The organism is Eubacterium xylanophilum ATCC 35991 (genome assembly GCF_000518685.1).
GTDB lineage: Bacteria > Bacillota > Clostridia > Lachnospirales > Lachnospiraceae > Eubacterium_F > Eubacterium_F xylanophilum.
In genome coordinates, this window is sequence record NZ_JAEB01000011.1 from 1 (window position 1) to 57,671 (window position 57,671).

Consider the following 57,671-nt stretch of genomic DNA (forward strand, 5'->3'; position numbering starts at 1 on the left):
AATAGGCATGCCCCTCACGCTTTCTCAATCAAGTCTCTCCCCATCTCGGGGCATGCCAAATCCTTCTTTTTCAAATAGGCATGCCCCTCACGCCTCAATTAACAAAGAATAATAATAAAATCTCCCTTTTTGTTAGCCTACTTTATATTTTGGGTTGACATATCTTTGTGACTATGATATTCTAGTTTAGGATTTTAAACTTTAGGAGGTTATCATGAACATAATATTTTTAATCACACTTTCTATCTTCTTAATTCTATTAATCGGAATAGGAGTGATGGATTCAAAAAAAACAAGAGATTTTAAAGCTTACTCCACAGCTGGAAAAAATCAGTCGCTCTCCGCGGTAGTTATGACATTACTCGCCACAACAATTGGCGCATCCGCCACTGTAGGAGTTGCAGACACAGTAAACCAGATAGGCTTTCCAGGTATCTGGTGGCTTTTATTCGGAGCAGTTGGACTTGTTCTTCAATCTCTGCTAATATCAGAAAAAGTCAGAGCAACCGACGCCGACACTTTGCCAGATTTAGCCAGAATTACAGTTGGACGCAGCGCTGAAATCATCATCTCCCTAGTTATTGTCATATCTTGGATTGGCATAATTGCAGGACAATTTGTAGCTATGAATGGTATAATTACCTTCGCCACAGGAATGGACAGCAAAGTTCTTTATGCCATTGTAGCCGCTATAGTTATCGTCTATACATTCATGGGTGGACAGCTTTCTGTCGTCAAAACAGACAAAATCCAACTCATATTTGTTGTACTTGGATTGGTTGCCTGCCTTGCATATCTATATATATTCAAAGGGGATAATAACGCTGCAATTGCCTCAAATATTGAGTTACTCAACGCTAATTATGGGCCTATAAATCTCATAACTCAATTCTTCGTAATAGGAGGGGTTTACTTCCTTGGTCCAGATATTATGTCCCGCAATCTCATCTCAAAGGATGAAAAAACAGCCAAGAAATCGGCACTATTATCAGGAATTATCTTCATCGGTTTTGCTCTCGTTGTCACATTAATTGGCCTCTGGGTAAAGATAAATGTTCCCGCAGAATCAATGGGCAAGCTTGGAGCACTGATGTATGTTATATCTATCGTACCAAAGCCACTGAGCATCCTCATGGGTCTATGCCTACTTGCTGCAATCCTTTCCTCAACAGATACATGCCTGATTAATGCATCAACAATTCTTGTAAAGGATATTTTCAAAAAAGACGATGTGAAACTAGTAAGAATTGCCGTTACGATACTCGGCGCGCTTGCCCTTGTAATGGCGCTGAGTGGACGTGGAGATATATTAACACTATTAACTGGTGCATATTCTGTCTATACTCCAGGTGTTATCTTCCCACTATTAATCTCCATATTATGCTACAAAAAGAAGAAGTTAAACAAGGGTCTTTGGATCAGCGGAGTGATTGTCGGAGGCGTGTGTGGCTTAGCCGGAACATACTTTGGAAACACTTTAATATCTGTTGGAATCCCAGCTATCCTAATAACAAATTTGTCTTTAATTGGAATGGGATTATCACTGATTTTTAGTTGTCTTTCGATCAAGAATGAGTAAGACCAGCAATATGCGTTTATTGTTTTACGAACGATGTGAGTAAGACCAGCAATATGCGATTCCAATAATATGGGGGGTGTTGCACCATCGGTTGGACGTCTTTTACGGAAAATTTCTTGGATACTCCCTTTTTTGCCGTACCATGCTCTCTTATTCAATCACTCGTTCAGCAATTCTATCTCCATTTACGGAAATTTCTTTGAATTTCTTAGTTTTTTCCGTACTTCTTCTTCTACTTGCATTCTCTGTTCAGCCCTTTTTTTTTAAGAATACGGCTAGATTTCTTGTTCCAGCCATTCTAGCCGTACTGACCACCATAAATGTCGTGACACAGTTTCCCCAGTTCCTCAGTACGGCTAGATTTCTTCTTCTCGCCATTCTAGCCGTACTAACCACCAAAACCACCGCATCACCCTCTCCCCGCCAGCTCTCACGGTCCTTCCTCCCACGATATAAACTTCATAACAAAATACAAAATGGCAGAACTGGGACACATTTATTTCCTTTGAGAGCCGCATAAATTTTAAAAAGTTAAAATGGCTTTTCAACAGGGCTTAGATAAGTGCGCCTTTTTCTGGAATACATGCTTGTTATCAAAAAAAATTAGGATAATTCCCTTGATTTTAGACTAAAAAAGGAGCTGCACACTAACGATTTTTAATCGTTAATGCGACAGCCCCTCTGTATAATCTTATATAAATAAGACTCTATCTCACCTCAACTACAAACACTTCATTTTCATCGAGATGATCGCCTGAATTATTGGAAAAAATACTATCATTTATCTCATCAAATGATACATCCTTTCTGTTGGACAGTACAACATATGTTGTATTTCCACTGGAATTCGGCATTTGACCATTTAAAGTAATTCTGTACTTAAATTTTTTCCCTTTTACTACCCATTTCCCACTGTCAGTGAAATGATACTCATACATAACTCCATTATCATCAGGTTTATAATTAATTTCTGAAGAAGAAGTCTCAATAATCGTTGCAGGAGTCACCGTTTCCAACTTATCCTGTTTTTCTACTGTTGCTGAATTCTGCTCATGTATTTGAGCATTTCCACCTTTTCCACAGGAACATGTTACCGCCATAATAAAAGATACAGACAACATAATACATATAGTTTTTTTGTGCATTTTGAATTCTCCTAATTATTCTTTTACACTATTTACAGCTCCAACAAATACTGGTATTCCTGTTGAACTCTGAACTATAGCATATACAAATGGTCTGTCGAGCTTAACGTTATAAGTTTTTCTCTCCTGGACCTGGGCTGCTGAACCAGGCACAGATGGCATCACTGTAACTGCTGCAGCTTTTGTTCCATATTGATCAACCTCTATATGAGTTTTGTGTAATACTCTGCTGAAGAACAAATTTATACTTGGATTAACGCATGTTGCAAGATTTGAAAAATCAGAATCTGTCGCACTAAACATCTTGTTAAATCCCATAGTTCTCAATGCACCTTTCACATCGGATGAGTAATCATACTTGAACTCCGGAATTTCTGATACTACAATTGCGTCTTCTCCCCCATTATATATTTTAGTCAACTCGTCATTTTCTATTGATTCAATAAATGTTGTTGGAGTCACGCCTTCTTTAGGTAAAATCGCCATGAAATCATATTTTCCACCTTTGTATTTCTTGGTAAATCCTGTAAAAAGCTGTCCTGAAATATACTTTGTTCTTTCGGAACATTTTAACATAGTACATTCTTCAGTTTTTCCAAGCGAATTTTTGAATGTAGAATTCTTCAATATCTGGCCCATTTCTTCTTCGTATATTTTAGCCCACTCACCTTCAAAAGCAAGTGCATTTACCAAGCACAATACTTCATTATCATCAAACTGATCAAGCGTTCTAGGAATCATTCCATTGGTCTTGTCTTTTATCCAATTATTGACTTTATCAACAGTTGAACTGTCAAACGGCTCTGTAAAAGATTCTGCATCAAATGCAGTTTTACTACTATTCAAATAATTATCTGTGAAATTCCATCCACTTCCTGACTTTAACCAAAGTGAATTAGCTGATGAGAACGCGAGATTAGCTGAATTTCTAATATTCCTATTAGATGTAGCCAACTCACGAGTAAAGTCCTCTAATGTCATATCTCCGCACAAAGAATTCTTCATTTCATCCAATGTTCCATTAGCAGCACCATTAGCCGCCATAGTCATCGCAGTTAAAATCGATGCCGGAGAAACTAAGGTATTCTTACCATTTTTCACATCCTCACTCATCGAAAGTTTTGCTAATTGTCCCGCAAAAGAAGATGCTTGTTTTATAAACTCTGGAGATATAGTTTCTTCATCCTCCTCAAGTTTATAATCTCTCAATTTGGGTTTCTGCGAAGCCGTAGCCTCCGGTGTGGCAGACACAGTTTCTGGCGTTACACTAGCCATTGCTGGTGTTGCTGTAGATGGCATTGGTTTTTCTGTCACTACAGCCTTAGGAGCATTGGTACTATCTTTGCTTGCATTTGCGTTAGACTTACTCTTAGATTTCACTGTAACCTTGCATGTAAGTTTAGTTTTACCGGCTTTACATGTAACTTTGGCTGTTCCTGCTTTTTTCCCAGTAATTTTGATTGAAAATTTTCCGCTCTTTTTGACTTTAATTAACTTCTTTCCCTTCTTGACAATCCACTTAATCTTTTTCTTGTAATTCTTGAGTTTCAATGTCTTAGATTGTCCGACTTTTATACTAATCTTGGTCTTACTTAATTTGACTTTAGCTTTTGCTTCTATCGGTCCTTGAATAGGTAATAAAGTCGAAACACAGAGTACTGATACAGCAAGCGCTGCTGCAACCTTTCTTTTTTTATTAATCATAATAATCACTCCTTAAAAATTTTTTATTTTAGTCTTCACATAATAATTCAAATTTATTTCCAACATATTCTTTAACATTATTAGATTTTGTAGCATAACGCTTCTCAACTGTTGTTTTATGTTCTTTTGAATCATTATATGTAACATCCAACTTTGTTCTTCCCTCACAAATACTTATTTCAGATACAGCAGAATTATCCATACTGCATGATATACTTTTATTATAATCTGCAACTGTCAATTTATATTTTCCATTCTTTCCAAGAACCTTGTATTTTCCAATTGGAACTCTATACAAGATACTCTTATTGTAAGGACATCCCATTTTAGTAACACCAGTGATCTTTTCTATACTTTCTCCCTTCTCATTACATATTTGAACCTGTCCCTCACTAGTATCAACCCCTAAAATAATCCATTCCTGAATACCAGGAATCTGTGATGGATTTGATGCATTTCCGCTAACATTATTCCAAATTGTTGAAAAATAGCTGCCATGTCTATTGCACAAATCATCCATATCATAGAGCCCAGCAAAATTATAATTTCCATATGAAAAACTACTAAAGTTTTGAGTAACACTTGCATGTCTTGTCTCCCCTGGGTAATTAGGATCATATAAATCAATTGTGTATGTTCCATTCTGTTCTTGATGAACACCAATAGGAACTACTGCATGTGCAATTACGTTTGATTGATTATCAACATAATTGATATACATGACATACTTATTTCCCAATGAATTATTCTGCAAATATGAAATAATGTTTTGGTAATTTCCAGCGGTAGCTTCATAAGGGGCTCCCCAATATGCTATTCCTGAAAGAACAATTTGACAATACTCAATTAACTTCGTTTGTCTATCATCTTTCTTTCCCCTTGGAATTTCTAATGAAAACACCCTATTAACATTCTTATCTATGTTAGATCTAATTTGAGTAAAATTCCAATATGATGATTTAAAGAGAACTGAGGAAGAACACATTCCATAACAACTTCCGCCCCATTGGTTACCAGAATTATAGAGAGTCGTTCCTAGTATCTCTCCAAAAAGTTCCGTATACCTTTGCAAAGGAATTGCGTAACCACTTGGATACCCAAAACTATATGATGAATTTGAAAAGCAATATCCATTCTCCTCAGGAATAAACGCAGATGAATAGCAAGCCTTCTCACCTCTATGAAAAGTTCTTGGAACAATTTGTATGCTAGCCACTTCCGCTACTGATGTATTTCCATCTTTTAGCAAATCCTTATTCCATTTTCCTTCAACAGCTCCAACCATTCTTTTTGTCGCATTATGTTCAATATTGTACCTTGCTCTGATACTAACATCCGTCCCACGCATAGTAAAGTCTGTCAGCTTATTGGTTTCTGACCCGCCTACTAGCGTAACAAGTGAATTCTTTCCTATGTTTCCTTCACTATAGCCCCCATTTTCAAGGTCTGCCCTTACGTACACACTATGTTTTTGTTGCATATACGGATCTGCAAACTGTGTGCCGATTGATATTATTTCATTAACGTCATTAGTATGCAAACCAAAACTTGAGCCATCATAATATCCAGAAGTAGTTACTGTTCCAGTTGACATATTTTTATATTTTAATCTATATTTTAGTTTTGGAACCAATAGTGCCTCAACAGCTGATATACAACTCGAACTCCCATAATCACCTGCTTGCTGTTCATTTAAAGCCCATCCAAGCCATCCTTTTCCAGGAACATATACTCTATAATATATATCGTAGTACGAAGACTCGGCACCAGAGTTATCAGTTGCTTTCATCTTAATCGCCTTTACATACCCGCTATCACTAGTATTTCCAGCAGTACTTCCACATGACACCCAATTTGTCCATGCATTGTTTTTATATATCATATACTTAACATCACCAATGTTATAGTTATTGGAATCAAGATCCATCTGTATCGCTCTCATCCTTGATGACGTAGTTGAACCTCCTGCTCCAAAACCATCCTCTGAGTATGCAGTCCAATTCCCGTCATTTTTGTATATCCTATATGATAAATGCGGACATTCATCACAATCATCTCTATCATAATATACTATAGTAAGCTTAGGTACACCACTTCCATTGTACGAGTGACTATTGTAAATCCATGTGCTTTTAGTTGATGTAACATTGGTATCATCTTCAGAATCAGTCATCTCGAATCCATAAAAGGAGTTACCTTCTAAAATCCTCTCATTCATTGAATCCGTGTTTAAAGTAAAATTCTTTGACCCTCCACTAGACAACGTCATCGAAGCAAGCACACCATTTTCTCTTATTGGCTGATTCGCATATGTTAATGTCGATGTATTCCATGCACTATTTACTTGCCTTATATTTACATTGGAAGAAGAATCTGTCTGTGATACGACTAGAGCAAGCGTGGCACTATCTATATATTTTCCTGTCAGAAGCGATTCTAGACCTTGAAATCTTATATACGATCTACATACATCTTGATTAGTATCTCGTTTTCCAACACACATTATCCTCGTATTCGCTATTGTATAACAGCTATTTGGTGTCGAGGAACATACATATGCAGATACCATATCAGATATTGAACTTTCATCCCATACAAGAGATGGATCCACAGAAACTGGGTAACTCATCTTATCATAAATTTCAGGTGAAAGAATCACTCTCAATTTATATAGATATTGATTTGCTTGCTTCCCTTGAAATGTTATTGCATACCTACACTTTTCTGAATAACTTCCACTTGAATCCACGGCATATGCAAATGGAATCCCCCCTACAGTTTCTCCTGTTTTTTCATCGAAAAAACAAAGACTTTCTCCTTCTTCCATGATTACTTGTTTATTAATATCCTTTACTGGCTTGCAGCTTTTTTGAGATCCAACCAGCACTCCGTCCATCTTTAGTACAAAATCTATTGATTTCTTCTTTTTTTGTAATTTAATAGTTTCTTTTAATCCTTCATTCAGAGATTCATATTCATAAATTATTTCTTGGGATTTGCCGGAATATCTTACTTTCTTTTTGCCTTCTAAATCATATGTATATGTTTCTTCAACAGGATACATTTCAACTCCATATCCCTTGAATACACTTTTTACTGGTGTGTTTTTTTCAATTTCATTTGGAAAAAATGACTCTTTGTCACTTAAAGTGGTTTTAAGAACATATTCTTCTTTTTCATTATGTACCTTTTTCAACGAACAATCATAATCTTTTAATGTACCATCAATATCTCGAAATCTTATATTTTTTGAATATATTTCAGCTCTCTTTTTCCCCTCTCCTAAATCGAATACAGTCATGTTTCCTGTTTTTTTTATACATTTTTCCTGTGTACTATTACTTTGACCTGTTTTGTTCTCTGCTGCACTGCTCCCTTTTTCTTCAACAACGCTGATACTTAATAGGATTAATAACACCAATCCCCAAAATACTCCTTTTCCTATCTGTCTGTGCGATTTTATATCCATAAAACCTCCTCCTTTCTATATACTACCCCGAAAGTGAATATGGATAATCTTACATACACTATATATCTTTTTGTTTCTCTTGTCAATAATGAATTTCGAGACATTTTGGAAATACTTGACATAACGAAAATTCTAGGGGAGCTGTCCCTCATCTCAGAGGCTTACACATGCTTTTTCAATATTTCATTTAACCAATTAACTTCCCTATCTCTTCTCACATCTCTCGAAGTCCACTCATCTTTTATCAACAACTTTTTCCCGTATATTCTTACGTACTCATCGAATACTTTACCGAATCCCTCTTCATCTAAATCTGTAAAGTACCTACCGTCTCTTTCTCCCTCAAAATTCCCATACTTGAACGAAAGGTATATCGCACCACCTGGACGGAGAGCTTTCTCAAGTATAAATAACAATTCCGGAATACGTTTTTTTTCAACATGAAGAACCGACGCACATGCCCATATCCCATCAAATCGATTCACATCATCAATCTGAAAAAAATCCATACATCTGACTTCACATCCTGCATAAGCTGAAGCCTTCTCGCATAACTCCGATGAACCATCAATTGCCGTTACATCATATCCCATTTGCATAAACGACTTTGTATCTCGACCAGATCCACATCCGAGATCTAGAATACTTCCGTTCTGCGAAATATTTTCCAAGAATTTCTTTTGTAGCGGCGACACATCTACATCGACAGTTCCTGCGATAAAATCCTCAGCATTTTCATCATAATAACCAAGTGTTAAATCAGACATTTATCCCCCTCCTGTTCACTATTTTTTCCATTTCACTATAATCCCTATCAGGGTTTTTCTTCTTTGAAATTTCCACCAACTTTTCTGCCAAGCTCAGATATGCATTTTTTTCTATCTTTCCAAGGCACTCGATATGCTTAATAACAGTCCCTATATCATTCCTCTCAATTGGCCCGGTAAGAGCTTCCACTGGCGATGTCGACAACATATTATCTATGTTATTTTTCACCAATGGCTCTATCAACTCACGAGCTGATTTCTCGTCAAAGCCACAATCTATTAACATATCAACTCCCATTTGATACAGTCCAATCATCATATTGCTGACAACAGAAGCCGCAGCGTGGTACCTAATTTTAGTCTCCGGTCTGATGATATTAATTTTGTTTCCTAGTCGTGAAAATATTCCGCCAACAACATCCTGTGCAACTTTATCTCCCTCCACAGTAAAACTCACTTTTCCCATCCCCTTGTAAGAATTCATCTTATCACTAAATGCATACATAGGATGAATCGAGCAGGCATATGCACCTTTCTCTTTCCGCCCCGCAAATAGCTCTGATGAGAGTGAGCCACTAAAATGACAGAATATTTTACCTTCTATATCATTCACTATTATTTCTTTCCAAACCTCCGATATAGCTGCATCACTAGTTGTTATAAATATAATATTACATTCAGATAAGAGCATCTGAACTGAATCAAATGCTCTTGTATCTACAAATTCGGCAGCAAATCTTGCACTATCCAAAGACTTGCTTGCATAACCAACAATTGTATTCCCGCCTAGAGCAAGGTACTTTCCAACAGAACATCCTACCTTGCCGGCACCTATTATTCCTATTTTATTAGACATATTTATCCCTCGATTGCAAATGTCAATTCACATATTACTGCAACTTTTCCATCCACTGTCGCCTTAGCTTTACCGATACCAATAGGACCTTTTCTCTGAATAATCTCACACTCAAGAGTCATCACATCTCCAGGGATTACCTGACGCTTGAATTTGGCATTCTTAATTCCGCCAAACAGAGCTATCTTTCCTTTGTTTGCTTCTTCCGATAGAATTGCAACAGCACCAGTCTGAGCAAGAGCCTCGATAATCAATACACCCGGCATAACGTGCTTCTCAGGGAAATGTCCCAAGAACTGCATCTCATTGGCAGTGACGCATTTCACTCCCTTGGCGCTCACACCCGGCTCACACTCATCGATTCTATCCACCAACAAAAATGGATATCTATGTGGAATTATCTCCTGTATTTCATTTGAATTTAATTGCATATTTATTGCCTCCTTAGTCAAGTAATCCCGCAAATACACCAAGTCCGTGACAAAGTATACTTACGGGAAACTATATTAATCTTCGTATTTCTTACAAATAATAGATGCGTTGTGTCCACCGAATCCAAGTGAGTTTGACATTGCATATTTAATATCTACATTTCTTCCCTCATTTGGAACTATGTCAAGGTCACAATTCTCATCCGGAACTTTATAATTAATTGTCGCTGGAACAAAACCATTTTTAAGAGCAAGAACACATACGATTCCCTCAATTGCTCCACTTGCTCCAAGTAAATGTCCCACCATTGACTTTGTTGAGCTAACCATAAGCTTCTTAGCATGATCGCCAAATGCAATCTTGATGGCTCTTGTCTCACACTTATCATTGAGTGGTGTTGATGTTCCATGAGCATTAATATAATCGATATCCTCTGGATTAAGTGAAGCGTCTTTGACAGCTGCTGCCATACACTTAGATGCAATAGAACCGTCCTCAAGTGGTGCTGTCATATGATATGCATCGCAGTTTGTTGCATATCCAACAACTTCACCGTAGATCTTAGCTCCTCTTGCCTTAGCATGCTCAAGTTCCTCGAGCATAAGCATACCTGAACCCTCACCAATTACGAAACCACTTCTCTCCTTGTCAAATGGAATTGAAGCGCGATTAGGATCATCGGTTGAGTTAAGTGCCTGCATTACTGTAAATCCGCCAACACCCATGTTTGTTACGCAAGCCTCGGCTCCACCTGCCATAATCACATCATGATAACCGTCTCTGATATTGTGGAACGCCTCTCCAATCGCATTAGTTCCACCTGCACATGCTGTAGTCACACATGTACATATTCCATGGAATCCGTTCTGAATAGCAACTTTCGCTGCTGCCATATTTGAGATAGACATAGGAATAAAGAAAGGTGATATTCTCTCATATCCTTTATTCAAGCCCTTCTCAGTCTCGCTACAAATAGTTGAAAGTCCACCGATACCGCTTGAAACAATAACTCCGCATCTATCTGTATCTTCCTTAGAAACATCGATTCCTGAGTCTTTCATTGCCTCATCTGCAGCTGCAAGGGCAAGCTGTGTAAACCTGTCACATCTTCTTGCCTCTTTTCTGTCCATGTAATCCTCAGGCTTAAATCCCTTAACTTCTGCTGCAAGTGTAACCTTACGTCCTGTCGCATCATACTGGGTAATTGGTGCAATTCCACATTTACCAGCTTTAACTGCTTCCCATGTATCTGCTACTGTATTTCCAATAGGTGTCACAGCACCCATTCCTGTTACTACCACACGTCTCATATTGCTAATCCTCCATTTACACATAAAACTTGTCCTGTAATATAATTGCTGTCATCGCTCGCAAGGAATGACACAGCTCCTGCGATATCCTCAGGAGTACCAATTCTCCTCATAGGAATTGCCTTCTTAAATTCATCAAGCTGCTTCTCTCCAACCTGATTGAGCATATCTGTCTCAATTGTACCAGGTGCAATTGCGTTAACTGTAATCTGCTTTCTAGCCACTTCCTTAGCCAATGACTTGGTCATTCCGATTATACCGGCCTTAGTAGCTGAGTAGTTAACCTGACCAATATTTCCATTAACTCCGGCATAACTACTGATATTGATGATTGATCCACCTTTGTTCATTTTCCTAGACGCTGCGCGCATCATGTAAAATGGTCCTTTGAGGTTGACATCCACAACATCGGCAAAATCCTCATCAGACATCTTGAAAATAAGATTGTCCCTCGTGATTCCAGCGTTGTTTACAAGAACGTCAATCTTGCCATAGTTTTCAACCACCTCGTCGACAAGCTTCTGACACTCATCAGAATTAGCAACATCTCTCTTGATGCCTTCTGCTTTTACGCCCTCTTTTTCACATAGTTTGACTGTCTCCTTGGCAGCTTCTTCGTTTGATTGGTAAGTAAACACGATGTCAAATCCATCTTTTGCAAGACGCTCACAACATGCTCTACCGATTCCACGACTTCCGCCTGTGACAATCGCTAATTTTTTGTCTTCCATTTTCGCTCTCCTTTTACTCTTGTCGGCTCTCTTTCCGACATTATTTTTTTGAGTGTTACCACACACTCGACACCGACTTTCTCTCCAAAGTCGCTGCCAGCTCTTCTATCTATTATAAATGTAGTCCGGGACTCTCCTTCCCATTCCACAATAATAGCATTATCTGCTTGCCAAAAGATTCTTAATATCTTCTGCCGTCTCAATATTGTATGCTTTGACATCAACACCAAGTTTCTTTGCAGTCTTCTTGAGAAAACCAGTAAGGGCCTTTCCAGGACCAATCTCAATAAACTCATCAGCGCCCCATTTTATCAAAGTTTCCAAATCCTTCTCCATGCGAACACTGTTCTGAACCTGCTGGCACAATACTTCCTTCACATCTTGACTATCCTTGTCATAAAACTCTCCGGTCAAGTTAAGGGCAACCGGTATAGTTGGTTCATTAAACTCGAGGGTTGCAAACAATTCCTTTAATTTATCTGCAGCCGGAGTCATATAAGACGTGTGAAATGGTCCGCTAACCTTGAGTCTGATTGCTCTCTTACAACCCTGTTCCTTGAGAATCGCCTCTGTAGCCGCCACGGCTTCCTCATCTCCACAAATAACATACTGGCCCGGGCAGTTGTAATTGGCAATCTTAACAATTCCATCGCCCTTCCACTGTGCGCAAGCCTCTTCAATTACTTCTGGTTCCATGCCCATAATGGCACTCATACTTGTATTTATTCCCTCTGCGGCATCTCTCATGGCTTTTCCACGGTACTCAGTTATATTAATATATGTCTTTGCATCCATCACACCTGCTGCATGGAGTGCTCCATATTCACCTATACTAAGTCCACAAGCTGCATCAGGTTCAATTCCATTGGCTTTTAATACTGCCGTTACACCTGCTGCAAACCCAGCAAGACATGGTTGCGTATATTCTGTCTGAGTCATCTTCTCCATCGGACCATTTTTCATCAAATCTCCGAGATCAAATGAAACCTCCGCATTATCAATTACATTTCTATATTCTTCAAATTCATCGTAGATATCTTGTCCCATACCTACTTTCTGGCTTCCTTGACCAGCGTATAAAAATACTGTCTTCACAACAATACCTCCATCTGATTAAATTCTATCACTCAAACCAGCAATGACTTTCTGGCTTTCAGCATACATATCTTCAAATATATCTGCAAGTGGTCTAATCTCTTTTAACTGACCAACTGCCTGTCCTGCCATAAGGGAACCGGTATCTGTGTCTCCATCAAATACAGATCTTCTAAGTGATCCAAGAGTATACTTCTCAAGTTCCTCCACAGTAGCACCTTTCTTCTCCTGCATGACATACTCTCTAGCCATCTTATTCTTGATAACTCTAACAGGAGTTCCGGCAATACGACCGGTTACAGTTGTGGAGTTGTCCTTGGCCTTTAATACTGCTGCCTTGTATGCTTCATGAATAGGACATTCGTTAGATGCAAGAAGACATGTTCCAAGCTGTGCTCCAATAGCTCCAAGAGCGATAGCTGCTGCATACTGTCTTCCGTCAGCAATACCTCCTGCTGCAATAACAGGAATATCAAGAGCATCAACAACCTGAGGTACCAGTGTCATAGTTGTCATCTCTCCAACATGTCCACCACTCTCTGTTCCCTCAGCAATAACCGCATCTGCTCCCATCTTCTGCATTCTCTTTGCAAGAGCGACTCCTGAAACAACCGGAATAACCATCATTCCGCTCTCTTTCCATGCATCGATATATTTACTAGGGCTTCCTGCTCCTGTTGTAACAATCTTAACACCTTCCTCAAGAATCACCTGTGCCATATCCGCTGCTTGAGGATGCATAAGCATAAGGTTTACACCAAAAGGTTTATCTGTCTTAGATTTGCAGATACGAATATTCTCCCTCAACATATCTACATCCATACCACCTGCTCCAACTAATCCAAGTCCACCTGCATTTGATACACTGGCAGCAAACTCACCAGTTGCAATATTAGCCATTCCACCTTGAATAAATGGGTACTTAGTGCCCAACATTTCCTGTAATTTCATATTTCTTACCTCTCCTAATCAAAATCTTGATAATCGTATTATGAGAATACTTTTCCACGGGCAACCCTCGCCCGCACATTCTTTTCAATTATAGCACATTCGAAGAAAATCGGCAACTTTCAATTTATGGAAGTGCTTATGGTTGGGGGGCGGGGTAGTACGGTCACCCCTTCAGCTCATCTGCCAATGCCGCAAACTCCTGCAGCGACAATTTCTCGCCTCGAATAGTTGGACTAATTCCAAGCTTTTCCAAAGCCGCCACCACGTCTTGCTTACTATATGACAACTCGGGGCTATTGGCGATTCCATTTTGTAGAGTCTTGCGGCGCTGGTTAAAGGACGCCCTAATAAGTTTGAACATAAGCTTTTCATCCTTTACTTCCACAGGATTTTTGTCGAGACAACTGAGCCTGATTACCGCGCTTCCCACGTTTGGGCGTGGGATGAAGCAATTTGGCGGAACATTGGCAGCAATATACGGTTCTGCATAATACTGGACAGCAAGCGAAAGTGCGCCATAATCCTTTGTGCCGGGTTCGGCTTTCATCCTCTCTGCAACCTCTTTTTGAACCATGACTGTAACATTATCAAGGGGAACTCTACTCTCAAAGAGTTCCATTACAATCGGAGTTGTTATGTAATATGGCAAGTTTGCAACGATTTTAATTGGCTTTCCTTCGTTGTATTGCTTGGAAATTGCCACGATATCTTGCTTTAATATGTCTCCTTGAATTATGGTTATATTGTCATAGTCTGACAAAGTTTCTGCCAAGATATCTATCAGGTTTTTATCTATTTCAACTGCGAGGACATGTCTGGCTCGCTCGCACAGGTACTGGGTCAGCGTTCCTATTCCGGGACCTATTTCCAGCACAAAATCATCCTTTGTTATCTGTGCCGCATCGACGATTTTATCCAGCACATGAGGGTCGATCAAGAAATTCTGGCCAAACTTTTTCTTGAACTGAAAGTCATGCTTTTTTATGACATTTATAGTTTCCTGTGGATTACTTAATTTACTCATATATTCTCCTATATTCTATACATCTTCTTGGCATTTTCTTCCGTAACTCTGATAACCTCATCTTCAGAAACGCCCTTTAGATCTGCGATTTGCGTCACTACATACTTAAGGTTTGTCGAATCATTTCTCTCGCCTCTGTGGGGTTCCGGGGAGAGATATGGGCAATCCGTCTCGATAACAATATTATCAAGAGAAATATTCCGCACAACTTCCTTCAGCTTCTTGCCGTTTTTAAATGTTACCACTCCGCCAACGCCGATATAAAATCCCATATCTACATATTCTCTCGCCATTTCTGCCGAATATGAATAACAATGTATGACACCACCGCACTCTCCGAGGTTGGTCTCCTTGATAATCTTCATGGTATCCTCTGCCGCATCTCGACTATGAATTATGACCGGAAGATTTACTTGTTTGGCAACTTCTATCTGGCGGCGGAACCATTTTTCTTGGAGTTCCTTGCTTGGCTCATCGTAATGATAGTCAAGCCCCATCTCCCCTATGGCAACAACTTTGGGATCCGCAGCATTGTCAATGAGCCACTGGATTTCCGCCTCATTTAAATCTTCCACATCGTAGGGATGGGTTCCGATAGCTGCATATATAAAGTCATACTTGTGAGCCAGTTCCAGTGCAGCCTTGCTGGTTTTAGGAGATGCTCCTACACTGACAATATGCCCTACACCATTGGCACTCATGTTTGCCAACAGTTCCTCTCTGTCTTCATTAAAAACCTCATCATCATAATGAGCATGTGTATCAAAAATCATCGTTTCACCTCGTAATATATGATTTCTCAAAAACTCAGAAACAGGCATCTAATCGGAATTATCCGACTAGTGCCTGATACTTTGTTAAGCTATGTAATTAATTAGCAGATTTCTGCACCTGCCGGCATATCCTTCTCAGGTGTGAGAAGTGCAAGATTGCCTTCTGCATCCTCTGCGCAAAGAAGCATACCCTCTGAAAGTACGCCTGCAAGTTTGGCTGGCTTGAGATTCACAAGAACCATAACCTTCTTGCCGACCATTTCTTCCGGACTGTAGTACTTCTTGATGCCGGAAACTATCTGCTTAACTTCGCTTCCGATGCGAACCTGTGAGCAAAGAAGCTTCTTAGATTTCTCAACTGCCTCGCACTTGATAATCTCGCCCACTTGGAACTGCATTTTCATGAAGTCATCGAATGTAATCTCTTCTTTTGGTTCGATGTCGATCACATCGCCCTCATCCACTTCATTTTCTTCTTCAACCGGCTGCTCGTACTTTTCCTTTACTTTGGCAAGAAGCTCGTCCTTGTCAATTCTTGCAAACAAGATTTCTGGGCTGTCTGTAACCTTAGTTCCTGATACATAATCGCCCGTCTTAAGATCAGCGAGATCGCCCTTAGGAGCATTTATCTGCTTCAAAACTTTCTCTGATGTCTCAGGCATGAATGAGTCTAGGAGTGTTGCTCCAACGCGGATTCCGTCAAGCAAGTTATAGAGAACAGTAGCTAGTCTATCCTGCTTTGCCTCATCCTTTGCCAATGCCCAAGGCATAGTCTCGTCAATATACTTATTGCAACGTTTAAATACGGTAAATATCTCTGTAATTGCATCCGCAACGCGAAGCTTGTCCATCTTCTCGGAAACTTTCTTTGGCGCGGCATTTACTACATTTTTGAGTTCCTCATCTATCTTGGCCTCGTCGCCATCAGCAACATTTTTGTTCTCAATAACGCCATCAAAGTATTTGTTGGACATGCTGATAGTTCTGTTGACAAGGTTTCCTAGCACGTTTGCAAGATCAGAATTCATGCGCTCTACGAGAAGATCCCATGTAATTACGCCATCATTTTCAAAAGGCATCTCATGAAGAACGAAGTAACGAACGGCATCAACGCCAAACTCATTAACAAGGTCATCTGCGTAGATAACATTTCCCTTGCTCTTGCTCATCTTGCCGTCGCCTTGCAGGAGCCATGGATGGCCAAATACCTGCTTAGGCAATGGCTCACCAAGTGCCATAAGTATAATTGGCCAGTAAATTGTGTGGAAACGAAGGATGTCCTTGCCGATCAAGTGAAGATCTGCTGGCCAGAACTTGGCATACAAATCATCACTGTCTCCGTCTACATCATATCCAAGTCCGGTGATATAGTTACTGAGGGCGTCTACCCACACGTAAACTACGTGATCCGGGTCAAAATCCACAGGAATTCCCCACTTGAAACTTGAACGTGACACGCACAAATCCTGAAGTCCCGGGATGAGGAAGTTATTCATCATCTCGTTCTTGCGTGACTCAGGCTGTATAAATTCCGGATGAGTGTTGATATGCTCGATAAGTCTGTCCTGATACTTGCTGAGTTTGAGGAAATACGCCTCCTCCTTGGCTTCTGTACACTCTCTTCCACAGTCGGGACATTTTCCATCAACTAACTGTGACTTCGTGAAAAAAGACTCACAAGGAGTACAATACATACCCTCGTACTCACCCTTATATATGTCGCCCTGTTCATAGAGCTTCTTAAAAATCTTCTGGATTTGCTTCTCATGATAGTCATCTGTCGTTCTGATGAATTTGTCATAAGAAGTATTCATAAGATCCCATATTCTCTTAATCTCTGATGAGACGTTGTCAACAAACTGCTTAGGCGTAATCCCCGCCTCTGAGGCTTTAATCTCAATCTTCTGACCGTGCTCGTCCGTACCCGTCTGGAAGCGCACATCATAGCCTTCATTTCTCTTATATCTGCAAATTGCATCCGCAAGCACAATCTCATATGTGTTTCCAATATGCGGCTTACCAGAAGTATATGCAATTGCAGTAGTGAGGTAATACTTCTTCTTGTCCATGTTCTAATTCCTCTCTTCTTTATATTATCGGGACTCCCTTTTTTACAGATAAATGTTCCGCCATTTTCTGCGATAAGGCACACAAATCCCATACTATAACAAAAACATATACTCTAGTTTACCAAGTTATGGTTGAATTGTCAAATATCTGCTCTAACTTCTTTTGCAGCCAACACCATATTCTTAAGACTTGGGATTGTCTCTTCATACCCTCTTGTCTTTAGACCACAGTCCGGATTAAGCCACAACTTGCTTGTTTCCACATTTTCTCTCATCTTATCAACAGCCTCTAATATTTCATCTTTACTAGGAATTCGCGGAGAATGAATATCATATACTCCAGGTCCAACTTCAGTCCTAAAATTAGATGCTTTGAGAACTTCTAGGATGCTTAGATCCGACCTCGATGCCTCAAAAGTTATTACATCTGCATCCATGTCGTCTATTGCACCGATAATATCTGCAAACTCACTGTAGCACATATGTGTATGAATCTGCGTCTCCGGTTTCACGCCTGTGTGTACATATCTGAATGCAGGGATTGCCCAATCGAGATAATCCTCGTTCCAATCGCTCTTTCTGAGGGGAAGCTTCTCTCTAAGCGCCGCCTCGTCGACCTGAATAATTGAGATTCCTGCTGCCTCAAGATCCAGAACCTCCTCGCGAATAGCGCAAGCTATCTGGAATGCGCTTTCCTTCAATGAGATATCCTCACGAGGGAATGACCAGTTGAGGATTGTAACGGGACCTGTGAGCATTCCCTTCATTGGTTTATCTGTGAGTCTCTGTGCATAACTGCTCCACTTAACTGTCATAGCATCTTTTCTGGAAACATCACCCCATACGATAGGTGGCTTGACGCATCTCGTTCCATAGGACTGAACCCACGCCTTCTCAGTAAATACATACCCCTGAAGCTGCTCACCAAAGTACTCAACCATATCATTTCTCTCGAACTCGCCGTGGACAAGCACATCAAGTCCGATATCCTCTTGAATCTTTACGCACTCGGCAATCTTGTGCTTTACAAATCCCTCGTAGTCTTCCAGAGAAATCTCGCCCTTTCTCAGTGCCGTACGCTTCGCCTTCACGTCCTTAGTCTGTGGAAATGATCCGATAGTAGTTGTAGGGAACACAGGAAGCCCAAGTCTCTCCTTCTGGATTTTCTCTCGCTCGTCAAAAGCAGGTTTTCTCACAAAATCCTCTTCAGTTAACGCTGCAATCCTAGCCTTGATTTCCTGATTCTCCACGAATCTCTCTTTCTCAAAAAGCTCTACATTCTCGATATATGTACTCACTGTCTCCCTGCTATCTGCACCAAGTATACTCTTCAGATCTGCAATCTCCTGCAGTTTTTCTTCTGCAAATGCAAAGTATCTAGTGTAATTCTCCTCAAGTTTTGTCTCATTTTTCAACGTACAAGGCACATGGAGCAAAGAACAAGATGTGCTAATTACCACATTCTTTGCACACTCACCAATCTCGTCCAGCTTATTTAATGTGCACTGGTAATTATTTTTCCAGATATTTTTGCCATTAACTACTCCTGCAAAAAGCACCTTGCTGTCCGGGAATTTGTGCTTCTTCACAAGCTCAAGGCTCTTCTTACCTTCCACAAAATCAAGCCCCACACCATCAAAGTCAAGCCCGATGATGTTCTCATAGCAATCCCTCACATCACCAAAATACGTCTGTAGCAGCACCTTTACACTGGCCTTACTTGCAAGAATCTTCTTATAGAGCTTCTCAAATAACTCTATATCCTCCGCATCGAGATCAAGCACAAGTGATGGCTCGTCAATCTGGAGCCACTCTCCCCCGATGGCGGAATATTTTTCTATCAACTTGATATAGGCATCAGCAACCGAATCAACATAGTCTTCCAGTGTCTTCTTCCCCGTGTACTTTGCAAGTTTTAAAAAGGAAAATGGTCCGACAACCACGCACTTTGTCGTAACACCGACTTCCTTAGCTTCCCCAAAGAGGTCAAGTGGCTTAGTGTCCTCCAATTTTACAATCACATCATCATCAAACTCAGGCACTAGATAATGATAGTTAGTATTGTACCATTTTTTCATGGCAAGAGCCTTCACATCACCATTTGCCCCCTGATAACCGCGGGCCGCAGCAAAATAGGTGTCAAGCTTTGAAAGCTTTAAATCTTTATATCGCTTGGGAACAACGCCGAGCATAAAAGCAGTATCAAGAACTCCATCATAGAAAGAAAAATCATTTGATGGAATAAAATCAAGCCCTGACTCTCTCTGAATTTTCAAATTGTATTGACGAATCTCCTTCGCCGTTTTTTCTAACTCCTCAGCTGAAACCTCTCCGCGAAAATACTTCTCGCTGGCGAATTTCAACTCTCTCAAATTTCCTATTCTAGGGTATCCAATTATAGATGTTTGCATAATAATAATCCTCCTGTGGTTTTCTTAATCTGTAAATTAATATACCACAGAAGGATTGCAATGCGTTAATATATAATAATCATAGACCATTATAGTTTAAAGCTATATCAAGACGAGTAATTGGTTATATACTTGTTGAGATGCTCCAGATAACGTTCAGTCATGGCATTCAGCGGTCTGTCACTGCTCACAATGTAGCCAATCTCCATATTCTCGTCGCTCTCAAGAGGAATCGCCACTATGTTGTCGCCATTGAGATCCTCGCTGAGAATGCCGGAAGAAATAGTATAGCCATCTAGACCAATCAACAAATTAAATAGAGTCGCTCTATCGGAAACCACAATATTCTTCGGCGACTCCGCCGTGATATGAAGCTCCTCTGCAAAGTAGAAGGAATTCTTCACACCCTGATCGTATGTAAGCCTCGGATAGTCCTTCAAATCCTCGAGAGACACGGACTTTCTCCCCACAAGCGGATTATCTCTGCTGACAAACACGTGGGGCTTCGCAGAAAAAAGAGGCACAAACTCTATGTCCTCCTTCTGGAGAATGTGGGTGATCACCTCTCTGTTGAAATTGCAGAGGAAGATAATACCTATATCGCTTCTGTGCGTGCGCACATCCTCAATGATTTCCGCGGTCTTCAGCTCTCTAAGCGTAAATTCATACTTCTCCTTGCCATATTCTCGCACCAGTTCAACAAATGCATTTACCACGAATGCATAGTGCTGAGAAGATACAGAAAAGGCGCGCCGAGGAGGAGGAGATGCTGTATACTCGCTTTCCAGTATCTCCGCCTGCTCTACAATCTGTCTGGCATAGGACAAAAACTTCGTCCCATCCTCAGACAAATAAACGCCCCTGTTGCTTCTGTTAAATATTTTTATGCCCATCTCCTTCTCCAGCTCCGCAACCGCTTTGGATAAACTAGGCTGCGCCACAAAGAGGCGCTTTGCTGCAGTTGAGATAGACCCGGTTTCCGCTATTTCAATTATATACTTTAATTGGTTTAACGTCATTAATTACTCCTTGATAAGCGCCTCATAAAGACGATCTGACTGCTTGTTGTCCTTGTGAATAAAGAATGTCTTCATCTTCTCAGCGTACTTAGGTGCCGGCTTGCATCCATTATTTAAAATATTCTGCACCGCCTTAACAGCATCATCCGCACTAAGCGCCAACTCTCCAAATCCATCTTCGAATGGAATGTCAATCTGGCGATAGTCATTCATACCTGCGAGGAACATGTCGCGGTCAGGTAGGAAGTAGATGATAGGTCTCTCAAGGTATACAAAATCAAACACAAATGATGAGAAATCTGTCATGAAAATCTTGTAATCTGTCTCAGCGACAGTCTTCTCAGCCATTACAACTCTCTTGTTCTTAATCTCATAGAGATGCTTATATCTCTCGAGAATTGGATGGAGCTTGAAGTCGAGATAGAAGTCATTCTTCTCGAGCATCTTCTCGAGTTCCGGACTATTTAGGAACTTACTCGTCTCCTCAAAGAACTTGGAATTGAGGAATTTGCCCTCTGTAGTTACCCACTCTGAGCCCACCATTCCAACGAGATACTTTCTCCAAGATGGCGCGAAGAGAATTCTGTTTACAGGCTCCTTCTCCGTATCTATATGGTCATATCTAGGCATTCCACATGGTATAAGGGCCTTCTCATTGAAACAGTAGTTGTTGATGAGATTGTCCTTCTCATAATGTGTCGAGATAACTTCCTTCTCAATGACAAGTCGGTCGAGGGAATATTTCCATGGCACATGTGCATGAAGCACACCGTGCTGAAGGTAGATGATATCTGCGTCATTGTTCACGTCATTGAGCTTAGCAAAACGCTTTCTCGTAAATGGACTGTAATTGTTGTACTCGATGAACGCGGTAATAATCTTTCTGGACTTCAGGTAAAGGTACTTGTGGAACAAGCTTCCAAACTGTACCATATGGCTGTGATACTTTCTTGGGAATTGATTTCTCTTGGCCTTGAAATCCTCCTCGTTAATTATATAATATCTCTCAACTCCGTCATTCTTGTCAAAGTCATGCTCGAACTGGTAGTATCCATTGTCCTTCGCAACGCCCTTACAATCGTAGTAGAGCCAGACATTTTCATACTTATCAATCTTCTTCATACAGAGATTTCTGAGGAACCAAAGTTTCCTGTCAGAGCGACGGAATCTTCTCTTCATCTTCCTCACATACTCTTGATACTTCTCCTCCTTCGCCTTGCGAACGTAAAATGTTCCCTTGTCAAAGGTTATCTCCCTGCCCTCTTCGTAAATAATATTCTTCTTGTTAGGGTTGTTGAATCTAACTCTGTGCATAAAGTAATAATATGTATCAAAGAGCTGACCATCAACATCAACTTTAAACTCAAAAGAACGAAGTCCCTTGAGACTTATCTCCTGCTCAAACAGCCAGAAATTATTGGTCTCTAGCTTAGCTCTATAGTAATTCCAAGAAGACTTTCTAAGGTCAACTTCCTTCGCCTTCTCAAAATTGTGATTCCTTATAAAGAAAAGTTTTGGCTTATCAAGATGATTGAATACAGCTGACTTGATAAATCCTATGAACCTAATCTTATTATCCTTGACACGGAATCTGAGCAACACAATCTCGATTCCCTTGGTATCATAGATAACTCTTCCGTGATTAGTCACTGTAATCTCATTAGGACCGGTCATAACCTTTATGTCATTGCCCTCTTTGAGATTTATATAAAACTGGCGATGGAAATTATCAACACTTGGATGACGCAAGATAACGTCGTCGTCCACCTTATTCAAAAGACGAAGAATCCTGCTCTTTGCCTCGGCAAGCTTCTCTTCATCATAGTGGTATGGAAGAAGAATATCGCTGCACGTCTTCCAACTCACATCATTGATATACAAAGCCTGGATGTACTGAGGAATTGGACCATCACCGTAGTAGTCAAAGATTTCCTCCCAGAACTTCATAGTCTTTTCAAATATATAGTAAGCATAGAAAAATGTTCGCACGATGCTCTGTGGCTGGTGTAGATAATAATAAACACCCTTATTGCAATATCCGATCTTCATCTTTTTGCGAACTACCTGAATACAATACTTCTGATCTTCGTGGCGGAATTCTCTGTCGAGGTCGAACAGAACATTTTCCTCGCCCATATTCTTAACACATACGTTGACACGTGTCTGTGAGATAAATACGTTCTCTGGCCTTGTCAAATCATATACACCAGAATCCACCAATGTCTTATATCTGTAGTGAGGTCTTCCCTCCTCGCCATCGATAAGCGGAATCTCCATATATGTACACAAATCAATCTCGTCATAATGCTTATCAAAGAACTTGCAAACACTCTCCACCGTCTCAGGCGACAAAGTGTCATCTGCATCAATGTACATGATATATTTGCCCTTGGCGCGTTTGATTCCATAGTTACGCGTTCTTGACAAACCTTCATTTTCTTTTCTGAGTATTTTCATATTGGGGTACTTTGCAGCATACTCATTCATAATATCAATGCTGTTATCAGGTGACCCATCATCGATGAGAAGAATCTCAAACTCTTCAGGCGCGATAGTCTGCGCCACGAGAGAATCAAGACATTCTCTCAGGAAATCCTCCATATTATATATTGGAACGATCATCGTAACTTTGTACTCGAATTCTTTCATCTTAACCTCCAAAAACAACTTTTCATTTAAATTTAGGCACTTTTCTCAATATACCACAAAAAATTATACGTGTCAATATCGTCAAAAATGTGTCAGAAAAAATTGTCTTACGAACGACGTGAGTAAGACCAGCAATATGCGTTTCCAAATAAAAAAAGGTCCCTCATCCAAGAGGGACCCGCTGCAATTATCTTATTTAATGATATCCTGAAGCTTAGAAGGTCTGATGTTGTAGAGATACTCTGCAAGAGCTTCTTTGCTATACTCAGGAGTATTAACGTACCACTCAGCGATACAATATGAAATTCCCTTTACATAGAGAGTGAGATCAAAGTTAATTTCCTCTGATGGCTTCTTTCCTGTACGTTTCTCAACGATATCAGTAAAAAGCTCAATAGCTCTAACATCCTTAGTCTCGAAGAAGAGATTGCCAGATTGGTGATCTCTAATTGCATTGATATAGAACTGCTGGTCATCACCAAACAACTCTATCAATTCGACAATCACGCCTTTCCAAGTAATCTCGCCATCTTCAAACTTCTTGTAGATGTTCTCAATCTTGATATTGAATTCCCAGATAATAAGATCAAACTTATCATGGAAATGATTGTAAAATGTTGTTGCTGATACACCACAGTTATACGCAATCTCCCTAATAGTAATCTTACTAAACGGCTTTGTCGTTGCAAGGTCATGAATTGATGCACTCAATACTTCCTTGGTCGTTTGTTTATGTATCATAGTTATATTCACCTTTTCCTTTGATATGTTTATTATTGTTTCTCTATTAATTTATTTTACCAAAAATAGAAAAAAACACAATTTATAATTTTAGGCATGTGATAAGCAAGTTGCCTTTTCTGCTTAACCGACAACGCTATTGATAGTGCTTTAAGTATGTGCCCCGAGTATTATTTCACCCCATAACCCCCTTATTTTCGGGCTTTTAGGCTCTTATAACGAGACGTGGCAGGATTATCAATCACCTATAATCCTGCCAAAAAAATTTTTTTTATTTTTTTTATACAAAAACGTAATCTGATTCCACAGGCTTGTCACTTTCCTCAGTATCTCCAACGGTAAACTCGTGAGAGATACTCTCTATGAGCTCTAGTTCTATGCTGTCAAGCTTAACTCCACTCTGCATAAACTTAAACCTGTCAACAGAGTACCTTGAGACAATATTTACTGTCTTCTCAACGCTTTCATGCTTGCCCTCCGTTCCAAAGAAAGTAACCACTCCACGGGGCATATTTTGAGAAAATATAGTAACAGGCGTCTGTGCTAATGGTCCCAAATCTGACACATAGTTAAATACAATCTTGTACAATCCAGTCTTCTCAGTCTCAAGTCCGATTGACACACTCGCCCCTTTGTCAGTACTCTTGTCAGAAAGATCAATCTTCAGATAGTCTCCCAATGTGTAATACTGTACATCTTCCCAATCAAGATCCTCGTCTTCCGTAACTCTTCCCTGTATTTCTACGCTATCAATCTCACCTCTTTGGCGTTTAAATGCAGGCATATCCATGAGTTGAAGCAAAATCTCCCTTGCATTGTTCTGGAGCTCAGCCCTTGTGATTCCGCCCTTCTCAATCTCCTCCACAGTTGTATCATGATTGGAATTGATCTCTGCCTTGGAAAAAACCATATAAATGTTATTTCCCGCGCCTATCATCACATGTAGGTTGTTTTTGCTAGGCTCACCACATTGTTCACTAATACTTGCAGCCCAATCCGTCATGACAATTCCCTTAAATCCCCATTCTTCTCTTAGCACCCTTGTATTGAGCTCAAATCTGCCTGCAGTCCAGCCTCCATTGAGCTTTCCGTATGAAGTCATAACCGAGTCCGCTCCACCCTGCTTAACTGCGATCTCATAAGGTCTCAGATATATCTCTCGAACAGCTCTCTCGGAAATAACCGAATCTATGTCATATCTTCTCTTCTCTTGGTTATTCGCCGCAAAATGCTTGATAGTACCGGTAACCCCGTACTTATGCAAGCCACGATATATTGCAGCTGCCATTTTTCCGGACACCAGCGGATCCTCTGAAAAATACTCAAAATTTCGTCCATTGAGTGGATGCCTGTGAATATTTACCCCCGGACCCAAAATGTTGTCCACATGCTTTGTCAACATCTCCATTCCCAGATATCCGTAAAGTTTCTCTACCAACTCGTCATTAAACGTACAAGCTAACATGGTTCCACAAGGCAAGCTAAATGCATACGAACCACTGTCAATTCGCATTCCCGATGGTCCATCAGAACAGCATCCACAAGGAATTCCAAGTTCCCTCATATGAGCATTCATGCCACCATATGCTGATGCCGTACCCGGTGTAACCAAGGGACTTCCCATGCCCTCGCCTCTTGCTATACATGCCAAGTCCTCATCACTCATCTGGCCTATAAATTCATCTATACTATTTTTGCCATCAGCAACATCATCAAGCTTAATTCCCTTGTCACCGGTATAGGCAATTTCTGTCAATTTTTCAGCTCGCTCCCAACGCTTTTTGGTATCCTCAGGCTCCCCTGTCGGAACATTTTCCCTTGTCCAACCGGAAAATATTCCGTCAACCAAAACCGGCTTAATACGCTGGAATTCTTCAATTGGAGCTAATTCTTGGCGCAGTTTTTCTACAAGAGTAGTTTCTTTGTTGCAAAATACTCCAAACTTTCGATTGTCAATAGCATTTTCACCGATGTAGAACACATACTCTCCCGCCTCGTGAACGTATGAGCTTTCATAGCCACTGACTCCGGTCTCGTCATAAGATGCGAACACGTATGGATCCACAGTGATGTGTACCATCTCCTCTTGTCCCGGTGCAATTTCCTCGGTCTTTGCATACCCTATCAATGCTCTTGCAGGCTTTCCAAGCTTTCCTTGGGGCGCCTTTACGTAGCACTGCACAACTTGCTTTCCGGCCCTCTCACCGGTATTCTTGACCTTACACTGAATCTCGATATCATCCTTGAGATTTTCCACTTTCAATGTTGCTTCAGAGATATCAAAACTTGTATATGAGAGGCCAAAACCAAATGGATATCGCACTTTGTCATCCTCACCACAGGAAAAATACCTATATCCCACATATATATCTTCTTTGTAATAATTCTTTACCACATCGCCAAAATTCTCATTTGATGGATAATCACTTATATTCTTAGCAATAGTATCCGTTAGTCTTCCGGAAGGGTTGACACGGCCAAGAATCACGTCTGATACCCCATATCCGCCAAGCATGCCACCTTGCCACGCATAGAGAATTGCATCACATTGGTCTATGCATTCATGAGATAGATCAATCACAAATCCTGCATTAATCACGAGAATGCTCTTCTCAAAATTCGCAGTGACCTTCTGAATAAGGTCCACTTCCTCCGGCAAAAGCTGATATGCTCCGGGTTCATCAGTGCAATCTCTATCCTCTCCCGCATATCGGCCAACTACAATAAGAGCCGCATCACTTCTTGACGCCGCCCCTGCAACAATCTCCTCATCAATAGGCATCTCAGGCTGACTCAAAGGCTCTGAAGCCCATCCGGTCCCCATATCAACCGGATTCTCTTCGCACCATTTTAGATAAATCTCACGCAATTCTCTGTCAACCTGAACAGCCGAATCCTCCTCCAAAGCATCCATGATTCCCACAGATTTGTGAACATTTACAAGTCCTCCTGACCCCGAACCGCTCCTATAATAGTACTCCGAAATTCGCCCAAAAACAGACAGCCTGACATCCTGCTTCTCATCGTCCAAAAGTGGCAAAACCCCATCATTCTTCAGTAGCACACAGCCCTCATCTATAGCTTCTCTCGCTACTCTTTCATAGTCTTCCCAGTGTAATACCATAAATACTCCTTCTTGTCTATAACTTCTTCCGACAAACGGATCTAATCTATTATACTTAATACTAACATACTAGAATTATGATTTCAAGTAAACGTTTAAGTTTCTGAATTTTCGCTGGTTTTTCGTGGTTTTCGGGATATGGGGAGGGTTGGGGGTTCGGGGGGCTTTCTTGATATACGGATGAAAAAGCCTGCAGACCATATTCGATCCGCAGGCTCTACATAACATAATTTATTTAACTTTCTGTTTCTTACCCTTAAGTCCGCGCTTTTTCAAGATCTTCTTGTATTTCTTCACAAGCTTCTTCTTGGATACCTTTACCCTAGCCTTCTTGTGAATCTTAGCAAATGCCTTGTTGCCGACTCTCTTCATGGTAAGTTTCTTAGTCTTAATATTTATCTTCTTAAGCTTCTTACAGCCATAGAATGCTTTTGCTCCGATCTTCTTAACTGTCTTCGGTATTACAATTGATCGAAGATTCTTACAATTAAAGAACGCCTTTGCTTTGATCTCCGTAATACCATTAGGCAATACTACCTTCTTCAGTTTCTTATTCTTCGCAAATGCACCCTTAGCAATACTTGTAACTTTGAATTTCACACCGTATAAGCTTATGCTTGATGGAACCTTAACAGTTTTTGCATTCTTCTTGCCAGAAGATACAAATGCAACTGTCTTATTTCCTCCAGTAGACTTCACAACAAATGTTGCCTTAGACTTGTTATCCATAAGCTTCGTTCCAATAGAAACTGTAAACATCTCCTCTGGAAGCGGACTCTCTGTCTCGACAACCACATCAGGAGTCATGCTTGGTTCCTCAGATGGACTAAATGAAGCATTAGGCGTAGCTGTTGGAACATCTGTTGGTGCCACTGTTGGCTCTACCGTTGGTGCCACTGTTGGTGCCACCGTTGGTGCCACTGTTGGCTCTACCGTTGGTGCCACTGTTGGTGTGGCCGTCGGTGTTGCTGTTGGTGCTATCGTTGGTGTAGCTGTCGGTGTTGCTGTTGGTGCTACCGTTGGTGTCACTGTTGGTGTCACTGTTGGTGCTACCGTTGGTGTAGCCGTTGGTGTTGCTGTTGGTGCTACTGTTGGTGCTACCGTTGGTGTAGCCGTTGGTGTGGCCGTTGGTGCTACCGTTGGTGTAGCTGTTGGTTCAGCTGTTGGTTCAGCACCAATTACTACTCCCTCGCTACATAGATAATAAACATATCCTGTAAGCTTATCTACTATCTTAGCATATACAACATTATTATTATTCGTAAGTTCTACCGGTACCGTGTAGCTTGTCCATGAAACCAACTCAAGTTCTTTCTCTGTCAAAGCCTTTGTATCAGTTGATGAGCTCACAAAATAGTAAATATCTGAATCTGCTAAATAGCTCTCAATCTCTACATTGGTTCCCTCTGGTTTGTAAATACCAAAGCTTACTGTGCCCAATAACTCTTCCCACCAATTGTTTTCATCAAGAGCAATTCTTCCTGCAACACTTTCTCTTGGAATTGGTGTTGATGATGGCTTAACCGTTGGTGTGGCAGTACTTGCAGCTGTCGCTGTCGGTGCTACCGTAGCCGTTGCTGTTGGTACAGCAGTACTTGTAGCTGTCGCCGTTGCTGTTGGTACAGCTGTGCTTGCAGCTGTCGCCGTTGCTGTTGGTACAGCTGTGCTTGTAGCTGTCGCTGTTGCTGTCGGTACGGCTGTGCTTGTGGCTGTCGCCGTTGCTGTTGGTACAGCTGTGCTTGTAGCTGTCGCTGTTGCTGTCGGTACAGCTGTGCTTGTAGCTGTCGCTGTTGCTGTTGGTACGGCTGTGCTTGTGGCTGTCGCTGTTGCTGTTGGTGCTACCGTAGCTGTTGCTGTCGGCTCACTTGTTACGGCCGATGTTGGAGTTGGCGTTGCCACAACATCAACTACTATTCCCTCACTACAGAGATAATATATATCTCCTGTATTATTATCAACTATTTTAGCATAAACAACATTATTATTGTTTGTAAGCTCTATCGGACCAGTATAGCTTTCCCACGAGATAATGCCAAGCTGTGTTCTGCTCAATGTCCTTGAGCTACTATTACCGCTTACATAATAGTACACATCAGAGTCTGGCAAATAACTCTCTATTGTTACTGTTGTTCCTGCTGGCTTATAAATTCCAAATGTTACTGTCTTAAGCAACTCTTCCCACCAATTTGCTTCATCCAACACGATCTTTCCTGCAGCATTCTCGATTGGTTGTGGTGTTGCTGTTGGATTGATTGTTGGTACTGTTGTTGGAGCAACTGTTGGCAATGTGCTTGCCGTTGGGGTAGCTGTTGGTGCCACCGTTGGCTTAACTGTCGCTGTCGCCGTTGGTGCAGCTGTTGGAGCTACCGTTGGCTTAACTGTTGCTGTTGCGGTAGCCGTCGGTGCTACCGTTGGCTTAACTGTTGCAGTTGCAGTCGCCGTTGCCGTTGGTGTGGCCGTTTCATCAGCATTAATTACTATTCCATTACTGCAGAGGTAATGTGGCTCTCCTGTGGTATTGTCTACTATTCTCGCATAAACAACATTATTGCTGTTTGTAAGCTCTATTGGACCTGTATAGCTATTCCATGTCATAAATCTAAGCTGTGCTGGTGATAATACCCTTGCTTTTCCTGCTGTATCTATGTAATACAATACATCTGAATTTGCAAGGTTGCTTTCGATTGTCACTACTGTTCCCGCTGGCTTATATATTCCAAATGTTACAGTCTCCAGTAACTCTTCCCACCAATTTGCTTCATCAAGTACAATCTTTCCTACAGCATTCTCAATTGGTATTGGTGTTGCTGTTGGTGCTACTGTTGGTGCAACTGTTGGCAATGCGCTTGCTGTTGGAGTTGCCGTTGGAACTTCCGTCGGTGCAACTGTTGGCTTAACCGTCGCTGTAGCCGTTGCTGTTGGCGCTGCCGTCGGTGCAACTGTTGGCTTAACCGTCGCTGTCGCCGTTGGTGTTGGCGCTGCCGTTGGCGCAACTGTTGGCTTAGCCGTTGCTGTTGGTGCCACCGTTGGAGCTACCGTTGGCTTAACTGTCGCTGTCGCTGTCGCCGTTGCCGTTGGTGTTGGCGCTACCGTTGGTGCAACTGTTGGCTTAACCGTCGCTGTAGCCGTTGGCGTTGCTGTTGGCGCTACTGTTGGTGCTACTGTTGGCTTAACCGTCGCTGTAGCCGTTGGCGTTGCTGTTGGCTCTACCGTTGGTGCAACCGTTGGCTTAACTGTCGGCTCACTTGTCACTTCCGGTGTTGCCGTTTCAGTATCATTTATCACTATTCCATCACTACAGAGGTAATGTGGCTCTCCTGTGGTATTGTCTACTATTTTCGCATAAACAACATTGTTGCTGTTTGTAAGCTCTATTGGACCAGTATAGCTATTCCATGACATAAATCTAAGCTGTGCTGGTGATAATACCCTTGCTTTTCCTGCTGTATCTATGTAATACAATACATCTGAATTTGCAAGGTTGCTTTCGATTGTCACTACTGTTCCTTCTGGCTTATATATTCCAAATGTTACAGTCTCCAGTAACTCTTCCCACCAATTAGCTTCATCCAGCACGATCTTTCCTACAGCATTCTCAACTGGTATTGGTGTTGCTGTTGGCGCTACTGTTGGTGCAACTGTTGGTGCTACTGTTGGCAATGCGCTTGCAGTTGGGCTAGCTGTTGGAGCCACCGTTGGCTTAACTGTCGCTGTAGCCGTTGGCGTTGCCGTTGGCGCTACTGTTGGTGCAACTGTTGGCTTAACTGTCGCTGTAGCCGTTGGCGTTGCTGTTGGCTCTACCGTTGGCTTAACTGTCGCTGTCGCCGTTGGCGTTGCTGTTGGCTTAACTGTCGCTGTCGCCGTTGCCGTCGCTGTTGGTGCTACTGTCGCCGTTGCTGTTGCTGTTGGCGTTGGCTCTACTGTCGGCTCACTCGTCACTTCCGGTGTTGCCGTTTCAGCAGCATTTATCACTATTCCATCACTGCAGAGGTAATATACCTCTTCTGTGGTATTGTCTACTATTTTCGCATAAACAACATTGTTGCTGTTTGTAAGCTCTATTGGACCTGTATAGCTATTCCATGACATAAATCTAAGCTGTGCTGGTGATAATACCCTTTCTTTTCCTGCTGTATCTATGTAATACAATACATCTGAATTTGCAAGGTTGCTTTCGATTGTCACTACTGTTCCTTCTGGCTTATATATTCCAAATGTTACAGTCTCCAGTAACTCTTCCCACCAATTAGCTTCATCCAGCACGATCTTTCCTACAGCATTCTCAACTGGTATTGGTGTTGCTGTTGGCGCTACTGTTGGTGCAACTGTTGGCAATGGGCTCGTTGTTGCTACTGGAGTAGCTGTTGGTGCTACTGTCGGCACTTCCGTTGGTACCACTGTTGGCTTAACTGTCGCTGTAGCCGTTGCCGTCGCTGTTGGCTCTACTGTTGGAGCAACTGTCGGCTTAACCGTCGCTGTCGCCGTTGGTGCTACCGTTGGTGCAACTGTTGGCAATGGGCTCGTTGTTGCTACTGGAGTAGCTGTTGGTGCTACTGTCGGCACTTCCGTTGGTGCCACTGTTGGTGTGGCCGTCGGTGTCGCCGTTGGCACTTCCGTTGGCACTTCCGTTGGCGCCACTGTTGGCTTAACTGTTGCAGTTGCAGTTGCTGTCGGTGTTGGCGCTACCGTTGGTGCTACCGTCGGTGTTGGTGTCGGTGTTGGTGTCGCAACAGATTTGTCATATGAATATGTGAGATTTACTCTGTCGGCTGGCATTGTAAATGACACCTTGTTTTCGCTCTTAGTCAAGCTAAGCGCACTGTTTGTGGATGCAGCCTTTGCACTTACAGATGCCAAATTCAATCCAGCGAATCCATCCGGCGCTGTAAATGTGAGAGCCACACTCTGACTTGCTTTTGCATACTTATTATCAGCATCTACGTTCGGAATAACTGCTGAAGAGCATGCAATAGTACTATTTGGCTTTTCGATTTCCTTATTCTGGCAAGTTGTGTCAACCAAGTAATATGTATAGCTTGATCCGAAATTTGTCTTTATATCATTTGATACAGTACCCTCACTATAGAAGAGTCTTGCTCCGGTTCCGACAGTCGCACTGGCAGGTGAAAATGTTCCGCCCTCCACTACTACATCTGATCTTTCCAGAACATTTACATCATCCGGGATGGAATCTCCATCAATAACCTTGAATCCACCGAAGATGTATGACTTTCCTCCAGCTTTGAAAAGACCACCACTAGACAGAGCATTTCCCTTTGAAGGAAGCTTGAAACTTGGTTTTTCAAATCCAGAAGGTAATCCCCCTCCAAGATCTATATTATAATTTATCTTATCATTGCTAGCATTTGCATATATCTGCCAGTTTGTTGAAGATAACGTTGGCACGACGAATGCCGGAGAAGAAACATTAAATCTTACTACATCATCCCCCAATGCAGTAACTCCATTACCCTGAATATACTTATTTGAGACAGACATTCCACTTGAGGCACCAAGAACTGTCTCAGTTACGGTATCACCAAAAGATGAGTAATATGCATCAAAAAGATCAGTAAATGATGATCCCATTGCGTTTAGTAAAGTCTTTCCACTTATATTAGCCCACTCAACAAAACGAGTTTCACCAGTTACCGTACAACCATTCAGATTTACTGAAGCATTTCCGCCAACTACTGTTCTTGACGAATTAGAGGCACCCTCTATTCCAACGATATACGGTTGAGTTGTTTCTGTTGTTCCTGTTATCGAAACAGTCGCATTACCAGCTATGCTACATGCCCTAATACCAACAAGCTCGTGTTCTGTATTCACAGATCTTGATGATGAGTTTGATGTAGCACTTACATTTCCTGTTATAGTCGCTCCACTAATAATATAATAATCAGAATCACCTACTGCTGCATGAGCCGAAGAAACATTTATGTCATTAAATGTTCCGCCGGAAACGAGTGAATATCCCTCATCGTCCTCTTCCTCCGGAGAATATCCAACACGATCTAAATCAACAACCGTACTTCCCAATACTTTTCCACCCTCAATTGCCATAAATTTGTTGGAAGTAACATTTGCGGCTGTTGTTGATTTCTTGTTTGCTGTGATTGTCAAGTCTCCGTCTACCGTTGGATTATATGCAAGTTTTACCACTCCTGAATAAGAGCTACCCTCTGAAGCTACAGAAAGATTTCCTGTTACCACATCATTTATACTTCCGGTAAATGTTGATATTCCGCCAACTCCAGAAATACTATCAACGACAGAACCTCCAACGTGATTTCCCTGTGATACAGTTAATGGAAATGTACTTCTACCTCTAGCTCCATCCAGAGTAATATTCAAGTCGCCTGACACAGTATTGTTCTTCGCAACACATGCACCTCCGGACAAAAATCTTGTATGTGAGTCACACTCAATCGTCAAGTCACCATCGATATCGAGTCCAGTTACCGCTTCTTTGATTTCCGAATTATCTGATGAATCCGTACTTGTAGTGCTCACTTTAAGGTTTCCTGAAAATGTTCCGCTTGATGAATTCAACGCAGAAACATCTGCATTATCATACTTAATTATAGAGTCATCTGCTCCGGTTACAACTGCATTATTGGCAAGATATCCCATTTTCTTGATAACTGAATTTGTAAACGTAGCATTGAGATTTCCTGCAAGGCTTCCGCCTGAGAGAATATTTGCCTGAGAACTTGAGCCTGAGAAATTCAATGTTGTAAGTCCCAAGGTAAGTCCATCTGAAAGTGTTGAATTCTTAGCAACGCAGAGTTTGGAAGATGATCCGGAAAGAGTTATTCTCTCCATAAATGACGAAACACTTCCAGTCACATTGTAGCCACTGATAAACTCACAATTTCCTGCCACAGATAATACACCACTTGCATTCTTATCAAGTGACACAATTCCATCGATTTTTTTATTATCTAATTCTGTATACGCAAAGTAAAAGTTCTCCGCAATATCAAGTTGTCCTACAATATCAACAGAATAATCCCCTGTGATGTTGGAATCCTTGACAAAACTCAAACCTTTAACGGTAGTTACTACATTATTGGTATCTATCGTAACATTACCAGTTATATTGGCGCCCGATACAAAGGCAAGTGGTGTCGTAATCTTGTCATTAGTTAACGTTGCTGTACTGACCGTTATATCAACAGCTCCTGTAATGCTATCTGGAGCGCTTATATTTCCGTCAATAGCTGCTACATTTCCACTAACAGCCGAACCTGAACCCTCTGAAAAATTGGCAATATATCTAACTGCCTGTGACTTTGGAACAGACACAGTTCCGCCTTTCACAGCAGATATAGAACCTGTTGCTTTTGATTTGCAATAAAAGTATACTCCTGTTCCGGTCTCACCATTAAGAGTTACACTAGATCCGTTTTTCAAACCAATTACACTTGTTAAAGTGGCATTAGGTACTGGAACATTCAAATCCACACCTCTTGCCCAGTTTCCTGAGATTGAAGAACTCTGATCAGCAGCACAAACACTTCCAACCACGGTTTGTTTGAGCTTGGTAGTATCTTTCGATGGACTATTAACAGTAATTGCACATGCACTCTGTGCAGTTCCTGCATTGGAACTAATAGCACTATCGTGTAAACCTGTAATACTATTAAACTTTCCACTTTCTACAGTAATTCTGATTGGCTTTGATGAAGTCTGCTCGTATAAGCCATAAATGTTATACATATTACTTTGGTCGAAATTAGGATCGTCAATATAAATTGGTTCTCCAGTTTGCAGATTATATTCTACTTCATGTTTCCAAGTAATCTGCTCATCGTCCGAGTCGATTTTTCCATCAGAATCCACATCCTTATAAATATGGAAACTATACTCATCGTCTCCCTGTTCTAAAATAATAGAATTACCGTTAGCACGGACCTCAAAATTATCTCGGTCCACCACTACATCCGCATTGCTCGCAACTGCAACCCTTGCCTCTACCATACTGCTTGGAGATGCAACGAAGAATGAAAATGCAGCCAAGCCAAGCGCTCCTAACAACGCTTTGCTCCATTTGTGAGTTTTTTCTTTCATATATCACCACTCATTTCATATTGGCAAACATACAACTACAGAACAAGGCCTGTGCGTTTGCTACACAGGCCCTGCTATTACATTTAACAGTATTAATCAAGTTTTGTAATTTTGCGTCTGTTATTATAAAGCTCACCATGTGACTTCAAATAAATATCATACTGCCCTTCAGGCAATTTGTCAAGCCACATTATTACTGAATATTGAGCTTTTTCAAAAGTCTTCATTGTCTGATGTGTATCATCATAGTCGACCTCATAGACATCTCCGCCCTTCTCGACGAAGTATACTTTTTGTATCAAATGGTCCGACTCATGGACATAAAGCACATCTTCTGCGAGACGCATAAACACATCTCCAGACGGTTTTCCAGACTTGCATTTGTTAAAATCAATATTCCCAGCTTGTTCCTCGGATAATTTTTCTGGTCTCTTCAAATCTCCGAGAAGATAGTCTGTATTCTTCACAAGCGGCTTTGACATGGACACCATGTCCGGTTGGAACTCATGTGCCCTGAAAAATCCAGGTTTGACATAGTACTCGGCAAGTTTTTTCTCGGAGTCGAATTCGAACTCCTGAATCACGCCGAGATTTCCATCTATCTCCGGGACAAGGTATCCCGCCATAGAATAGAGATGTCTGGATTTCTCATCGAAAATAGCATTGGATCTGATCTTCGACTTAGGAATCTTAATTCGCTTGTAAAGCTTCACAGTCAGTTCCTTCTCGTCCACGTCATAGAAGCTAACGTAGCTGTTCTTGTCCTTATCAAAGAACTTCACCTTACGCCTCTTGTGCCAATGGTTATCAAATACCATTATATATCTATGATTTTTCGGCGGATTTTCCACAATAGGCACATCGAACACAGCGTGCTGCTGATAAAACCACGGCACTTCTCCGATTGGCTTTAGCAGTTTTTCCGTCATCTTGGTGCCTTCCCAAAACCTAGGATCTGCCATAATCCACTTGATCTCGTCCTCGCTCCAATCAAACTTGGCAACAGAGTGAATATTTCTCATGGACACCAGCATAGAATCCTGCTCCTCATCGTAGGAAGCTGAATTTATATGCGCCCAATCCTTCATATCTTGATACTTATCATCAAAAAGCTCGCCGACCTTAATCTTGTGGACGATTTCTGCCGTCTCCCTATTCAGCTCAAGCACCAGATCCTCCGAGTGCTCATCTGCCTCCAGACTATTTCCCGCCGTCAGAATATTTCCATCCTTGGTTTTTTCCTCCACGGTGTGATGCGCCCCATTCTTTACAAAATAAGTCTTACCGACGCGCCCCAAATAGTCCATATCATACATCTGAACCGAGTGTGGATTGGTAAATGTCGGTGCAGAAATATCCTGCTCCATAAATAGGAACCTGCCCTTAGACAGCGGAAATATTCCGTAACCCTTTGGTTTGCGGCTCAGATAGAATCTAATCTTTCCTTCCCTATCAAAGGCACATGGCTTGATATCAACACCGCCGGATATCAGGATGTTCTGAAAAGCCGACTCCTTGTTGATTTTCTTCGCAACAATCACATTTTCTAAGTCCTCAGGAAGAGGAGGAGTCTCAAGCGGAATCCTGCGACTGTCACAGACATCGCCATTGTCATCAAGGATTTCAATTACTACATCTGTAGTACGGCCGGCATACAATCCCAAAACGGGGATTCTATGCATCTTGGTTCGAGGATACTCCGATACAATATCCGTCTCAGGAATATCGCCCTTAACCGTAACTCTAACGCCATATTCCATCATGGTTGTAAAAAGCACGACTGCCGACAGAGGCGATTCCCCGTACGGGTTCACAACCGCCAACATCTTGTTAAACGTCCACTTCTCACTTCTGAGCTCAAGCTCCAAAAACCAATCTTTGCACTGCGAAGTCCTAGATAACATCAAGACTTCCTTGATATTGCCCTTTATCTTAGATGTGTTTTGCCTAGAAAATAGTCCGAGATACTCCTTGGCTCCGTGTTCAACCCATTCCTTGGGCCTAATCACTACCGTTCCGCCACCAACATGGAGAACTTTCTTCTTGGATGCCAGACTATTTTCAAGAAACTCACGTTTTTTCTTGTTTATCTTGCTTATTACTTTTTTAGAAAAATCGCTCATTAGTCACCTCAGCTATTAAATATGTAATCAATGACCTGACCTGCGCATTCCTCAGCGCTGTACTTCACGGTATCCAACACAATTTCCGGATTCTCTGGTGCCTCATAGGAGGAATCCTTACCGGTAAAATTTGCTATATTTTTCTTGTAAAGCCCCTTGGGATCACGCTCCATACATGTCTCAAAGTCTGTATTTACATATATCTCCACAAAGTTACCTTCACCAGCTCGCTCCCTTGCAAATTGCCTCATTTTTCTAAATGGTGAGATAAATGAGACCAGCACAATCATGCCCGCATCGCGAAACAATGCTGCAATCTCAGCAATTCTGCGAATATTTTCATTGCGATCCTCGTCAGAAAAACCAAGATCTGAGTTTATCCCACACCTAATATTGTCTCCGTCCAGCAGGTAGACTGCCTTTCCCTGCTCATTGAGCATCTTCTCCACTTCGACGGCAATAGTGGATTTTCCAGAGCCCGACAAACCCGTGAACCACAGGACCTTTCCCTTTTGCCCCAGAACTCTCTGTCTGTCCTCCTCTGAAACCTTTCCACTGTGCCAGACAATATTTTCATTGTTTTTATTGCTTTGCATTTTGTCACCTTACTAATAAAAAATTGTGTTTGACTTTCTAAGCTGCTCTATAATATATGCAATGTTCTTATTATAATCAAACTCACTATCCGGGAGCTGATGATCAGCCCTTATATCAGTGGTATATTCATCGCCTACCCAATAAACATCCATATCACCTTGGATTACAGTCTTTATAATTCTCCTGTCACTTTCAGTCATATTAGTACCTGTAACAATCAGAATCATTCCCGCATCAAGCATAAGATTGGCAACCTCACCAAATCTTCTTATCTGCTCCTTGTGGTCTTCCTTTCCAGGCTTCTTGGTGTCTGCTCCGACTCCGTATAGGTATGAACCGATACCCATATAATAGACGTATCTTCCCTTGTCAATCAGCACTTTTTCAAGGGCCTTTGCCAGCTCCTTCTTGCCGGTATTCTTTTCACCTGTAAGAAGTATGAGTCTAGGTCTCTGGGCATAATGGTCAATTCTCGTCTCGGAATCAACCTCTCCGGTTTCCCACTTATAATTACGAAGTCTTGTAGATGTGCGGATATCCGCCTCGTCATCCACAAGTGATTCCGTGATAATTCCACCGCCGGCAATCTCGTACTCATCGACAATTACAAATCTACTCGTAGCTGCATTCTCCTCCACAAGGTCAAATGCAATAGGCTTCTCTGTCTTAATGACAACCTCACCGACTTCGTTTTTCTCAATCACAGAAAAATCGCCCTCTGACGAGAGATTCGAAGAATTAATAACTCCCTTAATCTCTTCAATCTCCATGCGAACCTTCTCGCCGCCTATTTTTAAGAAATAATTCTTACCTGGCGCCAAAGGCTTCTTACCAAGCCAAAATACATTGGCCGCTATCCTCGACGAACTCTTAGGCTCCATCTCACCCTTGATTGCCATAATCTCACCGCGGGTAATATAAATCTGCTCCTTAATGGTAAATCCGATAGCCATTCCAGGCTTACCTTCTAAAATAGGTGGGGCATTAAATGTCTCTATCGTCTTAATGTGGCTTTTCTTTCCCGATGGATAGAATACAACTTCATCCCCGGGCCTAATTGTTCCCGACTCTATGGTACCGGCGACAATTCTTCTGTCATCGCCGTTTTTCGTGAATTTATAGACATCCTGAACCGGCATTCTAAATGCCTGCTTGTCCTTTTCTTCCTCACACTCAAACCCGTCAAGCACTTGGAGAATGTCCATTCCGTCATACCAAGGCATCTTATCACTTGGTTTTACGATATTCTCACCCTGAAATGCACTTACGGGGAGCACAAACTTTGGCTGAATATTTATCTGCTTTAAAAACTCGAGATACTCTGCCTTGACCTTCTCAAATACCTCCTGAGAATAGTCCACCAAATCCATCTTGTTGATTACAACTGCAATCTGCTTGATCCCAAGCATTGACAGCATATATGCGTGTCTCCTTGAATTCTCCTGAACACCTTCCTTGGCATCTATCATGAGCAGTGCCGCACTAGCTCTGGCCGCTCCCGTAATCATGTTTTTCAAGAATTCTATGTGCCCCGGCGCATCAAGAATAATATAATCTCTCTTCTCTGTCTTAAAAAAGCACCTCGCCGTGTCTATCGTTATTCCCTGAGACTGCTCGTCCTTCAGGGCATCCAACAAAAATGCATACTCAAACGGCTTCGAATTGCGTCGACATGTCTCCTTAACCTGCTCTAACTTACCCTGTGGAAGGGAATCAGTATCTGCGAGAAGACGTCCCATAAGGGTACTCTTACCGTGATCAACGTGACCAACGATAACTATGTTCATATCTTCTTTCTTCATTACATATACCCTTCCTTTCTGAGTTCCTCAAGTCCTCCGCCACCCTCTTTGTCCTGAGCTCTACCTGATCGCTCAGCAATATTGGCAAATTTTCCAGTCTTCAATTCTTCTATAATATCATCAACATTTTTCGCTGTAGAATCTACCGTTCCCGTACATGGGGCACACCCCAGCGAGCGATACCTCTTTCCGTTCCCCTGATCAAAGTAAAGCGGAACTACCGGAATATTTTCACGCTTGATATACTCCCATATATCTAGCTCCGTCCAATCGAGCAATGGGTGAACTCGCACATGCGTCCCCGGCGCCCAATCGGTCTTATACTGATTCCAAAACTCAGGTGGCTGGTCTCCCACATCCCAGTCATTGTTCTTATCACGCGGTGAAAAATACCTCTCCTTAGAGCGGCTACCCTCCTCATCAGCGCGAACTCCAACAATTACACCAGTATACGGCTCAATGTTGACATCCTTCTCGTAAATTCCCTTGCTATGGTTAAATCTATATCTAGGCCAAGACGCATTAAGTGTATTAGTCAAAGCTTCCGTCTTAAGTGCTCTACAACACTCGATATGGGTAGCATTGCCATCTGGGAAAGTCTGCTTTTTCTCCAGAGCTTCAGTATTCTCTCCATAAATCATGTCAAGATTCCACTCCGCAGCCAATCTATCCCTATACTCTGTCATCTCTGGAATCTTATAATGTGTATCTACATGAACCAATGGAATTGGCACATGCCCAAAAAAAGCTTTTCTCGCAAGCCATAACAAAACCGTGCTATCCTTACCTATCGACCACAACATACACAAATTACCTAATTCACTGTATGCCTCTCTCAAAATATGCACACTCTTGTACTCTAGCATGTCTAGATGTTCCATATCTTCTTTAACCTCATTTCTTCTCGAAATTCCCTATTTGTCGGCGTTTTCGCATTTGCGACAAATCACCATTGAATATTATATTATATAAATGTGGCAAAATTGTGAAGAGAGTTCATTAAGTTTTTAGAGGGCCCCATTCCCCCTCCAAACTTGCCTTTTCCTTACTTTTGTTGTATCATTAACTAGATACTATCCCAAGGAGGTTACTGATGACTGATAGTAATAAACAAAAAAAATTCTATTTTCTTCTAAAAAGCCTTGCCATAGTGGTGGCAAGTTTGGTTGCATTGTGGGAATTTATACAATTATTTGTTAGTTATGACATCCCGCAAGTAATAGTGATTATGCCTATTATAGGGCTATTGACCGCTTTGATTGTTGGCAAGTACTTTTTTATTCCCACAGTACTTGGATTGATTATGTCTGCTACATATCTCAATTTTGAGAAAGAACCACAATTCATCGCAAACAATGCATCTGACTTATCTACATTTTTAAATCTTGGAATAATAATTGTTGTATTCACATTTATCGGTGCGGCGGGTGGACTAATTCTCAGGAAGGTCGTCAAGGGACTTGATACAAAGATATTAAAACCACTCCTCGCCATTGCAGGAATCGCCCTTGCTATCGCACCGGGAATAGTCTTTTACAAAAATCCACTTTATCCTATTTTCCCGCGAACTTCCATAAGCGCGGCGGCTAAGCAGTTTGAGAAACCAGATTACAAGATAGTGAAGACAACAATACTATACAATTTCGACTCATTGGAATACGAAGCTAGAGTGGTGATGGTTGATGGTGTCATCTATCCACTTTATTATAATTCTTCCGATAGAAAATGGTCCGTGAAATAGACAATTTTCTTCCCCCTACCCCTTGACATCCCAAGAAAAAGAGTCTATAATTTACCCTAACACGATGACGAGACGAGTAACATGTGGAAGATGCCAGAGAGGAGCGCAAGTGCTGGAAGCGTTCTCATACGGAAGCATGCGAAGACTACCTCTGAGTGCCCCCAATCCGGGCCGTTTGCAACGTTACAGCTAATGAAGCCGGGTATTGATATCAAGTGCTTTTGGTGCTATTATCTAATGCCAATTAGGGTGGAACCGCGGAATATGATTATTACCGTCCCTATGAACACTAAGTGTTTATAGGGATTTTTTTATTGGGAAATACAATACGAAAGGAAAGTGATTATTAATGAAAGTAGTACTTAAAGACGGTTCAAGCAAAGAGTACGAATCAGCAATGTCCATTATTGATATCGCCAAGGATATTAGCGAAGGACTTGCACGTGTTGCCTGTGCAGCAGAACTTGACGGAGAGGTAGTGGACCTCAGAACAGTAGTAGACGGAGAACATGAATTAAATATACTTACATTTGACAGTGAAGGTGGTCGTAGAGCGTATAGACATACTGCTTCACACGTTTTGGCACAGGCTATTAAGAGACTTTATCCGGATGCCAAGTGTGCCATCGGACCTTCTATTGAAGATGGATTCTATTATGATTTTGATATGGAGTCTCTCGACAGAGAAGCACTCGACAATATCGAGAAGGAAATCAAGAAAGTTATCAAGGAGGGATTTCCTATTGAGCGCTTTACTCTCTCAAGAGATGAGGCCATCAAGCTTATGGAGGAACGTCAGGAGCCTTACAAGGTTGAGTTGATTAATGATCTCCCTGAGGATGCCGAGATTTCATTCTATCAGCAGGGTGAATTCATCGACCTCTGTGCAGGTCCTCACCTTATGAGCACAAAGCCACTCAAGGCTGTTAAGCTCATTTCTTCTTCAGGCGCATACTGGCGCGGAAGCGAGAAAAACAAGATGCTCACACGTATCTATGGAACAGCTTATACAAAAAAAGCTGACCTCGATGCCTACCTCGAGCACCTTGAGGACATTAAGAAGCGCGACCACAATAAACTTGGTCGAGAGATGGAGATTTTCACAACTGTCGATGTAATTGGACAGGGTCTCCCACTCATAATGCCAAATGGCGTTAAAATCATGAACAAACTCAAGAGATGGATTGAGGACGAGGAAGATCGTCGTGGCTATGTGAGAACACAGACACCACTTATGGCCAAATCAGATCTCTATAAGATTTCAGGACACTGGGATCACTACAAGGACGGAATGTTTGTCCTTGGCGACGAGGAGAAAGACAAGGAAGTATTTGCACTTCGCCCTATGACATGTCCATTCCAGTACTATGTCTATAAGGCCAGTCGCAAGTCCTACAGAGATTTGCCTTGCCGATATGGTGAGACTTCTACGCTCTTCAGAAATGAGGATTCAGGAGAGATGCACGGACTTACACGAGTTCGCCAGTTTACGATTTCAGAGGGACACCTCATCGTTCGCCCAGACCAGATGGTTTCTGAGTTCAAGGACTGTATCGCACTTGCACAGTATTGCCTTCAGACTCTCGGTCTTGAGGAAGATGTAACTTATCATCTCTCAAAGTGGGATCCTGAAAACTCAGACAAGTATGAAGGTTCTGCAGAAGTTTGGGAGGAGACAGAGGGAAGCATCCGTCAGATTCTCAACGAGTTAAATATTCCATTCACAGAGGATGTGGGAGAGGCCGCATTCTATGGACCAAAGGTTGATATCAATGCCAAAAATGTTTATGGCAAGGAAGATACAATGATTACAATTCAGTGGGATGCTCTTATTGCCGAGAAATTTGACATGTATTATATCGATGAAAACGGCGACAAACAGCGCCCTTACATCATCCATCGTACATCTATTGGATGCTACGAGAGAACACTCGCTTGGCTTATCGAGAAGTATTCAGGACTTTTCCCAACATGGCTTTGTCCTGAGCAGGTTAGAGTCCTTCCTATCTCAGAAAAATATTCCGACTATGCGCAAAAAGTATATGAGGAACTCTACAAGAACGGCATCGACGTAACAGTTGACAACCGATCTGAGAAAATTGGATTCAAGATTCGTGAGGCAAGACTTAAGAGAGTGCCTTACATGCTCATTGTAGGTCAGAAGGAAGAAGAGGAAGGCGTAGTTTCCGTGCGCAGCCGTTTCTGCGGCGATGAAGGCCAGAAGCCTCTCGGAACATTTTTACAGGATATCTTGAAGGAAATCGAGACAAAGGAAATTCGTCAGGTTGAGGTTCAGGATTAACCACCGCCTCGCAACAGGAGGATAATGTATGGAAAATAAGAATAACACAAATGCCGTACTCTCCCTGGTGTTCGGAATAATTTCAATTCTGACTGCTTGTACTTGGTATTTTAGTATTATAAATGGTACAATTGCCATTATCGTCGGAGTATTTGCGCTGAAAAGCCCACTCCGCAAACGTCGCGAGCTCGCTTATGCGGGCATCGTGACGGGAAGTGTCGGAATTCTGATTGGAATTTCCGTTGCAATCGTCTATATTTTTCTGTATTCATCTGCGGGATCAGATTACCTCAACGCCCTGCCGGGCAAGGAATTTCCGAGTCAAGCGTCACCTACGCCTATGCCGGAAGTTCCAAAGGTGCCTGATGCCCTGGATGACAATACAGGTGAAGATATAATGTTTAAACTTAATTATTTGAGAAATATTGTAGGAATTTAAGAGAAAGGAGATATTACAATGGATAATAATACCCCAAATAATGATTACAATCAAGGGGCAAACCCAGGCAATAACCAACCCTATAATCAAAATAATAACTCGAATTTTAGAGATGTTGATCAACCTCAAAATGGTTCATACACTCTAAACCAACCCTATAATCAAAATGATCAGTATAACAACGGACAAATGCCATACAATCAGCCGGTTTATACTAACAATAACAACGAAGAAGAAGACCATCTCAAGGGCATGGCAATCGCCAGTATCGTCCTTGGAGTTGTTTCCATTCTATGTTGCTGTTGCTACGGATTGAACCTTCTACTTGCTATTATAGGTTTAATTCTAGGTATAATCGCAACTATTAAAGGAACCGGAAAAGGCAAAAGTCTTGGTATTGTTGGACTTGTTATAAGTGGTATTTCATTCGCAATTGGACTTGTGTTGATCTGCGTCTTTGCTTCAACCATCGATTGGTCACAGGTAACGCCTGAGAATTTGGATTCATATAAGTACATTGATCCAAATGATGAAGAGCAAGTTAGAGAATGGCTTCAGCAGTTCTTTAAAAAATAATTGGGGCTGTCACACTAAGGCAGTCTAAAAACAGGAAGAGTCCAACCGACTCGAGACGAGGTGTATGCGCATTGAAGTCTCTCTCTGGTTGGCCTCTTCCTGTTTTAGTTCTTTTTCGGAACTGTCACATACGTGTACTGTGAAAATGGTCCGTTCGCTATCTTCTCACCGTCTATTTTATCGCTTCCATAATCACTATAAATAAACGGCCTAACCTTTACACACCACCTGTTCCTTATAGGCTGTGGAAGACTCAGGCAATTTATCCTAGTAGATACACCAGCAGCACTCATACTTTTTCTTTTAATCGTTTTGCAGCATTTAAAATTCATAACCGGATCTCCCCCGGATACATATATTCTGTATCCGTCTGCGTACCTATTGAACCTTAATGTAATCAACATTTCACAATAATTTTTAGTCCAAACAGCGTATGCCGAAGGCGCAGGATCCTTCAAATTGGTCAGACATTCATAATTTGCCTTTTGCACCGCATAACCAGCATCCAAAAGTCCATGTCCATAATACAAACTGCTTCCAATATTTTGAGCAGTATTATATAAAATCTTCTCACACTTGGAGTTACTCGTAATTCCTAGACTCTTCATCATTGCTATTGTAGCAGTTACCATCGGCGTTGCCATGGACGTTCCTGACATAGTCATTAATCCCGCAGAATTAGTTGTATTCGACGAACTTTCTATTGAATCTCCCGGCGCTGCAATATCCACATTTCCATAATTTGAAAATCCAGCAAGTTTGTTGGCTGAATCTGTAGCTGAAACAGAAATCACATTTTCATAATCGGATGGATAATACGGAAAATCAGTTGTATCAAGCGAAGCATTTCCCTTAGCCGCAACTACTAATACCCCAGCCTCGTAGGCATTATTAATAGCTGTTTGAACTGCATCACTGTGACTTCTTCCGGCAATACTCATATTTATAACATCTGCTCCATTTGCAACTGCATATTGAATCGCCTTAACGACATCCGCATCTTCAAAAACCTTCATTGTCATTCCACGCTTAGGATCGTCATATATGTGTACCGCTTTGATAGCCATCAATTTGCATACATCATTACTTCCTCCTGTAGCAACTCCAGCAGTTCCTATTCTATTATTCGCTTTTGCTGCAATAATTCCTGCCACATGGGTTCCATGTCCCATCTCATCAGGTTTACTTTGAGCGGATAATTTTTCATAACCACCATCCACTTCACTTCTAATATCAACAGAATAATCATCAAGATACATTCCCGCAAAATCAGGATTTTTGACTTGCAATCCTGAATCTATGACAGCCACGTATTGGGTATCGAGGCGTGAGTTTTTTATGTCTTTCCAAGCAGGTTCTACATTTATATTAGATAGGTATGTCTGTTTACCCACAAAAGTATCATCTAGATCGATAGACTCAACCTCAGTAGTGGAAAAATTGCAATCTACCGACTCAACACCACTCTTGTCCTCAATCCTGTCCATGGCATCCATCAAACCAATTTTATTCTTGACATCAACTGCAACAATAGTCTTGTAATCTTTCTTTTTTAGATACTTCTTTAACCTCTCCCGCTTTTTCTTCGGAAGCTTGTTGTTAATGTCAAATTTTCCGCTGATGATCTCATAACCATCGGCCAATCCCTTAGTGATCTTGTCAATCTTCTTCTCTCCAACGTCTCCATCGAGAGTAACTAACACCTCATCTGCTCCCTTAGCACTAATTATTGCATTATCTGAAAATGCAACAAGTCCACAAACACTGGCAGCAAATAAGATATTGCCCATAATTTTACTTACTTTTTTCATAATAATCTCCTTAAAAGTTTTATATAGTTTATACCCCCACAAGCATTATACCATATTTCTTATTTCAAGCAAAGAGGAGACCCACTCGGTCTCCTCTTTCGTTAATAATATTATATCAAGGAAAAACTTTATGCTAATGCTCCTCCAAGCGCCTCGCATGCAGCAATAGCACTATCATCAGGAGCGTCGTTAGCCATCACACTATCTACAACAAGTGTAGCTCCCGCCGCATTGCAGCGCTCCTCCCAATCACGCATCCACTGGCCATCGCCCCAGCCGTATGAACCAAACAAAGCAATCTTCTTGCCACCAAGTGATGATTCAACAGATGTAAACATTGGATCAAACTCTACCTCTTCGAGGACCTCAGCTCCCATTGCCGGGCATCCAAATGCTATCCCATCATACTGTGCAACCTTATCTGCCGTAAACTCAGGTCCAAATACATCAACCTCAGCTCCCTTTGCTTTAGCTCCGTCAACAACGGCATTTGCCATAGCTTCAGTGTTACCTGTTCCACTCCAATATACAACTGCAACTTTACTCATAATCAATACCTCATTCTTTCTATATTTTTAGACAAATATTCTGTCTGTCTTTACGATAATATTTATCCGGCAACAACCAACTTATCAAGGGATTTTCCACTAGTCCATTGCTCACAATATATGTCTGTGCATTTTCTGTATTTATCAAAAGTTGATTTTGCATTTTTTACATCTCCATAAACTTTCCAACACCCAACACACTTACAATTAGCAGCCTTATTCTTTATAAAGCCATATACATCCTCTGGTGGATACCCCAAAAATAGTCCAATTTCATGGGGAAACTCGGCAGAATTTATTAGACGATTTTTTAGATGAACCACACACCTTTCCGGTTTGTCAACTTCATAGCCACATTTCTCTAAAAGCTTTGATGCCATATCATCTTCAAGATCATATGATAGCTTTGAAATTCTGTATACATATATAAGCACCCTGTCTCTGCTCATCTTCATAGGAATACATCTCAATCCTTTATTCCCCAATGTCTGATTCCATCTTCTCACAGTCTCACGGAGCTCTTCTTCAGTTTCAAACTCGCAACTGAACAAATTGCCGGTTTTCAAGCCAGCGAGTGTGGGAGAACAGTGCTTAACAAGCAGTTCTTCTGACATTACAAACCTCCTAGAATATTTTATTAGCCTCATCTACTTCTTGTTAGCTATCACTAACCATGTACTACTATATCACTTTTTGAGAAAAAAATCAATACTTTTTTTATGGTCTTACAAGCTTTGCTTGTAAGACCATAAAAATGCGATTCCTCTTATCAAAATATCATCCTTAAAAATTTTATATAGTTTTTATCTTGGACCATTTTCCATGCGCTGTAATCTTGTCCACCTTCAGCACACCACGAGCTTTGACATAATACTTTTTGCTTTTTTTGAGCTTAATCACACAACTTGTCTTAGTAATCTTTAGTTTCTTAGTTTTGCTTTTTGAAAACTTCTTTGAGGTGGAATACCAAAGATTATAACTAGTAGCATCTCCAGTTTTTTTCCATTTCAATCTCACTTTATTTGCCCGTTTCTTAGAATTCTTAATTGAAATCTTTTTTATGTTGAAGCTCTTGTATTGGGGTTTAATTACATGTAAGTTCTCAGGCCTGATTATACGCCCTCCTTCAGAAGATGAGGCTTCTGTCTTCGTAGCATCACGAGAATCCGGATACGTAATCCAATTTCCCTTTTCTCTGTCGAAATATTCTACAATATTCCATCCCCCTTTCGACAAGTCAACATAAATCGTTGGTCTTATTGCAAAGTATCTATTTTTGATTATAACATCGCTTCCCTTTTCTTCCTTGACATACCCAATAGGCTCTCCTGGGTATGAAAGAGCAGTTGTTATTTTGTGTTCGAGAATAGTATCACCTTTTCCTTTCATCATAAGTGCCCAGTACGTAAACCTTTCTTTTAGATTGTATTTTTCTACCACATTTTGCGCGAATTCACTCGTTTGAGAAATGTTCGTAGCAAATACAGGAAGGCACACATTGTCATTGGTTTCCGTGTAATCGAATAAATTCTTTTTAATAGGAATCATCGACTCTCGCTCTTTTGTAGAAAAAGCATTTTTATAGAAATATTCATTAAGCCATTTTCTACATGTCGAGTTTTTCCAAGTTGTTTTTTTTGCCCATGTATCAGAAAATGTCATATAATGAAGGCAATTTTTTGTAGTTAGACATGCAACATTACCATCTAAAGAGCATATATCCCACACAATTGGCTCCTTTGTCATATTGTCTTTTTGCCAAAAACTACCAAAGCTTATTTTACTAATACTCTTTCCGCCCCACTCAACGGCAGCATTACATTCTTCATGCATGCCGAACAAACTCGACACTACAATTGTAGAAAGAAAATATAATATAAATTTAATTTTTCTCATATAACACACCTACTTTCCTAAAAAATGACAAGTTGAAATAAGCCCCGTCTCGTTTCCACAAGTTGGGGCTCTCTATCTTTTTTAATTACAAATACACGATTTCCGCACCAAATGGCATCAATGACAACTTTGCAAGTTTGAAAAACTGCAATCCAAAAGGAATTCCAATAATTGTTATGCATAGGCACAATCCTGCAGTCGCGTGACCAATTGCCATCGGAATTCCAATTACAATTAGCCAAACAATATTGGCTAGGACTGACACTGTGCCATTTCCGTACTCAACATCTTTTCCAAAAGGGCAAAAGCCAAGTGCTGCAAACTTAAAGCACTGCATTCCAATAGGTATTCCCACAATAGTAATACAGCAAAGCACACCCGCAATCAACCAAGACAGTCCGCTGCAAAATCCTCCGCATATCAACCACAAAATATTACCAAGTAAACTCATCGAATTCCTTCTTTCTGAATATTTTACATATTAGATTGTTGCATTAGCTGCAATGTGCAAAATCTCTGCCACATCAGCTGATGACAAATCAACAAATCCAGGCTTCTTGCCGTCGCCAAGTCCCAATTTTTCTACCAAAATAGGGATATCCTCTTCCTTGGCATCAAGCTCCTCAAAGTTAATTGGCATGCCGATACTCTTGAGAAATCTTCTGAAACATGCGATTCCCTCCAGGGCCGTCACCTCAGGATCGGCAAAGTTCATCTCGCATCCCCAGACTCTTGTTGCAACCTGAGCAAATCTCATGACGTCATGCTTATATGCAAACTCCATCCACGCTGGCATCACAACAGCCAATCCTGCGCCATGTGCGCAGTCATAAAGTCCTGACAACTCATGCTCAATAACATGGCTGCTCCAATCCTGACTTCTTCCAACACCCACGATGTCATTGTGCGCAACCGTTCCGGCCCACATGATATTGGCACGAGCCTCGTAGTTATCCGGCTCCTTCATAACTCTAGGTGTCTCCTTAATCATCGTCAAAAGCAATCCCTCGCAGAGTCTATCTGTAACTTCCACTTCCTTTGTATTGGTGAAATATCTCTCAAAAATATGCGCCATAATATCAGTTGCGCCACATGCCGTCTGATAAGGTGGAAGCGTCGTTGTGAGCTCTGGATTTAGGATAGAAAAACGCGGTCTAATCTTATCTGATCCAACATCTCTCTTAAGCATTCCCTCTTCTTTCGTTACCACAGATGCGCCAGATCCCTCACTACCTGCCGCTGCAATGGTAAGAATTGTTCCGATTGGAAGAGCCTTCTCAACCGGTTTGCCTGTTCCGTAGAAATCCCAGAAATCGCCATCATATAGCGTTCCGATAGCAATAGCCTTTGATGAATCGATACAGGAACCACCACCAACAGACAATATAAAATCAACGCCCTCTTTTTTACAAATCTCAATACCCTTATAAATCAAAGTATCACGTGGATTAGGCTGAACTCCGCCGAGCTCCACAAACTCAATGTCGCTAGCCGCCAGGGATTTCCTCACTCTATCAATCAAACCTGACTTAACTGCAGACTGTGAACCATAGTGAACAAGCACCTTGCTTCCACCATATCTCTTAACACACTCTCCGCACTCATTTTCGCGACCACGCCCGAACACAAACTCCGTTGGACTGTAAAAATTAAAATTATCCATAAACTTTACCTCTCTTATTGCATTTGTTAAAGTTACTAGGAATTTAGGGTTATGTCTATAATACACTTTTTGCGGAATATTTGCAATAATTTAAGAACAAATTAAGGTTTTTATGTTAATATATATTTAAAAGAAAAATGTTCCGCCAGGGGGGAATATGCCTATGAAAATTTTAATTGTCGAAGACGACCCAAGACTTGGAGATACGCTTCTTGATTTAATTACAAGTGCAAATTATACTGCAGATTTGGTAGATAATGGCAACGACGGCCTTGATTACTGTCTAAGCGACTACTACGATTTGATAATCCTAGACGTAATGTTGCCAGGAAAAAATGGTTTTGAAATCGTATCACAGATGCGCGCCCAGAAAAAGGGCACTCCCGTCCTCATGCTCACTGCCAAAAGTCAGTGGAATGACAAGGTCAAAGGATTAGACTCAGGCGCTGATGATTATCTGACTAAACCATTTGTCCCTGAAGAACTATTCGCAAGAATACGCGCTCTCACCAGGCGAAAAGGCGAAGTCGTGATGAATACTCTCGAATTCAATGGATTGATCCTCTACCTTGACAGCGCAAAGCTTGAATTCGCAGGAAAATCAGTGCGTCTAACTTCCAAGGAATTTGAAATCATGAAGATTCTCCTCATGAATCCATCCAAAATCTCATCCAAGGAAGATCTCATATCCAACATTTGGGAAATCGACTCAGATGTTGGGGATAATAACATAGAAGTTTATATATCATTTTTACGAAAAAAACTCACATTTATTAAGAGCAATGTCAAAATCAGCACCATCCGCAAAATCGGCTATTGCCTTGACCGCTCTGGTGAATAATTGCGGAATATTTTACTTATAAAAGGGGATGTGCATATGATAAAAAGTTTTCAGAAAAAATTCATATTAATATTTATGATAATTACGACTGCTACTCTTTTGGGAGTCTTTGCCTTCATGTGCATTAGCACACTAAAAACTCAGGAAAAAATGTGCCGTGAAACCCTCGCCAATGCAATTTCCACATCGAAAACTCCACCATTCCCCGGACATCCCAGGCATTTTTCCGACAAAATCGCATTGACTCTCTCCTTTCGCGGCGATGAATTGATGCACTCCGAGTCCAAAGAGGGAACATTTTCCGATGACGAGATCGTAAAGATTTCTCAGTATGTCCTTCACAATAAGGAACGCTACGGCAAAATCCCTGATTTCCCTCTCACCTACATGGCAATGGAGGGATTCGGCGGAAAAGATTATGCCTTTTATGATAATACCGATGACAATGAGTACTTCAAATCCCTCTGCTTAGGCTTTGGAATCTCGGGAATCTTGGCCATGATAATCTTCTATATTCTCGCCTACTTCCTCAGCAAATGGATTATCAGACCAATCGAGGAGAGCATCATTCGCCAGCGAAATTTCGTGGCTGATGCATCTCACGAACTCAAAACACCTCTCACAGTAATCCTTGCAAACGCCTCAATTCTCAGAGATAACCGCCGGGATACCATCGACGAACATTCAAAAAATCTCGCATATATAAGAGAAGAAGCCGAACACATGAGTAAACTCGTAGCAGATCTCCTCTTCCTCTCTAGGTCCGATGCCCACAAAACCGCCCTAAACCTCTCCACCGTTGATTTGTCCGAAATCTGCGCCGACTCTTCTCTAACCTTTGAGGCAATCGCCTACGAAAATGATGTCACAATCCAAACTGACATCCCAGAAGACATCAAGATTCAGGGAGATTCCACCAAACTCGAACAACTCATGGGGATTTTCCTTGATAACGCATGCAAATATACTCCTCCCGAGGGAAATATAGAAGTTATTCTAAAGAAAAAAGGGTCATCAACCCTGCTAACCGTCTGCAATACTTCCCCTCCAATTCCCCACGACTCAATCTCTCATCTCTTCGATCGATTCTACCGCGTAGACGAAGCAAGAACTCGCGCCAATGGATACGGCCTCGGGCTATGCATCGCCAAGGAAATCGTCGATCTCCACGGCGGCAAGATTGAAGCCAAATACGAGGATGGGAAGGTAATTATGCAAGTTGAATTCAATTAAATGTACCGGGGCATGCCTATTTCAAATTTCTTGTTTTGGCATGCCCCTTGCTTTTTTCCATAGAATATAGTATAATTTCTAATTGTAAAAAAATTATTGAAAGTGAGGAATAATAATGAAAACAAACAAGATCACAGCATTTATTCTTGCTTTTGCGATGAGTCTATCACTCGCTGCAACACCAGCAAGTACTAATGCCGCAGAAACTGCAAAAAAAGCAATCAAAGTGACACTCAACATTATGGAATATGATGGTGCACTCGTAGCAAACGAGTCAGTTGAACTCAGTGATGCTGATGTGGCAGAGCTCAACAAGAAGTTTACTGTTACAACTCCAAGCGCAGACACAGGATCAACAGAGACTACAACTACACCAGTTGTAACTGCTGAGGGAACTGTTGCAGCTCACGCACTTATGAAATATGAGAATGACTATGTTGCTAAGAATCCTAAAACAAGCTTCGACTTTGGAAATGCTTTCTCTTATGGAAATCCATCTGTAGTAGTTGGACAGAAGACTCTTAAGGCATTTGATTACTGGAGTTTCAAAATTAACAATGTTGCTCCTAATAACCCAACAACCGGATACGGTTACAACCTCAACGAAGCTCCACTCAAGGACGGCGACGTTGTAACTATCTTCCGCCAAGGAACATATGATGCTGATAAATCCACATATACTAACTTCGGAGCATTCACAGAGAACAACTTCAAAATCGAAGAAGGTGCTGATGTAAAGGCTAAAATGTACGAAGAAGGCTATGATGCCAGCTTCAACATTGTCAAGTCTGATTATAAGACAAATGATGTTACATTTGTAATCCAGAAGGGCGACAAGAAGGCAAATGTTAGTGCTACTCTTAATAACGATGAATTCACTCTTAGTGGTAAGGACATTGCAGCTTTCACAAACGGAGTTGCAGGAGATTATTCACTCTACGCTGTAGCAAATAAGGAAATCGTCAACGCAGACGGCGTTGCAAAAGTTGTATTTGCTCCTTCAGTTTTAACTGTCAATGTAAAAAAACCTGCAGAGACAGCTGCTCCAAAGACTTCAGACAAGAAATCAGCTGTCAAAAAACCTGCTAAGCCAGCCAAGGTAAAGGTAAAGGTTAAGGGCAAGAAAGTTACTGTTTCTTGGAAGAAAGCTAAAGCTAAGGGATACCAAGTTGTATACTCAAAGAAAGCTAAGAAAGCTTACAAGACTTTCAAGAATGTCAAGAAAAACAAGGCTGTTAAGAAGCTCAAGAAGGGCAAGTTCTTCATCAAGGTAAGAGCTTACAATGTAAAAGCCAACGGCAAGAAGCTCTACAGCGCATACTCAGCAGCTAAGAAAGTTGTTGTAAAATAATCCGCACAGGATGACAATATAGAAAGAATACAAACCCACTAGAATGGATATTCCAAGCTAGTGGGTTTTTTGCGCAAAAAAATAAACCCATCATCGGGCTCTCATCAAAGCACCTCTAATGGGTTTATGAAATATTCAAATTAAGATAATTATTAATACTGTTATTGGCAATATTCTCGACAGCCATAGCTCTCTCTCGAAGTTTGCTATAGAAGTCTGATCCCTCGCTGAACAGTTCCTTCACATCTTCGATATCTGCATCGGCTAGCTTATCTTCATTAACTGAAAGAGTTTTGTTCTCCTTAACACTCACTCCAATATTGTTGAGCTGTGGTTTATTACCCTCGACAAGCCCTGACATCCAAGACATGTTATGAGAAATAGAAACAACTGAAGAAACACCATTGCGAACAATAATATTATTGTATGCCTTGGCAAAATTTTTCACAACATTAGTCAATATTCCGTTTGTATTGCGCAAACCAGAAATAGCATAGGCTACTTCCTCTGCGGTTGACAACAGATTCCTTGCGTCATCTCTTGCCATCACGGTGCTACCGACTGCACTTGAATTAGCGGCTTTTCCAAGGGAAAGAACGGCACTAGGATTCGCATTGGCTGCTGACTTGTCATCAGTCTGGCCCGCTTCCTTGGCTTCCTTCATAATCTGAACCATATTAAGGAAACTTCCACCTTGAACTCGGTGTCCGTGAATTAATTCTTTTCTCACGATCTGTCCGTCTCCACTAACAAACTGTTCATTGTAATAGTTTCTCTTGACGGACAATTCATTTAATGCATTCACAAGACTAGACTCCTTTCATCTCATAAATCCTGCAATTGTCGCCACTTTAAGCATACAATGGATTTTTGTATATGTCAAGAAGTTTTTTGAAAAAAAACCCCTAATGTACTGATTTCTCGCACTTTTCGGAGATTTCGCACAAAAGGGGCATATATTTTTTATTGAATATTTACAATACTTTTTTCGTCCCTAGCGGAACATTTTTCCGGATACTACTTGACAACTCCACCGAAGGCTTCATAAATCGAGAAGAATGAGCCCTTGGCTGCATATGTTTCATCAAATAATCCACTGTATGGTGTGTAGATGTCGTACTCGTAAGTATCGTCCTTGTAATTCAAGGTTGGATCGTCGAAGAATGCCCAGAGTGACATGCTCGTAAATGCTCCGTCTGTTGTCTCATTAATGTCAGCGAGCATTGAGAACATGTTCTTGGCAAATTCTGCATGATTCTCCTGGCATTCGTCTGTATTGGTGAAGTTTCTCATGGCCATCTCTGTGAGCTGCACCTTGACTCCCGCCTTTTGGAGGGCAACGATTGTGTCCTTCACTCCTGATATAAGATCCTTCTTAAGGCAATTTTTCTGGTTTCCATATCCTAGATAACCCTGCATTCCAACTGTGTCAACGAGTTTTCTCTCCTCGTTGAGATACTTGACAAGGTTGATTACACGGTTTCTCTTGTCATTGTAAGTCTGGAATACATTGTAATCATTGTATACAAGGTCAATTCCCTGGATATTGTTCTTATCGAGTGTATCCCTAGCTGCCTCAAAGGCAATCTTGATATATTCATAGCCGAGAACCTCGTAGAATGGGTTCGCTGTGCCATCTCTTGTTGTTCTAATATAATAGTGCTCCTTGTCACCGCCCGATCCGTTCTGCTCGTCGGTCAAGCCCTCATTTACAACATCCCAGCAGTAGAGAACCCCTGGATACTTGGTCTGGAAGTGCATGATAACCTGCTCAATATATGACTGCAATCTCTTAGTCATAGTTTCCTTATCTACACGGTTAATAACTTTTCCATTCTCTACGATGTTGTCCTCATAGTCTTTGTTGAAGAACCACTGGAGCATGCTCTGATCCCATACAAGGGCGTGGCCACGAATCTGCAGACCATTTTCCTTGGCCCACTCGCAAATCTCATCTGCCTGCTGATACTTCATTCCCGTTGGCATGCCATCTGGTGACGCCTTACAAGCCTCCTGATCGAGGAGTGAATAAGCCTTAAACTCATTAGATGCCGTGATACTGTCGCAGTGCTTCTTGAGCAAGTTTTTGAATTGAGTATCATTTTTGATCTGATTGTAGGATACGCATGTTCCAAACTTGTAGCCCTTAGCCTCTGTGAGAGATGCAAGTGACTGATACTTGTCATCAATTATATCTGAGGAATCCTTCTGTCTTGTTGAGTAAATTCCCGCAGCATCGCTTGTACATCCAACTGTGTTATATGAAAGGCTAACAGGATAAACGTTCTCATCATCTTCTTCATAGATGGCCTGCATATCATGAAGAATATACTTTTGCTTGTCTTTGTCAACCTTCGCCGGGTCGGCATAGAAGGCAAAAGTGATTCGCTCATTGTCAATAGCCTCGAGAGCTGCACCACTGAGAGCTACATCCACACTCTGGCCTTTCGTTCCGTTCGTTGAAAATGTTCCGACGCGTGCTGCCTCGCCGAGTTTAGCTGCGTCACAAACTCTCTCTTTGGTGTCAGTCACCTTCTCGCCCCATGTGTTCACATAGATTCCCATCTCAAAAGACTCCTCTGTGTCAATCTTGAAGCGAAGATTGGTAATAACTGATGCCTGTTTGTTCTTTTCTTTTGAATCAGCCATTACATAGTTTATATACAGATTATCTTTGCCGGTTTCTGACTTGCTTCCATCGTAAGTTGCAAAGTATCCCTTGTCATAATAATATGGATTCTTGGTTGGTTCCGGTGTTGGCTCTGGTGTTGCCGTCTCCACTGGAGCCTTTGTCTCGCTTGATGTTGCAGCTGTGCTTGACGC

General features: G+C 41.3%; 40 protein-coding genes (1 of these 40 running past the window's edge). 8 read left to right on the forward strand and 32 right to left on the reverse strand.

Features of this window, described 5'->3' with window-relative positions; all coding sequences use genetic code 11:
* Positions 1 to 214: 214 nt before the first annotated feature.
* Positions 215 to 1,579, forward strand: coding sequence for a sodium:solute symporter family protein (locus tag L877_RS0102570; protein WP_026834761.1), 1,365 nt, complete (start codon positions 215 to 217; stop codon positions 1,577 to 1,579).
* Positions 1,580 to 1,828: 249 nt separating this feature from the next.
* Here the strand turns inward: L877_RS0102570 and L877_RS14030 are convergent, their stop codons facing one another.
* The 24 genes from L877_RS14030 to cysD all read right to left on the reverse strand — a co-directional run bounded on the left by L877_RS14030 (position 1,829) and on the right by cysD (position 41,328).
* A complete protein-coding gene (locus L877_RS14030; RefSeq protein ID WP_156922966.1) occupies positions 1,829 to 1,984 on the reverse strand; it encodes a hypothetical protein in 156 nt (51 codons plus the stop codon).
* Between the two features lie 302 nt (positions 1,985 to 2,286).
* Positions 2,287 to 2,724, reverse strand: coding sequence for a hypothetical protein (locus tag L877_RS0102575; RefSeq protein WP_026834762.1), 438 nt, complete (start codon positions 2,722 to 2,724; stop codon positions 2,287 to 2,289).
* A 15-nt stretch (positions 2,725 to 2,739) separates the two neighbouring features.
* The gene (locus L877_RS0102580; RefSeq protein WP_026834763.1) at positions 2,740 to 4,428 is read right to left on the reverse strand and encodes a serpin family protein; all 1,689 of its coding nucleotides are present in this window, start codon (positions 4,426 to 4,428) and stop codon (positions 2,740 to 2,742) included.
* A gap of 28 nt (positions 4,429 to 4,456) precedes the next feature.
* Entirely contained in the window at positions 4,457 to 7,897 is a 3,441-nt protein-coding gene (locus L877_RS0102585; RefSeq protein WP_026834764.1) for a DNRLRE domain-containing protein, read from the reverse strand.
* Between the two features lie 161 nt (positions 7,898 to 8,058).
* Complete coding sequence (locus tag L877_RS0102590) at positions 8,059 to 8,664, reverse strand: class I SAM-dependent methyltransferase (protein WP_026834765.1); 606 nt, start codon at positions 8,662 to 8,664, stop codon at positions 8,059 to 8,061.
* On the reverse strand, positions 8,657 to 9,520 hold the full coding sequence (locus tag L877_RS0102595; RefSeq protein ID WP_034784921.1) for a Rossmann-like and DUF2520 domain-containing protein: 864 nt from the start codon (positions 9,518 to 9,520) through the stop codon (positions 8,657 to 8,659). Before L877_RS0102595 ends, L877_RS0102590 begins: the two co-directional genes overlap by 8 nt.
* A gap of 2 nt (positions 9,521 to 9,522) precedes the next feature.
* Complete coding sequence (fabZ, locus tag L877_RS0102600) at positions 9,523 to 9,951, reverse strand: 3-hydroxyacyl-ACP dehydratase FabZ (protein ID WP_026834767.1); 429 nt, start codon at positions 9,949 to 9,951, stop codon at positions 9,523 to 9,525.
* A gap of 75 nt (positions 9,952 to 10,026) precedes the next feature.
* A complete protein-coding gene (gene fabF, locus L877_RS0102605; protein WP_026834768.1) occupies positions 10,027 to 11,262 on the reverse strand; it encodes a beta-ketoacyl-ACP synthase II in 1,236 nt (411 codons plus the stop codon).
* A complete protein-coding gene (gene fabG, locus L877_RS0102610; protein ID WP_026834769.1) occupies positions 11,259 to 11,993 on the reverse strand; it encodes a 3-oxoacyl-[acyl-carrier-protein] reductase in 735 nt (244 codons plus the stop codon). The genes fabF and fabG overlap by 4 nt, the downstream gene beginning before the upstream one ends.
* 159 nt (positions 11,994 to 12,152) lie before the next feature.
* Positions 12,153 to 13,088, reverse strand: coding sequence for an ACP S-malonyltransferase (locus tag L877_RS0102620; RefSeq protein ID WP_026834770.1), 936 nt, complete (start codon positions 13,086 to 13,088; stop codon positions 12,153 to 12,155).
* Positions 13,089 to 13,106: 18 nt separating this feature from the next.
* Positions 13,107 to 14,039, reverse strand: a complete 933-nt coding sequence (locus L877_RS0102625; protein ID WP_026834771.1) for a nitronate monooxygenase — start codon at positions 14,037 to 14,039, stop codon at positions 13,107 to 13,109.
* Positions 14,040 to 14,202: 163 nt separating this feature from the next.
* A complete protein-coding gene (gene rsmA, locus L877_RS0102630) occupies positions 14,203 to 15,063 on the reverse strand; it encodes a 16S rRNA (adenine(1518)-N(6)/adenine(1519)-N(6))-dimethyltransferase RsmA (protein WP_026834772.1) in 861 nt (286 codons plus the stop codon).
* 8 nt (positions 15,064 to 15,071) lie between these two features.
* Complete coding sequence (locus tag L877_RS0102635) at positions 15,072 to 15,836, reverse strand: TatD family hydrolase (RefSeq protein WP_026834773.1); 765 nt, start codon at positions 15,834 to 15,836, stop codon at positions 15,072 to 15,074.
* 101 nt (positions 15,837 to 15,937) lie between these two features.
* Positions 15,938 to 17,905, reverse strand: coding sequence for a methionine--tRNA ligase (gene metG, locus L877_RS0102640; protein ID WP_026834774.1), 1,968 nt, complete (start codon positions 17,903 to 17,905; stop codon positions 15,938 to 15,940).
* A gap of 140 nt (positions 17,906 to 18,045) precedes the next feature.
* Positions 18,046 to 20,316: a 5-methyltetrahydropteroyltriglutamate--homocysteine S-methyltransferase gene (gene metE, locus L877_RS0102645; RefSeq protein WP_026834775.1), complete on the reverse strand. Its 2,271-nt coding sequence runs from the start codon at positions 20,314 to 20,316 to the stop codon at positions 18,046 to 18,048.
* Between the two features lie 107 nt (positions 20,317 to 20,423).
* Positions 20,424 to 21,335, reverse strand: a complete 912-nt coding sequence (locus tag L877_RS0102650) for a LysR family transcriptional regulator (RefSeq protein ID WP_026834776.1) — start codon at positions 21,333 to 21,335, stop codon at positions 20,424 to 20,426.
* Positions 21,336 to 21,338: 3 nt separating this feature from the next.
* Positions 21,339 to 23,984, reverse strand: coding sequence for a bifunctional glycosyltransferase/CDP-glycerol:glycerophosphate glycerophosphotransferase (locus L877_RS0102655; RefSeq protein ID WP_026834777.1), 2,646 nt, complete (start codon positions 23,982 to 23,984; stop codon positions 21,339 to 21,341).
* A 192-nt stretch (positions 23,985 to 24,176) separates the two neighbouring features.
* Complete coding sequence (locus L877_RS13310) at positions 24,177 to 24,725, reverse strand: TetR family transcriptional regulator (RefSeq protein WP_026834778.1); 549 nt, start codon at positions 24,723 to 24,725, stop codon at positions 24,177 to 24,179.
* Between the two features lie 280 nt (positions 24,726 to 25,005).
* Complete coding sequence (locus L877_RS11850; protein ID WP_084554738.1) at positions 25,006 to 27,849, reverse strand: glycoside hydrolase family 3 protein; 2,844 nt, start codon at positions 27,847 to 27,849, stop codon at positions 25,006 to 25,008.
* A gap of 231 nt (positions 27,850 to 28,080) precedes the next feature.
* Positions 28,081 to 35,925 carry a leucine-rich repeat protein gene (locus L877_RS14035; RefSeq protein ID WP_026834779.1) on the reverse strand — a complete coding sequence of 2,615 codons (7,845 nt, stop codon included), beginning with the start codon at positions 35,923 to 35,925 and terminating at the stop codon, positions 28,081 to 28,083.
* Positions 35,926 to 36,017: 92 nt separating this feature from the next.
* Positions 36,018 to 38,048 (reverse strand): aryl-sulfate sulfotransferase, encoded by a 2,031-nt coding sequence (locus tag L877_RS0102675; RefSeq protein WP_026834780.1) that lies wholly within the window; start codon positions 38,046 to 38,048, stop codon positions 36,018 to 36,020.
* 8 nt (positions 38,049 to 38,056) lie between these two features.
* Positions 38,057 to 38,644 (reverse strand): adenylyl-sulfate kinase, encoded by a 588-nt coding sequence (gene cysC / locus L877_RS0102680; protein WP_026834781.1) that lies wholly within the window; start codon positions 38,642 to 38,644, stop codon positions 38,057 to 38,059.
* A 12-nt stretch (positions 38,645 to 38,656) separates the two neighbouring features.
* Positions 38,657 to 40,447 carry a GTP-binding protein gene (locus L877_RS0102685; protein ID WP_026834782.1) on the reverse strand — a complete coding sequence of 597 codons (1,791 nt, stop codon included), beginning with the start codon at positions 40,445 to 40,447 and terminating at the stop codon, positions 38,657 to 38,659.
* Positions 40,447 to 41,328, reverse strand: coding sequence for a sulfate adenylyltransferase subunit CysD (cysD, locus tag L877_RS0102690; RefSeq protein WP_026834783.1), 882 nt, complete (start codon positions 41,326 to 41,328; stop codon positions 40,447 to 40,449). The genes L877_RS0102685 and cysD overlap by 1 nt, the downstream gene beginning before the upstream one ends.
* Before the next feature lie 212 nt (positions 41,329 to 41,540).
* On the opposite strand from cysD, the gene L877_RS0102695 reads away from it, so the two are divergent.
* The 4 genes from L877_RS0102695 to L877_RS13315 all read left to right on the forward strand — a co-directional run bounded on the left by L877_RS0102695 (position 41,541) and on the right by L877_RS13315 (position 45,505).
* Positions 41,541 to 42,188, forward strand: a complete 648-nt coding sequence (locus L877_RS0102695) for a hypothetical protein (RefSeq protein WP_026834784.1) — start codon at positions 41,541 to 41,543, stop codon at positions 42,186 to 42,188.
* Positions 42,189 to 42,537: 349 nt separating this feature from the next.
* The gene (gene thrS / locus L877_RS0102705) at positions 42,538 to 44,490 is read left to right on the forward strand and encodes a threonine--tRNA ligase (protein ID WP_026834786.1); all 1,953 of its coding nucleotides are present in this window, start codon (positions 42,538 to 42,540) and stop codon (positions 44,488 to 44,490) included.
* Between the two features lie 28 nt (positions 44,491 to 44,518).
* Complete coding sequence (locus L877_RS11855) at positions 44,519 to 44,929, forward strand: DUF4190 domain-containing protein (protein ID WP_034784925.1); 411 nt, start codon at positions 44,519 to 44,521, stop codon at positions 44,927 to 44,929.
* 18 nt (positions 44,930 to 44,947) lie between these two features.
* Positions 44,948 to 45,505: a DUF4190 domain-containing protein gene (locus L877_RS13315; protein WP_051437626.1), complete on the forward strand. Its 558-nt coding sequence runs from the start codon at positions 44,948 to 44,950 to the stop codon at positions 45,503 to 45,505.
* A 104-nt stretch (positions 45,506 to 45,609) separates the two neighbouring features.
* Here L877_RS13315 and L877_RS0102720 read toward each other — a convergent pair whose 3' ends face one another.
* The 6 genes from L877_RS0102720 to L877_RS0102745 form a co-directional block, all read right to left on the reverse strand.
* Complete coding sequence (locus tag L877_RS0102720) at positions 45,610 to 47,316, reverse strand: S8 family peptidase (protein WP_026834787.1); 1,707 nt, start codon at positions 47,314 to 47,316, stop codon at positions 45,610 to 45,612.
* 128 nt (positions 47,317 to 47,444) lie between these two features.
* Positions 47,445 to 47,864, reverse strand: a complete 420-nt coding sequence (locus tag L877_RS0102725) for a flavodoxin (RefSeq protein WP_026834788.1) — start codon at positions 47,862 to 47,864, stop codon at positions 47,445 to 47,447.
* Positions 47,865 to 47,926: 62 nt separating this feature from the next.
* Positions 47,927 to 48,478, reverse strand: a complete 552-nt coding sequence (locus L877_RS0102730; protein WP_026834789.1) for a DUF3793 family protein — start codon at positions 48,476 to 48,478, stop codon at positions 47,927 to 47,929.
* 178 nt (positions 48,479 to 48,656) lie between these two features.
* Complete coding sequence (locus L877_RS0102735; RefSeq protein ID WP_026834790.1) at positions 48,657 to 49,760, reverse strand: DUF6273 domain-containing protein; 1,104 nt, start codon at positions 49,758 to 49,760, stop codon at positions 48,657 to 48,659.
* Between the two features lie 85 nt (positions 49,761 to 49,845).
* A complete protein-coding gene (locus L877_RS0102740; RefSeq protein WP_026834791.1) occupies positions 49,846 to 50,211 on the reverse strand; it encodes a YccF domain-containing protein in 366 nt (121 codons plus the stop codon).
* 30 nt (positions 50,212 to 50,241) lie between these two features.
* Positions 50,242 to 51,423, reverse strand: coding sequence for an iron-containing alcohol dehydrogenase (locus L877_RS0102745; protein ID WP_026834792.1), 1,182 nt, complete (start codon positions 51,421 to 51,423; stop codon positions 50,242 to 50,244).
* Between the two features lie 163 nt (positions 51,424 to 51,586).
* On the opposite strand from L877_RS0102745, the gene L877_RS0102750 reads away from it, so the two are divergent.
* The 3 genes from L877_RS0102750 to L877_RS0102760 all read left to right on the forward strand — a co-directional run bounded on the left by L877_RS0102750 (position 51,587) and on the right by L877_RS0102760 (position 54,848).
* Positions 51,587 to 52,264, forward strand: coding sequence for a response regulator transcription factor (locus L877_RS0102750; RefSeq protein WP_026834793.1), 678 nt, complete (start codon positions 51,587 to 51,589; stop codon positions 52,262 to 52,264).
* A gap of 36 nt (positions 52,265 to 52,300) precedes the next feature.
* Positions 52,301 to 53,497: a sensor histidine kinase gene (locus L877_RS13320; protein WP_051437627.1), complete on the forward strand. Its 1,197-nt coding sequence runs from the start codon at positions 52,301 to 52,303 to the stop codon at positions 53,495 to 53,497.
* Positions 53,498 to 53,612: 115 nt separating this feature from the next.
* On the forward strand, positions 53,613 to 54,848 hold the full coding sequence (locus L877_RS0102760) for a hypothetical protein (RefSeq protein ID WP_026834794.1): 1,236 nt from the start codon (positions 53,613 to 53,615) through the stop codon (positions 54,846 to 54,848).
* A 124-nt stretch (positions 54,849 to 54,972) separates the two neighbouring features.
* Here the strand turns inward: L877_RS0102760 and L877_RS0102765 are convergent, their stop codons facing one another.
* On the reverse strand, positions 54,973 to 55,653 hold the full coding sequence (locus L877_RS0102765) for a hypothetical protein (protein ID WP_026834795.1): 681 nt from the start codon (positions 55,651 to 55,653) through the stop codon (positions 54,973 to 54,975).
* 212 nt (positions 55,654 to 55,865) lie between these two features.
* On the reverse strand, positions 55,866 to 57,671 hold the 3' portion of the coding sequence (locus tag L877_RS0102770; protein ID WP_084554739.1) for an endo-1,4-beta-xylanase. The gene runs 438 nt beyond the window's last position; only the last 1,806 of its 2,244 coding nucleotides appear in the window; its start codon lies beyond the right edge, outside the window; the stop codon is at positions 55,866 to 55,868.

Excerpts from the sequence above, each read along its gene's own strand:
- L877_RS0102570 (WP_026834761.1), top strand. The coding sequence starts at position 215 with ATGAACATAATATTTTTAATCACACTTTCTATCTTCTTAATTCTATTA.
- L877_RS0102575 (WP_026834762.1), bottom strand. The coding sequence starts at position 2,724 with ATGCACAAAAAAACTATATGTATTATGTTGTCTGTATCTTTTATTATG.
- L877_RS0102580 (WP_026834763.1), bottom strand. The coding sequence starts at position 4,428 with ATGATTAATAAAAAAAGAAAGGTTGCAGCAGCGCTTGCTGTATCAGTA.
- L877_RS0102585 (WP_026834764.1), bottom strand. The coding sequence starts at position 7,897 with ATGGATATAAAATCGCACAGACAGATAGGAAAAGGAGTATTTTGGGGA.
- L877_RS0102590 (WP_026834765.1), bottom strand. The coding sequence starts at position 8,664 with ATGTCTGATTTAACACTTGGTTATTATGATGAAAATGCTGAGGATTTT.
- L877_RS0102595 (WP_034784921.1), bottom strand. The coding sequence starts at position 9,520 with ATGTCTAATAAAATAGGAATAATAGGTGCCGGCAAGGTAGGATGTTCT.
- fabZ (WP_026834767.1), bottom strand. The coding sequence starts at position 9,951 with ATGCAATTAAATTCAAATGAAATACAGGAGATAATTCCACATAGATAT.
- fabF (WP_026834768.1), bottom strand. The coding sequence starts at position 11,262 with ATGAGACGTGTGGTAGTAACAGGAATGGGTGCTGTGACACCTATTGGA.
- fabG (WP_026834769.1), bottom strand. The coding sequence starts at position 11,993 with ATGGAAGACAAAAAATTAGCGATTGTCACAGGCGGAAGTCGTGGAATC.
- L877_RS0102625 (WP_026834771.1), bottom strand. The coding sequence starts at position 14,039 with ATGAAATTACAGGAAATGTTGGGCACTAAGTACCCATTTATTCAAGGT.
- rsmA (WP_026834772.1), bottom strand. The coding sequence starts at position 15,063 with ATGAGTAAATTAAGTAATCCACAGGAAACTATAAATGTCATAAAAAAG.
- L877_RS0102635 (WP_026834773.1), bottom strand. The coding sequence starts at position 15,836 with ATGATTTTTGATACACATGCTCATTATGATGATGAGGTTTTTAATGAA.
- metG (WP_026834774.1), bottom strand. The coding sequence starts at position 17,905 with ATGGACAAGAAGAAGTATTACCTCACTACTGCAATTGCATATACTTCT.
- metE (WP_026834775.1), bottom strand. The coding sequence starts at position 20,316 with ATGCAAACATCTATAATTGGATACCCTAGAATAGGAAATTTGAGAGAG.
- L877_RS0102650 (WP_026834776.1), bottom strand. The coding sequence starts at position 21,335 with ATGACGTTAAACCAATTAAAGTATATAATTGAAATAGCGGAAACCGGG.
- L877_RS0102655 (WP_026834777.1), bottom strand. The coding sequence starts at position 23,984 with ATGAAAGAATTCGAGTACAAAGTTACGATGATCGTTCCAATATATAAT.
- L877_RS13310 (WP_026834778.1), bottom strand. The coding sequence starts at position 24,725 with ATGATACATAAACAAACGACCAAGGAAGTATTGAGTGCATCAATTCAT.
- L877_RS11850 (WP_084554738.1), bottom strand. The coding sequence starts at position 27,849 with ATGGTATTACACTGGGAAGACTATGAAAGAGTAGCGAGAGAAGCTATA.
- L877_RS14035 (WP_026834779.1), bottom strand. The coding sequence starts at position 35,925 with ATGAAAGAAAAAACTCACAAATGGAGCAAAGCGTTGTTAGGAGCGCTT.
- L877_RS0102675 (WP_026834780.1), bottom strand. The coding sequence starts at position 38,048 with ATGAGCGATTTTTCTAAAAAAGTAATAAGCAAGATAAACAAGAAAAAA.
- cysC (WP_026834781.1), bottom strand. The coding sequence starts at position 38,644 with ATGCAAAGCAATAAAAACAATGAAAATATTGTCTGGCACAGTGGAAAG.
- L877_RS0102685 (WP_026834782.1), bottom strand. The coding sequence starts at position 40,447 with ATGAAGAAAGAAGATATGAACATAGTTATCGTTGGTCACGTTGATCAC.
- cysD (WP_026834783.1), bottom strand. The coding sequence starts at position 41,328 with ATGGAACATCTAGACATGCTAGAGTACAAGAGTGTGCATATTTTGAGA.
- L877_RS0102695 (WP_026834784.1), top strand. The coding sequence starts at position 41,541 with ATGACTGATAGTAATAAACAAAAAAAATTCTATTTTCTTCTAAAAAGC.
- thrS (WP_026834786.1), top strand. The coding sequence starts at position 42,538 with ATGAAAGTAGTACTTAAAGACGGTTCAAGCAAAGAGTACGAATCAGCA.
- L877_RS11855 (WP_034784925.1), top strand. The coding sequence starts at position 44,519 with ATGGAAAATAAGAATAACACAAATGCCGTACTCTCCCTGGTGTTCGGA.
- L877_RS13315 (WP_051437626.1), top strand. The coding sequence starts at position 44,948 with ATGGATAATAATACCCCAAATAATGATTACAATCAAGGGGCAAACCCA.
- L877_RS0102720 (WP_026834787.1), bottom strand. The coding sequence starts at position 47,316 with ATGAAAAAAGTAAGTAAAATTATGGGCAATATCTTATTTGCTGCCAGT.
- L877_RS0102725 (WP_026834788.1), bottom strand. The coding sequence starts at position 47,864 with ATGAGTAAAGTTGCAGTTGTATATTGGAGTGGAACAGGTAACACTGAA.
- L877_RS0102730 (WP_026834789.1), bottom strand. The coding sequence starts at position 48,478 with ATGTCAGAAGAACTGCTTGTTAAGCACTGTTCTCCCACACTCGCTGGC.
- L877_RS0102735 (WP_026834790.1), bottom strand. The coding sequence starts at position 49,760 with ATGAGAAAAATTAAATTTATATTATATTTTCTTTCTACAATTGTAGTG.
- L877_RS0102740 (WP_026834791.1), bottom strand. The coding sequence starts at position 50,211 with ATGAGTTTACTTGGTAATATTTTGTGGTTGATATGCGGAGGATTTTGC.
- L877_RS0102745 (WP_026834792.1), bottom strand. The coding sequence starts at position 51,423 with ATGGATAATTTTAATTTTTACAGTCCAACGGAGTTTGTGTTCGGGCGT.
- L877_RS0102750 (WP_026834793.1), top strand. The coding sequence starts at position 51,587 with ATGAAAATTTTAATTGTCGAAGACGACCCAAGACTTGGAGATACGCTT.
- L877_RS13320 (WP_051437627.1), top strand. The coding sequence starts at position 52,301 with ATGATAAAAAGTTTTCAGAAAAAATTCATATTAATATTTATGATAATT.
- L877_RS0102760 (WP_026834794.1), top strand. The coding sequence starts at position 53,613 with ATGAAAACAAACAAGATCACAGCATTTATTCTTGCTTTTGCGATGAGT.